Here is a 55,166-nt window from a genome sequence, read left to right as displayed (position 1 = left end):
TGGCGCGGATGGAAGAATTGGTGGAGGTCGCGCCGCCTCCGGTCGAAGCCATCCATGATATCGAGATCGCTGGCGGCGCAGACGCGCGCCCGGCGCGCGTGTATCTGCCCTATGGCGCGCAGCCGGAGAGCGGGCCGGGGCTGATTTTCTATCATGGCGGCGGGTTCATGGTGGGATCGCTCAAATCGCATGATCCGTTGTGCCGCCGTCTTGCGGCGGTGTCGGGCGTGCGCATCTGTTCGGTCGATTATCGCCTCGCGCCCGAACATCCTTTTCCTGCCGCGGTCGATGACGCCTTCGCTGCGATGGACGCGGCGCTTGCCGGCGATCTGGCGGAATACGGCTTTGATGCTGATCGTCTCGCGGTCGGCGGGGATTCTGCTGGCGGAAATCTGGCGGCGAGCGTGGCGCGTGAACGCCGCGACCAGCTGCACTACCAGCTGTTGCTCTATCCATTGATGCAGCTGTTGCAGACCAAGAAAAATCGTCCGCGCTGGCAGGAAGGTCCTTTGCTGTCAGAGTTCACGCTCGAAGAGATCCGCAAGCATTACATCGCCAGCGCCGATCCGGCCGATGTTCGGATTTCGCCGCTGCTGGCGGACGATCTGCAGGGTTTGCCGCCCGCCTATATCCTGGCCGCCGAGATGGACCCGCTGCTTGATGAGGGCGCGGCCTATCGGGATCGGCTGACAGCCTCGGGCGTGCCGGTGGAATACAAGCTCTGGAAGACCGTGCCGCATGGCTTTTTGAACATGTCGCGCCTGTTTCCCGCCTGCATTTCGGCGATAGAGGCGTCCGCGCGCGCGCTCAGCAAGACCTTTGAGGCCTGAGCCTTGCCGATGGCGGGTGCATGTCTTAGCTCAACGCCATGAGTGAAGCACCCAGATACAAGCCCGATCCGCGTTTCGCCGCTTTGGGCGATGAATATTCAGATGCGGTGGAGCCCGCGGATTTCCCGCAGGCGCAATTGCGCTGGTGGAATGCGCGCTGGGCGCAGGCGGTTGGTCTGGAGGCGCTGGATGGGGCCGAACGCGAAGCGCACTTTCATCGCTTCGAGCCCTTAGCTGGCAATCAGACCGAGCCACGCGCCCTGCGCTATCACGGGCATCAGTTTCGCGTGTACAACCCGCAGATCGGCGACGGTCGGGGCTTTCTCTTCGCTCAGCTTCGTGACGGCCATGACCGTTTGCTGGATCTGGGAACCAAAGGCTCGGGTCAGACGCCGTATTCGCGCTCCGGCGATGGGCGTTTGACGCTCAAGGGCGCGGTGCGTGAAGTGCTGGCGTCTGAAATGCTGGAGGCTCTGGGCGTCTACACGTCCAAGACCTTTGCGATTTTCGAGACCGGCGAACAGCTTCACCGCGGCGATGAACCCTCCCCGACTCGCTCCGCCGTGATGACCCGGTTGCAGCATTCCCATCTGCGGTTCGGGGTGTTTCAGCGCCATGCCTATCATGACCGGCCCGACCTGATCTCTGAGCTGGTCGAGTACGCGATTGAAAACCTGGCGCCGGAAGCCGCGGACCTTGAGGGCGATCGTGCGACGGCCTTGCTGGAGGCGGTGGTGCGACGGTCGGCGACGCTGGCCGCGCAATGGATGGCGGCGGGGTTTGTTCACGGCGTTCTGAACACCGATAATCTGGTGGTCACTGGCGAGAGTTTTGATTACGGCCCCTGGCGTTTTCTGCCGTATTTCGAACCGGGCTTCACCGCCGCCTATTTTGACGAGCAGGGGCTGTACGCCTATGCGCGTCAGCCCGAGAGCGTGTTCTGGGCGCTTCAGCAACTGGCGGCGGCGCTGAGCCTTGTGGGCGAACGCGACGGCCTGATCCAGGCGCTGGAACGGTATCCTGAGCATTACAAACGCGAGATCACCCACGCCTTCCATCACCGGCTGGGCGTTGAAGCGCTGGGCGATGACAGTGACGGCGAACTGGTCAGCGGTCTTTTGAACGCCGGTCGCGAGCTTCAGATCCCGTTTGAAGCCATGTTTTTTGACTGGTTCGGCGGTGAGGCCTCGCGCGAGCGCGCGCTGCATTCAGACCGGTCAGGCCTGTATCGTCAGGACGCCTTCGCGCCCGTGATCGACGCGCTGAGCGCGCGGACGCCTATGCGGCCAGAGCGCTTGTCTCATTCCTATTTTCAGCGCGAGGATCCTGTCCATATGACCATTGATCATGTGGAAGCGCTCTGGGCGCCCATCGCCGCCGATGACGACTGGTCAGCGTTCGAGCAGACATTGGCGGATGTGAGCGAGGCTCGCCGCGCTTATGATCTGGGCCGGGACCGGGTCGGCTTTCTTTCGGAGTAGGGCATGCTGGATATCGTACGCGCGGACGGGTTTGGCGATGACCGCATCGCGCATGGCTTCACCACGCGGACCGGCGGGACCAGCACCGGTCCATACGCCAGCCTGAACCTGTCCTGGTCGCGCGGCGACGACAAGACCGCCGTCGAGGCCAATCGCGCCCGCGTGTCTCAGGCGTTCGGCGGCGCCCGGCTCGTCTTCGCCAATCAGGTTCATGGCGCGACCGTGCTGAAGGTGGACGCCGCCCCTGAAGACTGGTCCGCTGGCGAAGGCGATGCGCTGATCACCAACGTTCCCGGCCTCGCCTTGTGCGCCCAGACCGCTGATTGCACGCCGGTCTTGCTCTACGATGCGGAGAACGCCGCCATCGCCGCCATTCATGCCGGCTGGCGCGGCGTGATCGCCGAGGTCATTCCCGCGGCGATCAACGCCTTGAACCAAGCCTATGGCAGTCGCGCTGAGGCCTTGCAGGCTGTGATCGGCCCCGCCGTCGCTCCTGAAAACTACCGGGTCGGCCCCGAAGTGCTTGAGCAATTTGAGGCGCAGTTCGGTCCGCTTGATGACGCGATGGCTTTGCCGCGCGACAGCGAGGGCGGCGCCGGGCTGAACGTCTCTGAAGGCGCGCGGCGTCAGCTGCTTCGCGCCGGGGTGTCAGAAGACGCCATTCATTGGCTCAAGGCGTGCACCTTTGCGGACGCAGACCGGTTCTTCTCGTGCCGTCGCGCCGCGCGGGACGGCCATGCCGGTCATTTCGGCGGCCAGTGCGGCGTCATCATGCTGGCGGCTTAGGCCAAGAGCTCGACCATGGCGTCGGCGATCACCGCCTCTTCATCCGTCGGGATCATCCAGACATCGACACGGCTGTCCGCTGCGCTGATCCGGGCGGCGTCGCCATGGGCCGCCTGATTGGCGCCCTCGTTGATGGCGAGACCAAGATACTCAAAGCCTGAACAGATACGCTTGCGCAGGGAGTGCGCGTTCTCACCCACACCGCCCGCGAACACCAGCGCATCAAGACCTTCCAGCACGCCGGTCAAAGCCCCGATTTCCCGGCGGCAGCGAAAGACGAAATAGTCGAGCGCCTGGGCCGCCTCTTGGGTGTCGCTGGCTTCCAGCACGCGTATGTCGCCGGACAGCCCCGACAGGCCTTTCAACCCGCTCTGCTTGTACAAGAGCTCTGTCAGGTCGGCGGCGTCCATGCCTTCAGTCTCCATCAGGTGCAACAGGACGCCGGGATCGATCTGACCGCATCGCGTCGCCATGGGCAGTCCGTCGAGCGCGGAAAACCCCATGGTTGAGCCGATGGAGCGGCCGTCCTTGACCGCGCACATGGACGCCCCGGCGCCCAGATGCGCCAGGATCACCTTCTGCGGGCGTCCGCCGTCAGACACGTCATCCAGACGCCGTGTCAGCCATTGATAGGACAGACCGTGAAACCCGTACCGGCGCACGCCCTTGTCAAAATACTCCAGGGGCAGGGCGAAGGTGTCGTTCACCCATGGATGGGTGCGATGAAACGCGGTGTCGAAACATCCAATCTGGACGGCGCCGGGAAAGGCGCGCCGCGCCGCCTGCACGCCCGCCAGATTGTGCGGCTGGTGGAGTGGGGCGAGCGGGCTGAGCGCCGCCAACTCTGCTTCAACCTCTGAATTCAGGATCACAGGATCGGTGAAGCGGGTTCCCCCATGCACGATACGGTGTCCGACGCCGCGCACATGGTCGTCGATTTCATCGGCCAGGATGTCGAGCGCCGCCGCCATGGCGCCGCCATGATCGGCTGCGGCCGGGACAGCTTGCGTTTCTTCAGCGCCGTTTCTTTTCAAGGTCAGCTGCATGGCTTCGCCGACACCGTCGATATGCCCGGTGAGCTGACGGTTCTGGCCATTGGCGGTGAAGACGGCGAATTTGAGCGAGGACGAGCCCGCATTCAGCACCACAAGGCTCATTGTGCGGCCTCTGGCACGGATTGAGTGAGGGCGGGCGCGGGATGACCGGTCTTGAGCCATTGGGCGTGCAGCGCCGCCACCGCGCAGGACATCAGGCGCGAGAACTCAGAATCCGCCCGGCTGGTCAGGATCACGGGGGCTGCCGCGCCCAGCACCACGCCGGCGCTTTCCGCGCGCGCTACAAATGTCAGCTCCTTGGCCAGCATGTTGCCCGCCTCCAGATTGGGCGCGACCAATATATCGGCGCGGCCTGCGACAGCGCCCGTCAGCCCCTTCACCCGCGCCGCTTCCAGATCCACGGCGTTGTCCATGGCCAGCGGCCCGTCCACCAGGCCGCCGGTGATCTGGCCACGATCGGCCATTTTAGACAGGGCGGCGGCGTCGAGCGTCGAGGGCAGGGCCGGATTGATGGTCTCCACCGCTGACAGGATGCCGGCCTTGGGCAGCGCAATGCCCAGAGCGCGCGCCAGGTCGATGGCGTTCTGGGTGATGTCGGCCTTGGCCGACAGGTCCGGCGCGATGTTCACCGCCGCATCCGTGACCAGCAAAAGCTTGTCATGGGCGGGCACGTCCATGACGAACACATGGGACAGGCGGCGTTCGGTGCGCAGGCCATGGCTGCGGTTCAGCACGGCGCGCAGCAAGGTGTCGGTATGAAGGTGTCCCTTCATCAGGCTTTGCGCCTGCCCGTCCGCCACCAGCTTGCAGGCGAGCGCCGCTGCGCTTTGGGCGTCCGGCGCCGCTTCAATCAGGACGCCGTCAAGAGAGCGCCCGGCCGCTTGCGCGGCCTGGGCGATGGCGTCTGGATCGCCCACCAGTATCGGTGTGATCAAGTCGCGGTCCGCCGCCGCCATTGCGCCGGCTAACGCATCTTCACTTTGAGGGCAAACCACGGCTGTGACGGCAGGGGCGATATCGCTGCAGGCGGTCAGCAAGCGTTCGAAATGGCGGTGGCGCTGCACCATCAGGTCGGGCAGGTCATACGGGCCGAAATGACGTGACTGGCTGGGCGGGACCACGTCCAGTTCCGCACTCAAGGCGGGACCGTCCGGGCCGTCCACACTGGCGGAGAGGGTGACGTAATCCTTGTGCTTGGCGATGAGATGCACCCGAATCGCCACTTCGTCGCCGATGCGGACGGGGTCGCCGGTTTCAAAACGCCATGCGCGCTCGCGCGACCCTGGGCCGGGCAGGCGTTGGCCGACCACGGAAGAAATCAGGCTGGCGAGAAAGGCGGGCGGGCAAATCCCTTCGGGTTTGCCGTCGCCATCGCCATCTAGCTCGGGCAGGTGCAGCGGATTGAGATCGCCCGACGCGTGAGTATAGAACACCAACGCATTCGGCGTGATCCGGCGCACCTCTTCTGCGCTTTGCCCTACGCTCAGGGCGGATAGATCAAGACCCTGTCGGCCTGCTGTCTCGGTCATATCGCACTCCGTGTCTTTGAGTGCGTATTGTGTGGCCCGATCCTACAAAGGTCGACCGTTATTGGCTTCAACCAGCATACGGCGCAGTTTGCGCATGCCGCCGACCCAGCGGTCCCGCTCGCTGCCTTTCTTGGCGACGTATTCGGGGGTCTGGGCATGGGTAGTGACCAGGAAGCGGTTCTCTTGCATGGCCTTGATCAGCGTCTCTGCGACCTCTTCAGGTTCGAGATAGCCGCTCAGCCCCTGGGCGCCGCCTTCAATGCCCTTCACCAGCGGCGTGTTCACGCCTTCCGGGCACAGGCACTGAACCTTCAGGCCGTCATCGCCATGGGTGATCGCCAGACTCTCGGCAAACGACACCGCCGCCGCCTTGGTGGCCGAATAGGGCGCGTCGCCAATCTGGTTGAGAAGGCCCGCAGCCGAAGCTGTGATGATGAAGTGGCCATGGCGTTCCGCGATCGAACGCGCCAGCATGCGCGCGGCGAAAACGCTGGCCATGACATTGACCTGCCAGCAGGCATCCCAGGAGGGCGTCGGCGCATCTCCAGCGCCCCAGCCGGGGCCGTCCGACACGCCGATGCCGGCGTTTGACATGAAGATGTCCACGGGGCCCAGCTGGCGCTCCACCCGATTGACCAAGCGCGCCAGCGCGGCTTCATCTGTGACGTCGACGCCCAGGCCGAAACCGCCGAAGTGTTCGCCCGCCGCTTTCGCGGCGTCATGATTGAGATCTGCAATGACGACTTTGGCGCCGCGCGCATGAAAAGCGGACGCGCAAGCCTTGCCGATGCCACTGGCGCCGCCGGTGACGATGGCGATTTTACCGTTGAGATCCATGTGTCGATCCTCCCGCATGATTTTGCAGGAAGCTTAAACGGTTAAGGACAACTCGCAAGACGCTTGGTCGGCGCCGGATCAGGCCACATCCAGCGCTGCGTGGAGGATCGCCATGACGATGGTCAGCGCGGCGCGATATTGCTCAAGCGTTTCAGGCTTGCGCACGGACGAGACCACGTTGGCGTACTGTGAGCAGGCTTGTTGCAGGCGCTCCGCATCGCCGGAGAAGACAATCACCGGGATATGGGAGAAGGCGGGATTTTGAGACAGCTGCTCAAGAACCCAGACACCGTCTTCACCGGCGAGCTTCAGATCCAGGACGATGCAATCATAATCAGGATTGGCGCGTACGAGTTTGAGAGTCTGTTCGCCTTCGACGGCGCGATCAATGACGGCCGCGCCGGATTCCTCACGAAGCATTTTTTCAAAGAGGAAGGCTTCCTGGTCATCGTCTTCGACGAGCAGCAGAGTAGGTTTGTATGTTCCCGTCGCCGTCATAAGGGCGCCCCCGAGCCTAAATTTTTGTCCATGTTGACGCTAGTGTGACGTTTTGACTATGAAAAGTGATATTTCGGATAATGTTGAATTTTCAACAGTTGCTAAGAAGCATTCTCAGGATCAAGTTAAAGCTTGTTCAGCCTGTACGTTGGGACTTGCTCGATAATGATTGCCTGACAGCACCTTATGGAGATTCAGTCTTGATATCTGGAGTTGTTCATCTTCGTGTTAATTTCGTAACCTGAGCGACAGGTTTCTGTATTGCGCCTGCTATCGGCGCTCTTTTGAGCTCAGGACGAACGATTCCCTGCCTGACATGACTGATTCGGCATCAAGACGCAGTGCAAGGAGATGATCAGGCTCAGGCCTGGCTGGTGTCCCCGACTGGATTCGAACCAGTGGCCCTCAGATTAGGAATCTGATGCTCTATCCTGCTGAGCTACGGGGACACGCTCACGGAAAATAAGCCGGGATGACAGGCGCGTCACCCCGGCGAATGCTTATTGCTGCGCCTGTGTCAGCGCGGCGCGGATTGCGGCGAGGTCCGCCAGTTTGAAATTCTGGCCGCCCGTGTCCTCGGCGTCGTCCTGCGCCAGGAACACGCCTTCGGGGTGTCCGGGCAAAGGCAGGGCGTGAACGTCGATGCCGTCGGTCTCGCTGGTGCGGTCGATCTCGCCGCCATTGATCTCGAAACGACCGACCAGCGTGTTGTCAGCGGTGTTGAAGACAGCATAGGCGTTATCGCCCTGGCTGGAGACGACGAGCCAGGGGGCGGCGCCGTCTTGCGGCCACAGGGCCACGCCTTCGGCATCTGCGATCAGACTGTCAGAATTCACGTCCGCCAGCTTGGTGCGCGCATCGCCGCTCTCAGGGTCCGCGTCATAGATCCAGACCGCCACATTTTCTTCGGCGATGTAAAGCGTGCCCGTCTGGTCGTCGACGGCGCAGCCTTCGGTAATGGAGCCGACAGTGAAGCGGCGAACGGTTTCGCTCCGCATGGCGCCGTCTTCAAACCACAGGCGTTGCTGCATCAGTCGACCGGTATCGTCTTCGGTGACGAAGGCGAACAGCGCATTGTCGGACGGGCGTTGATACAGACACAGGCCATAAGGGTCGACAAAGTCGAGCGGCAGGACCCCGCCGGGCGCCGCGTTCAGGTCTCCCGTTTCACGGTCGATGAAGAAGACCGCCAACGCGATATTGGTGCGGTCTGAAGCGACTGCGATGTCCACGGTTTCATCGCCGGCCTCAAAGCCATAGCGCACATCGACATTGTTCATGCGCCCGGCGGCCAGGTATTGGGCGGTTTCCCCGTCCAGCGTGTAAACGTAGAGCCCGCTTTTCTTGTCTGTGCCCAGAATGCGCGATTGAGACGGGTCCGCGGCGCGCCATAGGGCGGGATCATCCGCTGCGTCGCCGGCGCCGGCGACGGCGGCGGTTTCCACGCTCGCAGGAACAGAGACGCGGGGCAGGCTCGGCCCGGAAGCCTCGGTACAGGCGAACAACGCGCCTGCGCACACTGTCACAAAGAACATCGAAACTGTTGCGCGCATGACGCACCCCCTTTTTCACCCGGAACCGGTTCAATTGGAGCCCTGCATAACGGGACAGCTCGGCCTTGGACAAGTCGCGAGGTTGCATTGTCATATTGAATACATACAGCCGACACAGAGCCGTGTTGCAGGCAACATCAAAGTGTCGCCTGCGCTCTTCATAACCCCGTCTTGATCGCGTGCAGGTCTGCGCGCGCCTTATTGCGTCTTGATAATAGTCGGGGGACTTTCAGATGAAGCGTATGACCAGTTTGCTGGGTGCGGCGTCCATTATGGCGCTGGCCGCGGGAACAGCCCATGCCGGCGAGATCACCGGCCGCGTGACGGAATCGACCGGGGCGGTCGGTCTTCAGGGCGCGATCGTTCGGATCAGCGAAACCGGCCAGACCGTGTCTTCGGCGCGTGACGGCTCCTTCCGCCTGAGCAATGTTCCCGCTGGAGATTTCACTCTGGTCGTCGACTATCTCGGCGCCGACGCTCAGACCCGGTCCGTGACGCTGATCAGCGCAGACGACCAGGTGGAGACCAATTTCGTGTTGGGCGCGGACGTGGCGATCGCGGACAACATCCTGATCATCGGTCAACGCGGACAGCTGACCAGCGCGCTGAACCGCCAGCGGGCCGCCGCCGGCCTGATCTCGGTTCTGTCCGCCGACGCTGTGGACCGCTTGCCTGATGAAAACGTGGCCGAAGCGGCGCGACGCATCGCTGGCGTCAACGTGCTCAACGACCAGGGCGAGGGCCGTTTCGTCTCGATCCGCGGCATCGACCCGAACCTGAACACCACCACGGTGAACGGCGTGCGCCTGCCGTCTCCTGAAGCGGACAACCGTCAGGTGCCGCTCGACGTGATCGATTCAGACGTCCTGTCCTCGATCGTCATCTCCAAGTCCCTCACGCCGGACATGCCGGGCGACACGATTGGCGGCAATATCGAGATCGAGACCCTGTCCGGTCTCGATCAGGACGACCGCCTGCTGCAATTCCGTCTGCGCGGCATCTATGCCGATGTTGTGGAAGAATACGGCTATCGCGGCTCGCTGACCTTCGCAGACAAGTTCTTCAACGACCGTTTGGGCGTGGCGCTGTCGATCTCTGATCAGGAACGGTCCTTCGGTTCTGAGAACGCCGAGGTCGACGGGACCTGGAACGTGGATGAAAGCGTGCCGTTCCCCGAAGAGTTCGAGAACCGCAATTACGACGTGACCCGTGAGCGCACCTCGGTGGTGTTCAATCTCGATTATGATCTGAGCGAGAGCACCAACCTGTTCGTGCGCACCACCTACTCGGACTTTTCCGACCAGGAATACCGCAACCGGATCGAGAACAAGTTCGAGGATCCGGACTATGCCGACGCCCTGTCCTCGGGCAATGGCGCCTTCTTTGACGCCTCCACCGGCGACGAGTTCGAAGTGGACCGCGACATCAAGGACCGCCTTGAAGAGCAGACCATCTACGCCATCGCAGTGGGCGGCGAGACCTTCGCCGGTCCCTGGACGTTCGATTACCAGCTGGCCTACGCCTATGCCGAGGAAGCCGAGCCGAGCCGGATCGATACGGGGTTCCGCGCCAAGTTCGATCAAGGCATTTTCGGGGTGAACGTCGCGGACGCTCAAATCCCGCAAGTGATCTTTGGCGATGCGGTTGCCGAGCAAGCCTATTTCGACGGTGACTCCTATGAGTTTGACGATCTGGAGTTTCTCGACGGCGTCGCCAAGGACGATGAATGGTCTGCCGAATTCAATGCGCGTCGCGAGATGAATTTCGGCGCCTATACCGGTTTCGTGCAATCGGGCGCCCAGTACCGCACGCGTGAGAAATCCTATGAGGCCGTTACACTGGTCTATGACGGCTTTGACGGCCCGGATCTGCTGCTGAGCCAGTTCCAGACGACGGTCGACTATCCGTTGGCCGCCAATTTCGGTCCGGCGCTGGACGCCGGCGCGGTTCGCAACTTCTTCTTCGCCAACCGCAGCGATTTCGAACTGAACGACATCGACACGGCGGTGGCGTCCAACGCCGACAATTACGGCGCTGAAGAAGACGTGTTCGCGGCCTATCTGATGGGTTCGGTGGACATCAACCGTCTGCGCCTCGTCGGCGGCGTCCGCGTTGAAGACACCCAGTATGACGCCCATGGCTTCGAAATTCTCGAGCAGGAAATCGAGACCGCTGTCGCAGGCGACGTGACCGGCGCGTTTGAGAGCTATATCGCTCCGGCTCTGACCGGCTCGGAACTTCTGGCGAGCGATCTCGACGTCGAATATGATGCAGGCGCCGACGAAACCATCATCGAAGGCGATCGCGTTTATCGCCGCCGGGTCACCGCCGAGAACTCCTACACCGATTGGCTGCCGAGCCTGAACCTGCGCTATGAAGCGTCGGATAATATGATCGTGCGCGCCGCGTACTACGCCTCGATCGCCCGTCCGAACCTGGCGCAGGCCGCCCCGCGTCTGGCGTTCGAGGAGAACGACAAGGGCGAAGTGGAAGCTGAAGCCGGCAACCCCGATCTTGAGCGTCAGGAAGCGCAGAACTTCGATCTGGCGCTGGAGTTCTATCCGACCGAGGATGCAGTTCTGTCGGCCGGGCTGTTCTACAAGTCGATCGACAATTTCATCGCGCAAGTCGTCTATGAAGACACCGTAATCAACGGCGTCCAGCTTGAGCAGGCGACGACCTTCATCAATCTCGACGACGCGAACCTGACTGGCGTCGAGCTCAACTACCAGCAGGCCCTGACCATGCTTCCGGGCCTTCTGCAGCACACCATCATCGGCGCCAACTACACATATGTGGACTCCGAGGCGACGCTGGCTGATGGCCGCGAGATCACCCTGCCGCTTCAATCCCAGAATGTGGCGAACCTGATCCTGGGCTATGATGACGGGCGTCTCGATCTGCGCGCCGCGGTGTCCTATCGCGATGAGTACATCGACGAGCTGGGCGACAACGCCGCCGAGGACCGTCTGATCCTTGATCACACCCAGTTCGATTTCTCGGCCAAATACGACCTGGCCGAGAATTTCCGCTTGTACTTTGACTACAAGAACGCTTTCGACGAGCCGTTCCGCGCGGCCTTCCGCGATGGCGGCCGCCTGCTGAACTCGCAATACGAAGAGTACAGCTGGCAGGCTCAGTTCGGCTTCCGCTACACCTTCGGCGGCTAAGGCGACTGAACGCCTTTGGGAAAGAAACCCCCGGAGCCTGGCTCCGGGGGTTTCGTCATTCACGGGCTTGCCTGAAAGCCAGCTGAGGGTGAGGCTCTGACTTTGTCCTGCGCATAGAGGCGGGAACAGCATGGGGAGTTCCTAGACCATGATCGAGCCGGACTTCATCACTGATCTGGGTAGCCCGAACGCCTATCTGGTCCACAAGGTTTTGCCGGGAATCGAAAACCGCACAGGGGTGACGTTCCGCTATCGCCCCTGCCTTCTGGGCGGGATTTTCAAGGAGACGGGCAATCAATCGCCCTTCTTCGCGTTCGCGGATATCAAGCACAAGCTTGATTACGAGATGCTCGAAATCCGTCGCTATGTGGCCGAGCACGCGTTGGGGGCGTTCAAGTTCAACTCCCATTTCCCGATGAACACCCTGACGCTCATGCGCATGGCGGCGGCTGTCGAGATGGATGCGCCCGATCAGGTGCGCGCCTTTCTGGATGCAGGCTTCGCCGGAATGTGGGAGCAGGACCGGGACTTCACCCAGGACGACGTCATCCAGGCGCATTTCTCGGATGCGGGGTTTGATGCGGATGCCTTGCTGGCCCGGACAGCAGACACCGAGGTCAAGGCGCATCTGATCGCGAATACGCAGGACGCGGTCGTGCGCGGCGTCTTCGGCATGCCGACGATCTTCGTGGGCCAAGAGATGTTTTACGGCAAGGAACGGCTCGGCCAGATCGAGGCGGAAATCCGAAACCAGCTTTCATGAGCGGCGCGGCGGTCATCATCGGCGCCGGGGACGCCACGGGCGGCGCGATCGCCAAGGCTTTCGCCAGAGAGGGCTATGACGCCTGCGTGGTGCGTCGACCGCGCCATCTTGATCAGTTGCAGGCGCTGGCTCAGAGCATCCGCGACGATGGCGGCCGCGCCCACGCATTTGGCGTCGATGCGCGCGATGAAGACCAGATGACGGCGCTGTTTGATCAGGTTGAGGCTGAAATCGGCCCGATCGAAATCATGGTCTTCAATATCGGGGCGAATGTGAACTTTGCCATCGAAGAGACGAGCGCTCGCGTCTATCGCAAGGTCTGGGAGATGGCCGCTTTCGCCGGCTTTCTGGCGGGACGGGAAGCGGCGCGCAAGATGATCCCGCGCGAACGCGGCGCGGTCATTTTCACCGGCGCCACGGCGTCCATTCGGGGCGGAAAGGGTTATGCCGCCTTTGCGGGAGCGAAGTTCGCCCTGCGCGCCCTGGCCCAGTCCATGGCGCGAGAGCTGGGGCAGAGGAATATTCATGTGGCCCATGCGCTCATCGATGGGGCGATTGATTCCCCGTTCATCGCCGAGCTGTTGCCTGATGTGGACGTGTTGCGGGCCCAGGACCGTCTGCTTGACCCCGAAGCCATCGCTGCAGCCTATGTCAGCCTGCATCATCAGCCTCGAACGGCCTGGACGCATGAGCTGGACCTCAGGCCCTGGGGAGAGACCTGGTAGCGCCGCGATGAGACATTGCGTCCGCTAGGCAAGTGTTGCGGTCTGTCTTATAGCGCAGTCATGTTTCGCGTGTCTCACCCTGTCCTACGCCAGATAGCGGCGGCCTTCATCGCCTTGCAGGCGTTGTGGTCGTCCATGGCGACGACGGCCTATGCCGCTGGATTTGATGAGGCGAAGTATCTGTGCGGCACGCTGGCGATGGAGCTGGACGCGCAAGCGCGCGCCCAGATCGCTGAACTCGTCGCGCTGACCGGGCTGGAAGAACCTCACGACCGTCAGTCCGGTTTTGATCCCTCAGACTGCGTCGCCTGCACGCTGGGGCATGTTGTGGCGCTGGTCGCGGACGCGCCTCGCCTGATTGACAGGACACCGACCCAGGTCGAGCCCGCTTTCCTGCGGGTGGATCAGGCAAGCCCGCGTACGCCGACCGGTCCTCCCGTGGGGCTGCGCGCGCCTCCGTTTCACAGCTGATCCTCTCCTCGCTGCGCCCGTGGGCGCGTGTCGGCGTCTGACCTTGGTGTCGGGCGCGGAATCTGTTCTGTGAAATGAGAAACCATGTCTGTCATCCTGTTTGCGGGCGTCTCTGCGCTCGCCATGTCCGCCGCCGCCTCAACTGCGACTGCCGAAGCGACGCCCCAGTCTGACAATCCACGTTGGGTGGATGTCATCACCGTCACCGGCCACGCGCCGCTCGCGGCTGATGACGCCGCCGTCTCGACCGATCTTGCGCCTGCGGTGGCGCCGGACGCCGCCGGGCTCGCTGCGCGCCTGCCCGGGGCGGCGCTCGTGGATAACGGCGCGCTGTCTGGCCAGGTCCAGTATCGCGGCCTGTATGGCGCCCGCGTCGCTGTTCGCCTTGATGGGCAAGCCTTTCATTCCGGCGGGCCGAACCTGATGGATCCGCCGCTGCATTATGCGCCGGCGCCCTTGCTGGAGCGGCTCGAAGTCACGCGCGGTCCGTCGCCGGTGAGCCAGGGACCATCCCTCAGCGCGGGTGTGAACGCGGTGTTCAAGCATGTCGACTATGCCGAGACCGCCAGCCCCGTTCTAAGCGCGGATATCACCTCCATCGTGCGCAGCGTGGACGAAAGCTATGCCGTGGGCGGCGTGGCCGGGATTGCGACGGATCGCCAGCGCTTTGAAGTGATGGCGTCCACAGAGCGCGGCGAGGATCGCGATACGCCCTATGGCGTCCTGAACGGAACCGGGCATGCGCGTGATGTATACGGCTTTGGCTATGGTCTGCGCCTGACTGCGAACACTGAAGTGACGGCGGATTTTCGCCGACAGGAAGGGGGCGAGACGGGCAACCCGCCATTCCCCATGGACATTCGCTATATGGACACCTCCACGAGCCGGCTGGGTTTGAAGACGCAGGTTGAGGCGTGGAGCCTGTCCGTGCGCGCGGAGCATGCGCGCGTCGATCACGCCATGAACAATTTTGATCAACGCCCGGCGCCGACGCCCATGCGCTGGCGGGAGACGCTGGCGAGTTCTGAAACCGTGACATTCGGGTTCGATGCGGAACGCGCCCTTCAGGATGGCGTCCTGCGTCTTGGTTTGGATCGCGCAGACATCCGCCATGACACCACCATCACCAATCCCATGAATGCGGATTTCTTCGTCACGCCATTCCCTGATGTGGAGCTGGCGCGCACGGGCGTCTATGCCGAATGGGAAGGGCCGGTTTCAGTCTATGAATTCTATGCCGGGGTACGGCTCGACGCTCATGAAGCGGATGCGGGCGAGCCGTCTCTCGGAGCGGCGCTGCCCATGGGGCCGCGCATGCTGGCGGCGGCGTTCTCCGCCGCAGATCGATCCTGGGATGATGTGACGGTGGACGGGCTGGTGCGTCTTGCGCGACCCGTGACAGACACCGTGACATTGCGCGGCGCGCTGGCGCGCAAATCCCGCGTCGCCGGGCAGGTGGAACGTTATGGCTGGCTGCCGATCACGGCGTCCGGGGGGCTGGCTGACGGCAACACCTATGTGGGGACGCTGGATCTGAACCCGGAAGTCGCGACGAGCCTTGAGGCGGGTTTCGACTATGCTTCGGACCGAGCGTATCTGCGGCCGACCGTTTATGTCGCTTGGGTTGAAGATTACATCCAGGGCGTTCCAGCCGAGCCGAATACGCCCGGCGTCGCCGATACGCCGCTTGAAATGGTGTCGGCGATGAATGGCGATCCGACGCCCTTGCGGTTTTCCAATGTGGATGCGCGGCTTTACGGCTTTGATGCGGATTTCGGCCTGGTCCTGACACCGAGCTGGCGCTTGGACGGCGTGCTGACCTATGTGCGTGGCGAACGCGATGATGTGGACGATGACCTCTACCGCATCACCCCAGCCAGCTTGCGGCTGAGCGCCACCTATGAGCAGGCGGTGTGGTCCGCGACCGTCGAAACGCTGATGGTCGCCGAGCAGGACAAGGTGTCTGCTGAGAACAGCGAGCAGGAAACTCCGGGACATGTTGTGCTGAACGCTTACGGGCGCTGGGCGGTCAATGATCAGGTGAGCCTGTCTGCGGGCGTCGAGAACATTCTGGACCAGCCCTATCGCGACCATCTGGCGGGCTATAACCGCAATTCAGGCCTCGGCGTGCCGGTTGGCGAACGTCTGCCGGGCGCTGGGGCGGGGGTCTGGTTGCGGCTCAATACCCGCTTCTAGGCTTTGATCTTGTGAGGCTGACAGGCAGTATGCTCCCTTCTCGGGGGAGTCTCAAATGCTCAAAATCGCGCTTTGCGTGTTGGTTTTGGCCAGCCTGTCAGCCTGTCATGCGCCTGAACGGGCGGAGGTTTCGAGCGTTGCGCCTCTTGGCGCGCGCTCGGGCCACAGCTTCACCTATCTGGATGAAGCGGGCGTCCGTCAGACCGCTCTCTTGGCCGGAATAAGAGGCGCAGAGACGCCAGACTCCCGTGAACAGCTGCAACGTCTTCTTGATGAAGCGGGAGACGCCTTGCTGCTGATCGAGACGGACGCCGGACGGGACCGGTATGATCGGCCCGTGGTGCTGGCGATGTTTGATCGGGACGCCGGCGAGGCGTACCTCGACGCGGACATGGTTCGCTCAGGGCAGGCGATGGTCTGGCCGAGACCCGACGCAGATCAGCGCGCCCATGTTTTGTATGCACTGGAAGCGCAAGCGCGACTGGCCGGAGAGGGGGCTTGGGGCGGCGGGGATTTTGCAATCCGTGATCCGGATCCCGACCGCCTGGCCCAGCATCTCGACAGCGCCCAGATCATTGAGGGCCGTGTCGTCGCGGTGGGAGAGGCGCGCAATGGCCGCCTCTATCTCAATTTTGGCCTGAATTGGCGCACGGATTTCACGGTGAGCCTGAACCGGGCGGACCGCGAGCGGTTTGAAGCGCAGGGGCTTTCGGACCCGGCCCAGTTGGAGGGCGCCGTCATTCGCGTGCGAGGCTGGCTGTATGCCGAGAATGGACCCATGATCCATGTGGCGAGTCCGGCGCAGATTGAAATCCTTGATGCGCCAGACCCGACACCTTTGCCTTGAGCGTTAGTCGGTGGGGATCAGACCGGCTTCTTCAGGGTCGCCGACCACTTCAGTCAGGTATTGTTTGAGCTTTTTCAGCGCTTGGTGCTCTACCTGTCGGACACGTTCTTTTGAGATGCCCAGGCGTTCGCCGAGTTTCTCAAGTGTGACGGAATCCTCACCCAGACGTCGCTCACGGATGATGAGCTGCTCACGCTCGCTGAGACGACCCAGAGCCTGCCCTAGCCATTGCGTGCGCTGGCTCTGGTCGCGCCCTTCCATGACCTGGGTTTCCGGGTCGGGATTGTCATCTTGCAGCAAGTCCTGCCACTCGCCTTCGCCATCTTCGGTGAAGGGGGCGTTCAGGGACCGGTCCACAGCGGCCAGACGGCTCGCCATCTTCTCCACATCGTCTTCACCGACGCGCAGGGCCTGGGCCACATAGGCGCGGTTTTCCGGTGTGAGCGCGCCTGAGCTCGTGTCCTTGATCAGGGCGCGCAGACGGCGAAGATTAAAGAACAGGGACTTCTGGGCGGCGGTGGTGCCCGTACGCACGATGGACCAGTTGCGCAGCACATAGTCCTGAATGGACGCGCGAATCCACCAGGTGGCGTAAGTGGAGAAGCGCACCTCGCGTTCAGGCTCAAAGCGGGCGGCGGCCTGCATCAGGCCGATATTGCCTTCCGACACGAGGTCGGGAAACGGCAGGCCGTAATTGCGGAACTTGGCTGCGATGGAGATGACCAGCCGCATATAGGCGGTGGTCAGGGCATGCAGCGCCTCCTCATCGCCTTTTTCTTTCCAGGCGGTGGCGAGGTCGAGCTCTTGCTGACGCTCGAGCAGAGGGGCGTCCATCGCTTTCTTCATGTAACGCCGATCAGGGTCGACGGAGCGCGATGGGGCGGAGCGAGTCGGCGCAGATTGTGACATCTTGTTCGCTTTCGTTTCGCATGGGCCACTAACTTGTTCATGAGCTTATACGAACGATGTCCGGACCTGGATCACGCTCTGATGTGATAGTTCACGATTTGCTGGGGTAGAACGAAAAACGCCCCGCCAGAGTGAACTGGCGAGGCGTTGAACTGTCGACGTCCTGACGGGACGAGGCGCGTATCAGGCGGCTTTCTTGGTCAGCGTCGTGGTCAGAAGCTCAAGCGCTTCCTCACGGTCGACCTTCTCAACCGCGGCCACTTCGCGGACCATGCGGTCGAGCGCAGATTCATAAAGCTGGCGTTCGGAATAGGACGGCTCGGGCTGGTCTTCCTGGCGGTGCAGATCGCGCACGACTTCCGCAATGGAGATCAGATCGCCGGAATTGATCTTGGCTTCATATTCCTGGGCGCGGCGGCTCCACATGGTGCGCTTGACCTTGGGCTTGCCCTTCAGGGTTTTGAGCGCGTTCTGCAGGACATCGTCACTGGCCAGCGGGCGCATGCCTGCGTCGGTCGCCTTGGCGGTCGGCACGCGCAGGGTCATCTTGTCTTGCTCGAAGGAGACGACATAGACCTCGATATCAAATCCGGCGACGCTTTCTTTTTCGACGCCCACGACACGGCCCACGCCATGAGCTGGATAGACCACATAGTCGCTTTTCTTGAACGTCTTATTATCGTTGGCGGATTTCTTGGTCATACGAGGCCCTCTCGTCCAAAGCCTGCCGAACTGGTCATCTTTGCGGGTCAGAATAGACCACACGAAAACCCGATCTGATCTAAGTGGAAGATCAGCGGTCGGACTTTCTATGATACAGTTACATCAAGGCGGTTGCTGTCCCGGAATACGCGCTTATGCGCTTACCGAAGACAGGCAATGTAACAGAAAAACTGCAAAAACTCAACTTGATGCGCAGTCGTGTCTATTCCGCACGCGGAGCACGGTTAACCAATCGCTAAGATTTTGAATGAATTCAGAGATTCCTAAGCGGGCTTTTCTGAGAAATATTTCTCCAGCTTATTCGTGATGGTCTCGAACTCTTTATAGTCGGCGGGCGGATCTTTGCGCACCGTGATATTCGGCCAGACAGTGGCGTATTTTGAGTTCAACGCCAGCCACTTGCCGTCTGCATCGTCTTCCGTGTCGGGCTTGATGGCTTCAATCGGACATTCAGGCTCGCAGACGCCGCAGTCAATGCACTCGTCTGGATGAATGACGAGCATGTTCTCGCCTTCATAAAAGCAGTCCACAGGACAGACTTCGACACAGTCAGTGAATTTGCAGCGAATGCAGGCGTCAGTGACGATATAGGTCATCGCGCGGGCGGCCTCGGGACAGGAATGAGAGACGATAAGTTGGCGGGGACATGGCCCCCTCTAGGACGTTTGTCAACGGCCCGAGGCGGCTTGTCGCGCTTCAGCGCGGTCACGATCGGACAAGCCCAGCAGCGGCGCCAGGCGCCGTATCAGCGCATCTTCGTGCGCATCACGCTCGCCATCCGCCAGGACGACCCGCCAGAGGTCGGTCAGGATCGTCAGTCTTTGGTCGCGCGGCAGTTGTTTGACCACCCGGGTAAAGCGGTGATGGTCGACGGCGGCTTCCGCCTGGTCCTCGGCCTCTTGCAGCACTTCAGCGGCGCGCGCTTCGTCGAGGTCAAAACCGGTGCGAAGCACGGAGATGATCTCAGCTTCCTCCACATCGGCGTAAATACCGTCTGAGAGGGCGGCTTCCACCATGAGAGCAGCCGTGCACACTTCAGGGGTCAAAGCGCGTTCTGCTGTGGGTTCTGCGGATGTGAACAGGCGTTTCAGGGTTTCAAACATAATCAATCCAGAAAAGTCTATGCGCTACTCAGTGGCAAGGCTGTAGCACGCCTCAGCTTCAACTGCAGGGCCTCGCCGCTCCGGCAAGTCGATAATGACCAGCCGAAAGGGCGCCTCGCCGCGGCGGATCACCAGTTGATCGCCTGCGCGGACCGGGCTCGAAGGCTTTGTCAGGCGCATCACCTTGCCCCCGCGATCAATTCGGACAGCGCCTTTCTCGACCATCTGCCCCGCCAGGGCGCGCGATTTGAAAAGCCGCGTCCTGAAAAGCCAGACATCGCAACGCTGAGCTGGGCCGTGTTCGCTCATGAGCGCTCTTGTGGTGTCTCCGCCGAGTCTGATGCGGCTTGAGTGTCTGCCTGGGTCTCTTCTGCGGGCGATTGCGTCGCTGCCTGATGGGCCTCAGGCGCCTGCGTCGGCACGCCTTCTGACTCAGGCTTGGCTTCGGCCTCGCTCGTTTCAGCAGATTTGGCCTTGGGCTTCTTGCGCGGCTTGCGGCGTTTCTGGGCGGCGGGTTTGGGTTGCTCCAACTCCAGCGCGGCGAGCGCGGCGAAGGGCGAATCCGGGTCGATCGGCTTGTCCTGCACAGGCGCAGGCTTTGCGGCGCGCACATCCTTGCGCGGGCCTTTGCCCTTGCCATGAGGCTTGTTTCCGCCTTGCGCCGGACGGGTGCTGGACCGCGACCGGCCCGCCCACAATTCAGCTTGCTCCTCGGTCGCGGTCTGCACGCGGCGATAACCCAGGGCTTTGAGAACCTCGCGCAGGTCCTCATTGGAGCAGCCGAGCAGCGCCGTCATGGGCGCATTGGGCTCGAACCGCCGTTCCTTGTTTTCAGAGCGTTGATCGCGGATCAGGTCCGCCAGACGCTCCAGCATGTCCAGACGCACCGCGCGCGGCCCGCAGGGCTGAAAGCCCGCCGCCGCATAATCGGCCAGGGTATAGCGGCGATCATTGGGAATGCTGGTCAGCCCCGGCGGAGGATTGACCGCCCGCTCGATATCGCCTTCGTGCACCGCCTTGAGCATGGACAGGAGGCGGGCCGCGCCGGGCTTGAGCAAAGCCGGCATGAAGACGGCGTGTTCGCCGATGCGTACGCCGGAGCGCCGCAAGGATTGGCGCTCGGGCACGGACAGGGCCGACAATTCATCCGCCAGCTTGGCGCGCGACATCGCGCCGAAATTTTCCACCAGCTGATAGGCGACGCCGCGCGCCAGACCGTCGAGCCGGCCCTCTTCCTTGAGCGCCTTGCGCATGGCCAGAAGCGGTTCGAGCCGGGTGCCGGCCTGTTCGGCGGCGAACGTCATCAGTCGTTTTTCGGCCTGCGCGATCAATTCGCTGGATCCCAGCTCGCCGCCGATCAGATCAACGCCCGGGGTGAACGGATCGCCGCCCGCCTTCAGGCGCCCGACCGGATCGTCTTTCCAGTTCAGCAGGCCATCTTCGCCCAGAGCCAGTTCCGAATCGTCAGCCTGGGAGAGCTGGGACAGGAGCCGGTTCACTTCCGGGCGGACGGCTTTCATGGCGGCGTTCGCCACAGCCCGGCGCGCCAAAGGCTCGCCTGCGGCGTCGGCTTCAAAGCTCAGCCCGTTCAATCGTCCCACGAAATGGCCCTCCACAGTGACCTCGCCCAGGCTGTTGAGCCCGGATTGCAAATCGGTTTTCTCACGCAGCCCTTTCATCAGCGCGCTGGTGCGCCGGTCGATGAAACGGGCTGTCAGGCGCTCATGAAGCGCGTCCGAGAGCTGATCTTCAACCTCTCGCGTACGGCTCGTCCAATATTCAGGGTCTTTTGTCCAGTCCTTCCGGTGGGCGGCGTAAGACCAGGTGCGGACATAAGCCAGTCTTTGCGCGAGCGCATCCACGTCTCCGGCGGTCTTGGCCAGCCGCGTCAACTGCGCGTCCAGCCAGCTGTCGGGCAAATAGCCCTTGGCGCTGGTCAGATGCATGTAAAGCGTTGAAACCAGACGTGCATGTTCTTCCGGGCTGGATTTGCGGAAGTCCGGCGTCCGGCACACATCCCACAATCGCGCGGTCCCGTCCCGAGCGGCGGCGCGCTCGCGAATATCGCTGTCGCGCGACACCAGATCGAGCACATGCTCATCGGCTGCATTGCGCACGCGCTCCAGCACAGGGTCGGGGGAGGGCGTGTTGAGCGAGCGGCGCAACGTATCCAGATTGCGCAGGTCGAGCCGACCGTCGCGCCAGGTCAGTTTCCGGACAGGTTCGAAAGTGTGGTTCTCCACCCGCTCGATGACGTCGGCGTCGAGCGGGCGGGCGTCGGCGGTCTGACCGAACGTGCCGTCAGAGCGGAACCGGCCGGCGCGTCCTGCGATCTGCCCGATCTCATGGGGAAAGAGCCGGCGGCGCTTGCGACCGTCAAACTTCGAGAAACTGGCGAAGGCCACATGGTCCACATCCATGTTCAGGCCCATGCCGATCGCGTCGGTCGCGATCAGGAAATCCACTTCGCCGGACTGATAGAGCTCCACCTGGGCGTTGCGGGTTCGCGGGCTGAGCGCGCCCATGACGACCGCTGCGCCGCCGCGCTGGCGGCGCACCAGCTCGGCGATGGAATAGACGTCCTCAGAGCTGAAGGCGACGATGGCGGAGCGCCGGGGCAGCTTGGTCAGCTTCTTGGCGCCGGCATATGTCAGCACCGAGAAGCGTTCGCGCTCCTCGATCTCCGCTTCGGGGATCAGATGGCGCAGGATGGGCCGCATGGTGGTGGAGCCCAGAAGCAGGGTCTCCGCCGTGCCGCGCGCATGGAGCAGCCGGTCAGTGAAGATGTGTCCGCGCTCGGGGTCTGCGGCCAGCTGGATCTCGTCAATCGCGAGAAAAGCCGGGCGCATGTTCAGCGGCATCGCCTCGACCGTGCACAGGAAGAATCGCGCGGTCGGGGGGACGATCTTTTCCTCGCCCGTGATCAGGGCGACGGCGGCGGGCCCCTTGGCCTTGACGACTTTGTCATAGAGCTCGCGCGCCAGGAGGCGCAGCGGCAGGCCGAACACGCCTGTGCTGTGCGCCATCATGCGCTCAAGCGCCAGATGGGTCTTGCCGGTATTGGTGGGGCCTAGGATCGCGGCGATACGGCTATCGCCAGCGCGGGCGCGTGACATGACGCTCTCCAGCGTGGGTTCGCCTTACAGATAGGGGGGAACGATCTTATTGCGAAGCGTCGCCTGCATAGAGCTGGGTCGCGGTGATGTTGATCGACCCGATCCGCGTCTGGGCGCGGAACCGCACAGGCACATAAACGCTTTCGATGGGCGCCAGCCAGATCGTCACCGGTCGATTGGTCTCTTGCTCGTCAGGGCGATCGCCCTCGTCATAGCCGCTGATCGGCTCGATGAAGGCCTGGCAACGGATGGCCTCGCCGCTCCAGCCGCGGGTGCGAACGTCATCCGGGCCGGCATTGTTGAAGCGTAGGTCATAGCGCGCCTTGCCGTCAAAGACGGGCAGACGACCCTGGCAGATGTCCGCGTCGTCAGACTGTATGGACAGCATCAGCCCCAGCAGGGTCGAAATGGGATCAAGCGCGCCTGCGCGTTCTTCATCATTGGCGGGCGGTTCGCCCATGGAGCCGAAGGGCGGCTGGACGTCCGGCATGGCGACGCCGTCATCGAAATTGATGCCGACCACGCGTCCCTTGTTGCTGGCGTGATTGACGTGCTCATAGCGATAGGGGCGCAGCGAGTCAGGCGCGCGATACCCGGACGTGGTCGCTTCGATATTGGTGTCGTCGAACCAGCGCAGCAACCCGCCGCTCTCAAACGTCGCGGCCGCTGAATAGGTGCCGTCCTGAAAGGCGGCGGACAAGGAGATGTCAGCGACTTTCAGGATCAGCACCGAGCCTGAGTACTGGGCGTAAATCTGCTGGGGCGGCTCAACGCTCTGGGCGCTGGCGGCCAGCGGGCAGCCGGCCACAGCCAGGGTCGCAAAAGTGAGACGGGCGTAATTCGACACAGTCAGCATTTTACTCTATTCCTTCGGCCCCAGCCGAGTTCGCATCCTATCTAACGTGATCTGGCTGCAAGATGAACGCCAAGTTCTGTGCGCCTGCGCCTTGACGCAGGCGGCCCAGACCGGTACATCGCCCGCTCTCGCGCCGCACCTTGGATTTTCCATGTAAGCGGTCGCATATGATTTTACGACTGTTGTGGAACAAGGTGGAAGCTATGTCGCGCCGCTGCGAACTTACTGGGACGGGTCCGGTTTCGGGCAACAACGTTTCCCACGCCAACAACAAGACCAAGCGCCGCTTTCTGCCGAACCTGTGTCAGGTGACGCTGGCGTCTGAGGCCCTGGGCCGGTCTTTCCGTCTGCGTATCGCCGCCAAGGCTCTGCGCAGCGTCGACCATGTTGGCGGTCTGGACCAATTCCTGCTGAAAGCTCGTGACGAGCAGCTTTCTGGCGCCGCGCTGAAGATCAAGCGCGAGCTTAAGAAAGCCGCTGCAGCCGCCTAATCGGCTCTGTGCTTGACGCGAGAAAAACGCCCGCCGGAAACGGCGGGCGTTTTTCTGTGCGTGACGCCCGGGACTCAGTCTCGCGGTTCGATGGTGAAGCTCAGTAACAGCGTGCGCTGAGACTCATTGAAATTATCGTCCGAAATCAGAAACAGGCGCGTCTCGCCATTAATCTCGGCGACCGCCATGCCCTCAAAATTATCCACCGTCATGTCTTCGGGCTCGATGGCTGCGAGCAGGGTCGGATGAAGCTCAGCGACATTCGCGGCGTCCGCGATCTGTTCAGCGCTCAGATGCAGGATGTGGATGCGATTACCCACATCACGCGACCAGAACCGTTGAAGGATATAGAGGCCGCCTTGATCATCAGGCTCGAGCGCGGTCAGACCGAACTCAGCTTCCATCGCCAGCAGGAATGAGGCGCCAGCCGCGTCCGGCGCCGTCATATCCTGACGGGTCAGGATATGAACGGGGGCGGCGCCCGTCGTGTGCTCCCCCGCCGACCATAGCCAGTTTCCATCCGCCGCCAGGCCTTCCATGCCGGCGTTGTTCGGCAGTCTTTGCGTGCCCAGGGGATTGGGCAGCGGCGTTGGACGGGCGGTCCCCACCGCGCTCCAGTCTTCCTCCAGCCTGTAGCGCCAGATCCGGTGTTCGCGCTCGAAGCTGACCGCATAGGCGCCGTCGCCCAGATTGGCGAGCCCTTCAGAATCGGCGAATCGCTCTGAAACCGCTTCCCCCGCTTCATTCAGAAGGGGGTGGATATGCACGTCAGAGAGCCCGGCAAGCGCAGTGTCGTCATAGTCTAGGCTGGCCGTCATCCAGCGACCCTGGTCAGACACGGCCAGCATGCGCTGACCGTCTTCAGACAGGTGTAGCGCTGACCAGCCGCCAAAGCGTTCATCCTCGCTGCTGAGTTCAACTCCGCCCGCATAGCGAAGATCGCCCACGCGCATGCGGCCGGGATCATCTGGAAACAGAACCACGCGCTCGGCGCTGACGGTCAGGCCTGCGTCTGATGGGGAAGACTCGTCCTGAGCCTGTCCGCCACAGGCGGCTGTCAGGCTGAACAAGGCGGCGGTAAGAGCCGTACGGATCATGGCGAGCCTCTTGAGAAGGCGCGCCCCTAGCGTCGAGCGCGCGTACCGGTCACAGCCCGTTTCATAGCCGAGCCGCCGGCCGGACGCACCTTGTTTTCGCCTTTTGCGCGAATTTTGGTGTCGGCTTTGCGGTCGCGTTTCTCATCAAACAGTGCCGCCAGCTGGTCGGTCATCGCGCCCGCCAGTTGTTCCACATCCACGATGGTGACCGCCTTGCGGTAATAGCGGGTCACGTCATGGCCGATGCCGATCGCGAGCAGCTCGACATCGGATTTGTTCTCGATCATGGCGATGACTTCGCGCAGATGCTTTTCCAGATAGGCGGGCGAGTTCGCCGATTGAGTGCCGTCATCCACCGGCGCGCCATCGGAGATCACCATCATGATGCGGCGCTGCTCGGGCCGCGCCATCAGGCGTTTATGCGCCCAGAGCAAAGCCTCGCCGTCGATGTTTTCCTTGAGAAGGCCGTCACGCAGCATCAGGCCCAGATTGGGCCGTGCGCGCCGCCAGGGCGCGTCGGCGGCCTTGTAGATGATATGGCGCAGATCATTGAGGCGGCCCGGATTGGGCGGCTTGCCCTGGCTGAGCCATTCCTCTTTCGAGCGTCCGCCCTTCCAGGCGCGCGTGGTGAAGCCCAGAATTTCTGTCTTCACGCCGCACCGCTCAAGCGTACGCGCCAATATGTCGGCGCAGGCTGCGGCCACCAGGATGGGACGTCCGCGCATGGAGCCTGAATTGTCGAGCAGCAAGGTGACGACCGTATCGCGGAAATCGGTGTCTTTCTCCTGCTTGAAGCTGAGCGGCATCATCGGGTCCATGATGATGCGGGGAAGGCGCGCCGGGTCCAGCATGCCTTCTTCAAGATCGAACGACCAGGAGCGCTGCTGCTGGGCCATCAGGCGGCGTTGCAAACGGTTGGCGAGACGCCCCACCGCGCTTTCAAGGCCTTTGAGATGCTGGTCGAGGGTGCGCCGCAGACGGTTGAGCTCGGCCGCATCGCACAGATCAGACGCCTGGATCACTTCGTCGAACTTGTCGGTGAAGACTTTATAGGCGTTGAGATCTTCGCCGGGCGGGCTGACCCAGTTGGGTTTCGCCGATTGCATGGACTCGCTGGGCTCGTCATCGGCCTCGACGCGGGTCTGGCTATCCTCGGCGAAATGGATGTCGTCGGTGTCCGCCGCCGTGCCCTTGGCGTCCGCAGCGTCGTCCTCATCCTCGCCCTGATCGGGATCGTTGTCAGACTCGTCCTGGCCTGCTTCAGGCTCTTGCTCGACGCCGGCATCGTCCTGACTGTCGTCAGTGTCGTCTTCGTCCTGGTCGTGCTCGCCCAGTTCGTCAGTCAGGTCGAGATCACGGATCACTTGCCGTAGAGCATCCGCAAAGGCGCTTTGATCATCCACTGCGCCCGCCAGAGCATCCAGCGCGCCGCCTGCACTGTTTTCCAGATCCTCTCGCCAGACCTGCATCAGGCCCTTCGCATCGTCCGGAGCGGGCCGACCTGTTACGCGCTCACGCACCAGCATGGAGATGGCGTCCGCCAGGGGCGCGGTTTGCCGGTCCTCGGCATGGTTCCAGCCCTCGCGGCGGCAGCGATCGGCCAGCGCCGCATCCAGATTGTCGGCGACGCCGCGCATGGCGCGCGCGCCCAGGGCTTCCACTCGCGCCTGTTCGGCGGCGTCAAAGATTTGCCGCGCCCGGGCGCCGGGCGGCAGGGCGGTCTGATGCGAGCGCGCGTTATGAAGCTGCAGACGCAGCGCCAGCGCATCCGCCTTGCCGCGCAGCTTCGCCGCATCGTCTGCTGTCAGTTTTTCCGGCGGATTGGGCAGCACGACCTTGCCGTTCGACAACGCCGCGGACTCGCCGCCGAACTTCACGTCCAGTTCGCGGTCGTGAGAGATCGCGCGTGTCGCAGCGGACAGCGCGCGCCGGAACTGGTCAGCAGGCGAAGCGTCAGACATGAAAAGCCTTTAGGCTGCAGTGCCGGCGGCGAGGGCGCTTTCCGGCAGATCCTCGCCAAAGACCCGCTGATAGAATTCCGACACGATCGGGCGTTCCAGCTCGTCGCATTTGTTCAGGAAGGTCAGGCGGAAGGCGATGCCGGCGTCACCGAAGATCTGGGTGTTCTCCGCCCAGGTCAGCACGGTGCGCGGGCTCATCACGGTGGACAGATCGCCATTGATGAAGGCTTCGCGGCTGAGATCGGCCACCGTCACCATGTCGGCGATCATCTTGGCGCCGGCTTCAGACTGGCCCACTTCGCCCAGCTTGGCGGCGACGATCTCGCGCTCGGTCTCGGCGGGCAGATAGTTCAGCGTGGCGACCAGGGACCAGCGGTCCATCTGACCCTGGTTGATCTGCTGGGTGCCGTGATAGAGCCCCGTCGTGTCGCCCAGGCCCACCGTGTTGGTGGTCGCGAACAGCCGGAAATTCGGGTTCGGGCGGATCACCCGGTTCTGGTCGAGCAAGGTCAGAGAGCCCGAGGCTTCCAGAACGCGCTGGATCACGAACATCACGTCGGGGCGGCCGGCGTCGTATTCGTCAAAGAGCAAGGCGACGGGACGCTGGACGGCCCAGGGCAGGATGCCTTCCTGGAACTCGGTGATCTGCTGGCCGTCTTTCAGGACGATCGCGTCCTTGCCCACCATGTCGATCCGGCTCACATGGCTGTCGAGATTGACCCGGATCATCGGCCAGTTCAGACGCGCGGCGACCTGTTCGATATGGGTGGATTTACCGGTGCCGTGATAGCCCTGAACCATGACGCGGCGGTTGAAGGCGAAGCCCGCCAGAATGGCCCGCGTGGTGGCCGGGTCGAACACATAGGTGTCGTCAATATCGGGCACGTGGGAATCGCGACCGGAAAAGGCGGGGACCTCAAATCCGGGATCAAAGCCAAACAAGGCCTGACAATCGGCGGTCGTGTCGGGGGTGAGGCTGATCAGGGTATCGTCGGTCATACGCGGAAGGGCTCTTTGTTGCAGCGCGACAGGGTGGTTCAAACCATAAGCCCCAGACATAGAGCGTCCAAGCCCTGTCGCCACTCGGGCTCAGCCCATGCCGCAGCTTTTGAGGATCTGGTACGCCTCGACCACTTTCTGAAGCAGCTCTTCCATCGAGCGGTCGCCGCCATTTGAATCCGGATGGTACTGACGCACCAGCTCAGCATAGCGGCGCCGGATGACAGACTTGTTGGCCTTGGGGTCGAGATTGAGGGTTTCGAGGGCGCGCTTTTGAAGCCGCCCCATCCCGGCGTTCGGGTCTTCGGCTTCGCGCTGGGCGCGTTCCTGGCCGGGGGGCGGGCCGTCGCCGAACAGATTGAACGGATCGACGAAGCCGTCCTTGAAATCCTTGCTGGCGTTCTGCGCGGCGCGGCGGGCGCTGGAGCCGGACGCGAACCCCCAGGTAGGGCGGTGGCCATACATGTCCGCCGCCGCATGGGCCTTGGCCGCATCCTCGCTCATGCCCTCAAAGAAATTCCATTCCTTGTTGTACTGGGCGGCATGTTGTTGGCAGAACCAGTAGAACTCGGTGCGGTTGGCCGGGCTTTTGGGCGCGCGCGCGGTCGCTTTCGACCGGCACTGGGGATGCTCACACACCTTATCCTCTTGCCGCGCCTCGGTTTTGGGCGGCTTGATACGGATGTCTTTAAATTTGGGTCGGTATTTGTAAGAGCCGTCCATGACCCCAAGTATGGGGCGCACCGGCCTGACGGACAATAAACAGAGGATGACAATGTCCAGCGTAAAGCAGCAAATTGTGGACAGACTTACCCAGGCGTTGTCGCCAGATCGCCTTGCCGTGACCGATGACAGCGCGCTTCACGCCGGTCATTCCGAGCAGGCGAGAGCGGGGGAAAGCCATTTCACCGTCGAGATCGTGTCTGACGCTTTCACGGGCCAGACCCGGGTCCAGCGCCACCGCCTGGTCAATCAGGCGCTCGGCGATCTGATGAAAGCGCAGGTTCACGCGCTCGCCATCAAGGCGAAAGCGCCCGCCGAAGCGGGGTGATCAATCGTTCGCGCCTGCGGCCTCGGGCTCTTTCTTGAGCCGCATGCGGGTGATCTGGTTGCGGCGGCGTTCCAGGATTTCAAACTGAACCCCGTGAAAGCGGAAGATCTGCCCCGCTTCGGGGATGGTCTGGGCTTCGTGGATCACCAGGCCCGCAATGGTCACCGCTTCGTCGTCGGGCAATTCCCAGTCCAGCGCCCGGTTCACGTCGCGAATGGGCGCGCCGCCATCCACAAGGATGAAGCCGTCGGGCAGACGGGTGACGCCCTCGACGGTGACATCGTGCTCGTCCTCGATCTCGCCGACGATTTCCTCGATGATGTCTTCCAGCGTCACAACGCCCATCAAGGCACCGTACTCGTCCACCACCAGGGCGAAGTGCTCGCGCTTCTGGCGGAAGGCCGTCAGCTGTTCAAGCAGTTCGGTGGTTTCGGGAATGAACCAGGGCTCGCGCTTGATCGCTTCAATGTCGAGCTTGCTGGAATCCCCGCCCGCATTGTGCAGCTCTCGCGCCAGATCGCGCACATGCAAGATGCCGACAATGTTCTCGGCGTCATCGCGATAAAGCGGCAGGCGGGTGTGCGGGCAGCTTAGCGCATCGGCCACCAATTGCTCGACCGGTTGGTCGATATCAAACATGACAAGGCTTTTGCGGTGAACCATGACGTCGTCCACCGTCAGCTCGCGCAGATCGAGCACGCCGCCCAGCATGTCGCGGTCGGTTTTCACCACGCCGCCTTCCTGGTGGTGCAAATCGATCTGACCGCGAATCTCGTCATGGGCGGACAGGACCGGGCCTTCAACCGACAGACCCAGAATGCGCAAGGTCGCGCGCACCAGCCATTGCACGGCGGCCACCACAGGCGCGAACAGCATCACGAAAATGCGGATCGGCAAGGATACGGTCAGCGCCATGCGGTCAGGATTGGACAGCGCATAGGTCTTGGGCAGCACTTCAGCGAAGATCAGCACCAATAGCGTCATCACCAAAGTGGCGATGGGCACGCCCGCTTCGCCGAACATGGCCAGGAACACCGCCGAGGCCAGCGACGCCGCCAGGATGTTCACAAGGTTATTGCCCAAAAGGATCGCGCCGATCAGGCTTTCGCGATCATCAATCAGCACGTTCACTCGCCGCGCCCGGTGATCCTTTTCTTTTTCAAGGGTCAGCATGCGCGCCTTGGAGGTGGCGGTCAGCGCGGTTTCAGAGCCTGAGAAGAACCCCGAAAAGGCCAGCAGGCACAAAATGCCAAGTCCGGTCCAGGCCATCCACGGTTCAAAAGTCATTATTCCTCAACCTCGCTGGACATGAACGCGGCCAGCTCCTTGTGATCCACATCAGTTGTGATGAAGGCATTTCCGATGGCGCGCGCAAGGATCAATGTGATCGCACCGCCCGAGTTTTTCTTGTCGTCCTGCATCCGCGCCAGCAAACGCTCTGCTGTGTAGGGTCCGCCGGGCAAGTCTGAAATCCGGGCCGGGAGCCCGATAGTCTTCAGATGGTGCTCGACACGGCGCGCGTCTTCAGCGTCGCAAAGGCCAAGCCGTTCAGAGAACCGATAGGCGAGCGCAAGACCGCAGGCGACGGCCTCGCCATGAACCAGCGCGCCTTTTGTCGCTTCCGCTTCAAACGCATGTCCGAAGGTGTGGCCCAGATTGAGCAAGGCGCGCACGCCGCCCTCACGCTCGTCCTCGGCGACGATCCTGGCCTTGAAGGCGACGGCGTCCGCGACGGCCTGCGCCAGACCGTCTCCGGTCACGGCGTCCACGCCCTGAGCTTCAAGACGGTCAAACAACGGCGCATCCTGGATCAGCCCGGCTTTGACGATCTCGGCATAGCCCGCCAAAACTTCGCGCCGGGGCAGGGTGTCGAGAAAGGCGGTGTCGGCGATCACCAGGTCCGGCTGATGAAACGCGCCGATCAGGTTTTTGCCGTGCTGTGTGTTGATGCCGGTCTTGCCGCCGACCGAGCTGTCCACCTGAGCCAACAGGGTCGTCGGGATCTGGATGAAGCGCGTACCGCGTTTGAGGATCGCTGAAGCGAACCCGGTCAGATCGCCGACCGTGCCGCCGCCAAAGGCGATCACGGGCTCGCTGCGCTCCACATTCAAATCGAGCAGGCGGTCGCACAGAGCTTCCAGCCCGCGCCAGCTCTTGGCGCGTTCTCCGCCCTCGATCTCAATCAGTTCAAGTTTCAGACCGGCTGCGTCAAAAGCCTGGGTCAGGCGAGTCGCGTGGTGGCTGAGCGCTTGGGAATCCGCAACGATGACCGCGCGTCCACGCGGAGCGCGGTTCGCAAGCCGGTCCGCGCGTGCGGACAGGGCGTCGCGACCGATCACCACTTCATAGGCGCCGGAAGCTGCGTTCACCTCGATCACGCGCAGCACGCTCATTCGCGCATTCCTTCTTGATAAGTCCTGAGGGCGTCGATCACCTGATCGGCCGATTGTTCATGGCTGCCGACCGAGGTGTCCACCACAATGTCCGCTTCGGCGTAGAGGGGCGCGCGCTCGCGTTCAAGCCGGGCCATGATCTCGGCGGGATCGCCTTGCGACAATAACGGACGGGCGCCGGGCTTGCGTCCCACGCGCTCGATCAGGACGTCGAGATCAGCCTTCAGCCAGACGGAGATGGCTTTGTCTTTCACCAGCGCGCGCGTCTCATCCTGAATGAAGGCGCCCCCGCCAAGCCCGATGATCAGCGGATCAGGTTGCGCCAGTAAGCGGTCGATCACCTTGCGCTCACCCTCTCTGAAAGCGGGCTCTCCGAAATCGGCGAAGATCTCGCTGACCGTGCGGCCGGCTGCGCGCTCGACTTCTTCGTCAGCGTCTCGGAACTCGGCGCCGAACCGCCGAGCGAGCCGTCGTCCAATCGTGGTCTTGCCCACGCCCATCAGGCCTACAAGCGTCAGATGCCGGGACAGTACGGGCGGGTTTTCAGAATTTGTCATCACACTGTAAGGCTATACGCCAATGCTGCGCAGGCGAGCAATCACTGCAGACGTCTGGAAAACGCCGCATTCGCCTGCTTAACTATCGCCACAGGGCGAGCGACATGGAAAAGGCACTCTCATGAAAACCATTCTGATCTGCTTGGGCGTAGGGCTGGTGGTCATTATCGGCGGGTTCATCGCTTTACTGGGACTGGCGGACAGTAATGCGCCGACCCCTGAAGAAGTCCGTGTCGAGGTGACAGATGCATTGGTCGATTAAAACCGCCTTGCTGGCCGCAAGCGTTCTGGCGTGCGGCCAGGCGTTCGCCCAGGCCCGGCCAGCCACTGATCAGATTGAAGTGGCCGAGTTGGGCGCCGTCGATCCGTTCGAAGTGGGCGTCAATTCAGTCCTGCCCGAAACGGTCTGGAGTTCGGGGCATGCAGGCGCGCTGAACGGTGCGCTGTCGGTGCTGCCGGATCGCGCCAGCTCAGGATGGAGCAACCCGGCTGCAGCGAGATTGGCTTTGGCCGCTTTGCGGTCCTCGGGCGAGCCGCCCCACGGCGGACGCGATGATTTCACGCTCGCCGCCAAGCGCGCTGACCGGGCGTTGTCCGCCGGGCGCGCTCAACTGGCCTATGAATTATTGGCGCGCACGCCGCGGGTGAACGAATCAGACGCGCTATCGCGCGTCTATGCGGAAACCGCGCTGGCGATGGGTCGTACCGAGGAGGCCTGCCGGGCCGCAGATGCGCTGCTGGAAGGTCGGGACGCCGCCTATTGGCTCCGCCTGCGCGCCAGCTGTCTGGCGCTGGACGGTCGCATTCCCGCCGCAGAGCTGACCGCTGAACTGGCGCGCGCCCAAGCGCAAACGCCTGCATTTGATCAGGTGTTTGACGCCCTGACTCTGAACCAGCCGGCGCCTGAAGGCTTTCGTCCGCGCACCGCGCTGCAGCTGACCCTGTTGGAAGCGCTAGCGCCGGGCGTACGCCTGTACCCGCACGAGGATGCGCCCAACTGGCTGCATCTGGCGGCGGAACGCACCGGCCCCACCATCGCCCTGCCTGAGACCTTGCCTGAAGCGCTGGAAGCGGCGGTCGTCATGGAGGGGGCCGAGCGCGCGGCGGCGCTGGGCGCCTTGATCGGGCAGGACCTTGATCGCGAGATCGCGGCCGAGGCGCTGGCCATTCGCCTGTCGGACGCGGCGCAGCAGGACCTGTTCATGGAGGCTGCTCTGACTTTCGGACCGGAAGTGGCCAGTCTGCCGATTACGGAAAACACGCTCGCCCATGGCGTTCATTTCGTGCTGGCCGCATTGGCCGCCGATGATCTTGTCGCCGCCGAGCGCTGGCGCGAAGCCTTGCTCGACGGACCGCCAGAGCCTGATCTCGCGCTTCAGCCCGCGCCAGACCTGGGCGGTTTGCCGTCTCTGGGTAGCGAAGATCTTGAGCCCGCCGACGATAAGAAAACGACGGCTCCGGTTTGGCAGCCGCCAGCGCCGGGCTTGATGGTGGCGATAGATTTCGCCCACGCCATAGCGCTCGATCAGATCGAGGATGACGCCTTCATGGCGCTGCTGGCGGCGCGGCTGGAGACGGCGACGCCTGAGCGCTTGTGTCAGGCGGCTGGCCTGGTGGCGCTCGGCGCGGATGACCAGGGCGAGTTGCAACAGGCGTTGTCAGGCCTGACCCGCCAGACGGGCGTCACGCCCCCTGCGCTGGGGCCCTTGCTGTTGGCGTCCGGCGCAGGCGCGCTGGGCGAGACGCAATTGCATGCCGCTTCACTGCTTGAACGCCATCCCGAAGACGCGGAAACCTGTGCGGCGTCCATGCTGGCGCTCGATCATACGGGATTGCGGCGGCAGGCGCTTCAATATGTGCTGGCGCGGGTCATTGAGGACGCTGCGTGAGCGCGCGCTCGATTGATCTGTTTCTTGACATGATGGCGGCGGAGCGTGGCGCGGCTCGCAATACGCTCGACGCCTATCGCCGTGACCTGGAAGACGCCGCCCAGCGGTTCGGCGGACGCGGCGTCGGCCTTGAACAGGCGCAAACCCATGATGTGGAAGCCTTGCTCGTCGATCTCGCCGCGGACGGCCTGTCGCCCGCGACATCCGCGCGACGGCTCTCCGCGCTCAAGCGCTATTACCGGTTCTTACTCAAGGAAGGGCTGCGCGCAGATGATCCGGCCAAGACCCTGTCCGGCCCCAAAAAGCCGCGCCCTCTGCCCAAAGTGTTGAGCGAAGCGCAAGTCGAGGCGCTGTTTGACGCGGCGGATCGCATGGAGGGGGCGGAGGGACTGCGCCTGCGCGCTCTGCTGGAGCTGCTTTATGCGGGCGGCTTGCGGGTCAGCGAACTTGTAACCTTGCCGCTGTCAGGCTTCGCCCGGTCAGAGCGCTGCCTGATTGTCACCGGCAAGGGCGGCAAGGAGCGGCTCATTCCCCTGACCGATGCTGCGCTGGACGCTGTGGACGCTTACAAGGCTGTGCGGGCGGAGCATTTGCCCCCGCCGAAGGCGCCAGCCTATGGCGTGGCGGCGCGTTATCTTTTCCCGTCGCGTACGGCGCGAGGCGGGCATTTGACGCGTGAGCGGTTCGCCCAGCGACTGAAAGATCTGACGCTGGCCGCAGGGCTCGACCCAGGACAGGTCAGTCCGCACGTGATGCGCCATGCGTTCGCGACGCATCTTCTGGCCAATGGCGCGGATTTGCGCAGCGTTCAGACCTTGCTGGGACATGCCGATGTCTCAACGACCGAAATTTATACGCATGTGCTGGAGGCGCGGCTGAAGGCGCTGGTGCATGACGCGCACCCGTTGAGCCATGATGAGACAGGCTCTGAGGGATGAAACCGGCCCGGCATTTGCTCATAACAGTGCATAGATTGCCTCGCGCCTGAGCGCCCTTTAGTTTGCGCCCTCCACCGGGGCCCATCCACCAGGACCGTCCATGTCAGATTCTACGCGCACCTATCTCGATTTCGAACGGCCGATCGCCGAGCTTGACGCCAAGATTGAAGAACTTGAAAGCGTCCTGTCCCGGAACGGCGAAGACGCGCCTGATGCGGCGGATGAAATCGCCAAGCTGCGTCAGAAGTCGTCCGACCAGCTCAAATCGATGTATTCCAAGCTCGACGCCTGGCGCAAAACCATGGTGGCGCGTCATCCCGAGCGCCCGCATCTGCGCGATTATATCGCTGGCCTCGTGACCGATTTCGAGGATCTGGCTGGTGATCGCCGCTTTGGCGAAGACCACGCCATTGTAGGCGGCCTCGGTCGTCTGAAAGGTCGCCCTGTGGTCATCATGGGCCATGAAAAGGGTCATGACACCCAGACCCGCCTCAAGCACAATTTCGGCATGGCGCGGCCTGAAGGGTATCGCAAGGCCATGCGTTTGATGGACTTGGCGGAACGTTTCGATCTGCCGGTGGTCACCTTGGTGGATACGGCGGGCGCCTATCCCGGCATTGGCGCGGAAGAACGCGGCCAGGCCGAAGCGATCGCCCGCTCCACCGAGCGCTGCCTGACGCTTGGCACGCCGATGGTCAGCGTGGTGACGGGTGAAGGCGGATCAGGCGGCGCTGTGGCGCTGGCGTCCGCCAATACGGTGATGATGCTGGAGCACTCGATCTATTCGGTGATCTCGCCTGAAGGCTGCGCGTCCATTCTCTGGCGCGACGGCGCGCGCGCCCGTGACGCGGCGCTCGCCATGAAAGTCAGCGCGCAGGATCTGATCGAGCTCAAGATCATCGATACGATCATCGAAGAGCCTCTGGGCGGCGCGCATCGCGATCGCGCAGACACCATCCGCCGGGTGGGTGATGCGGTTGAAACCGCGCTGGCGAGTCTGGACGGGCTGAGCCCCGCCGAGCTGCGTCAGCGCCGCCGTGACCGCTTCCTGAATATTGGCCGCTCGCTTCTGGAGACCTGACGCCAGCGTCAGGCCAGAGCGTCGCGATCCACATCAACCCAGTCCTTCAAGGATGCGGGGCGGTAGTGCGCGTCCGGATCATCAAAGCGCACCCAGACGCTGGGATGGAAACACGCCAGCGACTCCTGTGATGGGGGCGGCGCTTCACGCACCTTGTCACCCAATGCGCTCAAGAGACCGCCCGGCGTCTTGAAGCGGCAGAGCGGGTCCGGCTCCAGCCGCGAATCCAGTACGGCGTGCTCAATCGACAGCCCTTGCTCACGCGCCTGATCGGCCATCCATTTCAAGGCGATGTCCGATAAGGGCGTGTTGGCCGCTTCACCGCCCCCCACGCCGCCATGCGGCCCGATGAACCAGACCTGCCGCAAGGGATCGATCTCGTTCAGGGCCTCTTTGGAGGCTTCCATCGGGGTGAGGGGGAAGGCTTTGCGCGTTTCATCCAGCGCGCAGGCATGACGGGCGTGCAGCACCTTGCGGTTCAGTTGCGCGTCGTGAAACCGGTATTCTTCGTTCAGACGCTCATTGATCTCATGATCGTCAGAGAGGTCGGGGATGCCCAAGGCGCCCACCGTGTCCCAACATCCCAGAAAATGAATGTCGGGTTCAAACCCGTTGCGTTCGCGAAACTCTCGGCACTTCCAGGATGAGGGTTTGAGATTCTTGGAGCGGTACAGCTCATAGGCTTCAGACAGCTTGCCCAGATTGCGCCTGTGCAGAAGCCCGGAATTATAGATGAGCCCCGCCAGAGACCGCACCGTGTAAGCGCCGCGTGAAAATCCGAACAGCCAGATCTCGTCGCCTTCGCAATAGTTCAGTGAGAGAAAGCGGTAGGCGTCATAGATTTTTTCTTCGAGCCCGCCGCCGAACGCGCCCTGACGTTTCTTGCGCAGCGAACTGAGGATGCGTTTGAACCAGTTTGAATCGCTATGGGTGAACGGCGTGCCGACCCCTGAATCATAAAACACGATCTGTTCTATGGGGTGGTCGGGATCCGAGGTGTCCGCAGCGCTGAGAGAAAACGCGAGCTTGGCCACATTTGTCGGCACCTGCTGGCTGATGGTCTGCCATGTGCCGTCAGAGCATACGATCAGTCGTTTCATCACCACCTCCGTGCGTCATGTATAGAACATTGACTCAGAGGGGTGGATTGCGCAATCAGGGATTTATTGATTCAGGCGAGCCTGTGCTCCAGCCAGGGCAAGGTCCTTCCCGGGATAAGCCTGGAGGGGCGGTCCTCGATGAAGCGTGCGCCCATGGCGGTGTAAAAGCCGCGTGCGTTCGGGTCTGACAGGATTTGCAAGACATTGGCGTCCGCCATACGCGCCTGATCCAACGCCCAGTCGTACAGGCGCTTGCCGAGGCCTGTGCCGATGGCGTCCGGAGATATGAACAATAGATCCAGCATGACGCCCCGCCCATCAGTCTGATCATAGGGCGTGCTGATCTGGGCGAGCCCCATGGGCGCATCATCGCGCCAGGCGGCGATGGCCCGACCGTCTTTCGCTGCGCCCGGATCCAGACGCAGGACGGTCTCCATCTTGGCCATCATGTCTTCGCCATAGCCCCAATACGCCTTGGAGCGCAGGATCATGGCGTTGACGGCGTCAAACTGATCCGGCTCCAGGCGTGAGAGGCGTATGTCAGGCATCAGGCATCAGGCTTCAGGCTCAGGCCTGGCCGATGGCGCCGTGGCAATGCTTGAACTTCTTGCCCGATCCGCACGGACAGGCGGCGTTGCGCGGCACACGGCCCCAGGTGCCCGGATCATTGGGGTCAACGCTCTGGGCGGCGACGCGCGTTGCCGTCGGCGAGGGCGTGGACTGGGCGGGACGGGGGCCGCTGTCATCCATCTCGTTCCGGCCCGTTTGCGGGTCGATATGTTGCGCCTGGATGTTCTTGGGCGGTTGCGGCGCTTCGGGCGCGGGCGAGCTTTGCGCCATGCGCAGATGGAACAGAACGCGCGTGGTTTCATAGCGCAGATCGTCAAGCAGGTGCTCGAACAGCGCAAAGGCTTCGGTCTTGAACTCGTTGAGCGGGTCGCGCTGGGCGTAGCCGCGCAGGCCCACAGCCGAGCGCAGGGCGTCCAGATTCTGCAGATGGTCACGCCAGTTCTGGTCGATGGTCTGCAACAGGATCTGCTTCTCGATCCGGCGCATCAGTTCCGGTCCGATATTGGCGGCCTTCTCGGCATAGGTCTCGTCGACCACCTTCATCAGGCGTTCGCGCATCTCTTCGTCCGCGATGCCTTCCTCGGCGGCCCAGTCCTTGATCGGCAGCTCGAGATTGAAGTGCTTGACCACCTCCTCGTTGAGCCCGTCGATATCCCATTGGTCAGCATAGGCGCGCGGCGGAATATGCTTGGTGACCAGATCCTCGACGGTCGTCTCACGCATGTCGGTAATGACGTCAGAGACGTCTTTCGCGGTCATGAACTCGATGCGCTGTTCGAAGATCGCCTTGCGCTGATCATTCATCACATCATCGTATTTGAGGATGTTCTTGCGAATGTCGTAATTGCGTTGCTCGACCTTTTTCTGGCTGGTCTCCACCGCTTTCGACATCCAGGGGTGCTGAATGGCTTCACCCTCTTTCAGGCCCAGCGTGCGCATGATGCCGTCCAGGCGCTCAGGCGCGAAGATCCGCAGCAGATCGTCTTCAACGGACAGGAAGAAAGCGGAGCGGCCCGGATCGCCCTGACGGCCAGACCGGCCGCGCAGCTGGTTGTCGATCCGGCGGCTTTCATGGCGCTCGGTGCCGATGACGAACAGGCCGCCCGCGTCCAGCGCCTGTTGTTTCTTGTCGGCGACTTCCGCTTCGAACTGCTCGCGCTTGGCTTTCAGCGCGGCGTCATCGGGTTCGCGGCCCGCGGCTTTTTCCGCGTCGACCCATTCTTGCAGATTGTAGTCCACATTGCCGCCGAGCTGAATGTCGGTGCCGCGGCCGGCCATGTTGGTGGCGATGGTCACGGCGCCCGGAGCGCCCGCTTGGGCGATGATGCCGGCTTCCTGCTCGTGGTAGCGCGCGTTCAGAACCTGGTGAACGATCTTTTTCTTCTTGAGGAAGTCAGAGAGGCGCTCGGATTTTTCAATCGACACCGTACCGACCAGAACCGGCTGGTTCTTGGCGTGCGCGTCTTCAATGGCTTTGAGGATGGCGTGGAATTTTTCGTCCTCGGTCCGATAGAGCTCATCTTCCTCGTCGATCCGCTGCACCGGGCGGTTGGTGGGGATCTCCATCACGCCGAGTGAATAGATGTCGTGGAATTCGTCGGCTTCGGTGGCCGCGGTGCCGGTCATGCCGCCAAGTTTCTTGTAGAGGCGGAAATAGTTCTGGAAGGTGATCGAGGCCAAAGTCTGGTTTTCGGGCTGGATCTCGACGGTTTCCTTGGCCTCGATGGCCTGGTGCAGACCATCCGACAGACGGCGGCCCGGCATCATGCGGCCCGTAAACTCATCAATCAGAACGACCTTCTCCTCGCGGACAATGTAATCCTTGTCGCGAACGAACAGCTTGTGCGCCTTCAGGCCCTGGTTGACGTGATGGACGACAGAGATGTTTTCGATGTCGTAGAGGTCGGCGTCGCTATCGAGGAGGTCACGCTCTTTCAGCAGCTGTTCGATATGCTCGTTGCCTTCTTCGGTGAAGGTGCACGAGCGAGCCTTTTCGTCGATGGTGAAGTCCTCATCGTCCAGCATCGGGATGATCTGGTCGATGGTCTTGTAAAAATCAGTGCGGTCTTCGGTCTGCCCCGAAATGATCAGCGGCGTGCGCGCCTCGTCGATCAGGATGGAGTCCACCTCGTCGACGATGGCGAAATGGTGCTCGGCCTTCTCCAGCGGACGGCCGCCAAACTGGACCATGTCATTGAGCGCGTACTTCATATTGTCGCGCAGATAGTCGAAACCCAGCTCGTTATTGGTGCCGTAGGTGATGTCGCAGGCATAGGCGGCGCGGCGCTCGGGGTCGCTCATGCCATGGATGATCACGCCGGTGGTCATGCCCAGCTTGGCGAACACCCGGCCCATCCATTCAGAGTCACGCTGGGCGAGGTAATCGTTCACCGTCACCACATGCACGCCCTTGCCCGGCAGCGCGTTGAGATACGCGGCGAGGGTGGAGACCAGCGTCTTGCCTTCACCCGTGCGCATTTCGGCGATATTGCCCCGGTGCAGCACGATGCCGCCCATCAGCTGCACATCGTAATGGCGCTGACCCAGTGCGCGTGTGGCGGCTTCGCGTACGGCGGCGAACGCTTCGGGCAATAGCTTGTCCAGGCTTTCGCCGTTCTCATGGCGCTCTCGAAACTCGACGGTTTTCTGCGCCAGTGCTGTATCATCAAGCCCTTGAAAGTCTGGCTCCAGCGCATTGATCTGGTCCACGATGGGACGCATGCGCTTGACCTCACGGTCATTGGAGGAGCCGAAAAGCTTGCGGGCGATGTTGAGCATGACGTATCTGCCTTGACGGGCGAACAATGAATTAAAGACGACGTGAGCGCCCGAAGCGGCCGCCTGGGCGCATCTATCACGTCGTATAAGGTCAAAGGTCACTTAAGGAGGCCCTGATTGACTGTCAATCAAGCCCGCCGACTGCGTGTAGCAGCCGCACTCATCACAATGGCGTTTATTGCGGGCTGTAACCCGCAAGGCGTTGAAGAATCACAACCCTCCAGCGCCATCTCGTCACAGTCGGGACTGCGCTTCACTGCGGACCGTGACGCGCAGCAATCACAGATCGCCGCGCGCGTGGGCGGAACGGTCATCACAATCGACGATGTGCGCCGTGAAGCGGCCGCTTTGGGATTGATCGAAAATCCGCAGGCCCTGCGCCCATCCGATCAGGAGTTCCGCGATACGCTGTCGGACCTGATTGATCAGCGGCTTCTGGCGCTGGAAGCGGTGGCGCGCGACATTCAGGACGAGGACGAAGCCTGGCGTCGTCTCGCCGCTGCTGAAGAGCGCATTCTGGGCAATATCCTGGTGGAGAACGCCATTGCGTCTGCGGTCAGCGACGACGCTGTCCAGCAAGTTTACGAGGAGCAAAGCCGTCTCGCCCCGCGCACGGAAGAGATCCGGGCGCGCCATATCCTGGTGGAGACACGGGAAGAAGCGGATGAAGTTGCGCGCCTTCTGGCCGAGGGCGGCGATTTCGGACAGTTGGCGGCGCAGGTGAGCCGGGATCTCGCTACGCGCTTCAGCGGCGGTGACCTGGGCTATTTCACCCGTTCGGGCATTCTCACCGGTTTCGCCCAGGTGGCGTTCGACACAGGCGAGGGCGAGGTCAGCGCTCCGTTTGAGACAGAATATGGCTGGCACGTCTTGCAGGTGATGGATCGCCGTCTCCAGCCGCGTGAAAGCCTGGACGAAGTGCGGCCCAACATCATCCGCTTCCTGACCTTGCAGGGCATTGATGATCTTCTGGAGGTGCTGCGCGAGAGTTATCCCGTGACCCGGGTCGCCGGTCAGGCGCCGAGCGCGCTGCGCACCACGGAGCCTGCTGTGGTCCCGCCAGCCGACATTGATACGCCCGAAGAGGCGCCGGGCGAGGATGCGCCCTAGTCATTAATGACGCATACACCCTGTCTCCCAACTCCGCTTTAACCCCAACGGTCTACTGATATGAGTTCAAATCTGTTGCTAGTCGTGGCGTGCGCGCTTGTGGACCCGGATGGACGTGTCCTGCTGGCTCAGCGCCCGACCGGCAAACATCATGCAGGCCTGTGGGAGTTTCCAGGCGGCAAGGTTGAACCGGGTGAAACGCCTGAACAGGCCCTCGTGCGCGAATTGCGCGAAGAGCTGGGGATCGAGCCATGCGAGCAATGTCTGCAGCCCTTCGCCTTTGCGTCCGAGGCCTTGGACGCCGGGGGCCATCTTCTGATGCCGCTCTTCGTGTGTCGTCGCTGGGACGGGTTCATCAACCCGACAGAGGGCCAGAAGATCGTCTGGACGCGGCCCGATCAGTTTCGCGAGTATCCGATGCCGCCCGCCGACAAGCCGCTGGCGGCGGAATTGCGCGACAGGCTGGTCGGTGCGCGCGTCGGCTGATCCGAGATGAGCGCGGAGCGACAGCGATTGAATACGGCCTGATCGTCGGTCTTCTGGGCGTTGTGGTGATCACCGCCGTGTCTTTGCTGGGCGATCAGCTGTGGCAGCTCTTGCAAATGGTCAGCAATACGATCAGCACCGCGTCTGGCGGGGCGGGTTGATCTAGCCGGCGATATCGCCTGATTTGTGTTCGGTGACGCCCAGGGCGTCAGCCAGGCGCACTTTCGCTGAGCCGGGGCGTTTGGGTTTGGGCTGATCGGGATGCGGCGCCCAGCCGGCGAAATGGATGATCTCGAACGTCGCCGGGATTTTGCCGTCCGCTTCCGCAAAGCGCTCTGAATAAGCCTGCGCGGTTTTCACAAAGAAGCTTTTCGTTGCGGGCGTGCGCGGGCGCTCAACCAGGGCATTGGTTTCGCCCATGGCGCGCAGATCGCGCATCAGGACGAACGAATTGCCATAGCGCGCCTTGACCCGGTCCACGTCCGACACCGGCAGGGCGAAGCCGGACCGGCTCAGCAAGCCCGCCATGTCCACCGTGTCGGCGAAGGGCGAAACCCGGCGCGGCGCGGGGTCGGCGTCATCAACGCTTTTCAGGCATTGGCGCAGTTCGGTCAGCGTCGATCCGCCAAGAATGGCGCCGGCGAAAAAGCCGTCGGGCTTCAGCGCGTGGTTGATCTGGATCAGCGCCCCGACAAGGTCATTGGTCCAATGCAGGTTCAGGCAGGCGAGCACCAGATCGACGCTTTCAGGTGCGATGGGCAGCTGTTCCTCATCCAGGCAGACCGCAGTCTGATCGCTCAGTCCCGCCATGCGTGGGGAGAGGTCGGTCTCAATCAGATGGTTGATCTTCCGCCGCGCCTGGGAGCGATCTTTCAGAGCGCGCCCGACGGCCCCGCCGCCGCCCAGGACCAGGCAGGTCTCAAAATCGCGGCTGACGCTTTCCACCCGGTCCAGAAGATCATCGGCGGCGCGCGCGTGCAAAAAGTCGTATGCTGTGAATTCACAGGCGGCGCGATCCCGGCGACGGGCCAGCAAGCGCCGGTCAAACAGGACAGGCGGCCCGTCTTCGGGTTGCGGGGCGGGTTTGGATGAAATCAGCGTTACCGGGGTCATGGGCCAGATATGGACCCAATGCGCTGTCAGGCAAAGCCTTGGGGCTGTGGCGCGTGTGTGCGAATCTGATCTGGCCGCCGCTATGTCCCATCACCGGCGATCCGGTTGCGGCGCCGGGAGAATTATCCGCCGAGGCCTGGTCGCAGGTGCGCTTTCTGGACGCCCCCTGGTGTGAAAGCTGCGGGCTGCCCTTTGATTATCCCATCGGCAAGGGCGCGCTGTGCGGCGCCTGCGCGGCGCAAGAGCCGGCGTGCCGCCGCATGCGGTCGGCCTTTGTCTATGACGCCGAGAGCCGGCGTCTGGTTCTGATGCTCAAGCATGCCGGGCGGACTGACGGGCTGAAAGTCTTTGGCCGCTGGATGGCGCGCGCCGGACGCGATGCGCTGGACGGGGCGGACGGGCTGATTCCCATTCCGCTGCATGCCAGCCGGTTGCGTCGCCGCCGGTTCAACCAGTCTTTTCTGCTGGCGCGCGCGGTGTCCGAGGTCACCTCACTGCCTGTGGAGCCGAACCTGGTGTTGCGCACGCGCGCCACGCCCAGTCAGGGCGGGCTCAGCGGCAAGGCGCGTCAGCGCAATGTGGCGGGCGCGTTCCGTATTCAGAAAAACGCGAAACCTTTCATCCAGGGGCGGCGTTTTGTCCTTGTGGACGATGTGCACACCACCGGCGCAACTTTGCAGGCGTGTGCAAGGGTTCTTAAACGGGCCGGCGCCGAAGATGTGACCGCGATCACGCTGGCGCGCGTTGTTAAACCCGTGGACCCGCTTACATAACAGGGCGATTGCGGAGACCCCGCTCCCCCCGGACTGACACAAATCAAGGAGGGCCTGACATGGCCGTCACCCTGTATACTCGCCCCATGTGCCCGTATTGCGTGCGCGCTGTTTCGCTTCTCAAAAAGAAAGGCGTCTCGTTTGAAGAGATTGACGCCGGCTTTGATGTGAAGAAGAAAAAGGAAATGGTGGACCGCGCCAACGGCGCCCGGACCTTCCCGCAAATCTTCATCGGGGAGACCCATGTGGGCGGTTGCGACGAGATGATGGCGCTGGAGCGCGCGGGCAAGCTCGATGATCTGCTACGCACTGAAGGAGCGCTATGAGCGCGATTAAACTTGCTTTGATACAGATGCGCTCCGGCACCGATCCGGAGCGCAATCTGGACGACGCCGAAGCGCTGATCCGCGAAGCGGCGGCTTCTGGCGCGAAGTTCGTCCTGACGCCTGAGACCACCACGCTGGTGCAGAAGGACGCCGAACGCCTGTTCGGCCAGATCCATACCTCCGATGTGGAGCCCGCCATCGTGCGCTTCGCCGATCTGGCGGATTCCCTGGGCATTGATCTTCTGATCGGCTCCATGGCGCTCAAGGGCGGCGCGAAATCTGACGATGGTCGCGACCGCGCGGTCAATCGCTCGCATCTCTTTGGCCCCGATGGCGCGCTCAAAGCCTGCTATGACAAGATCCACATGTTCGATGTGGCGCTGGGCGGCGGCGAGACCTATTCAGAATCCACCAATTACGCGCCGGGCGACCGGGCCGTGCTGACTGAAGCGGCGGGCGGAAAGCTGGGGCTGACCATTTGCTATGATGTGCGTTTCGCGGCGCTCTATCGACGCCTCGCCCAAGCGGGCGCCCAGATGATCTCGGTCCCGAGCGCCTTCACCCGCCCCACGGGCCGTGCGCACTGGGAGACCTTGCTGCGGGCCCGCGCCATCGAGACCGGTAGTTTCATTCTGGCGCCGGCTCAGGGCGGCAAGCATGAGGACGGGCGCAAGACCTGGGGGCACTCCATGGTGATCGGGCCCTGGGGCGAGATCATCGCCCATCTCGATCATGATGAACCGGGCGTGCTTCATGCCGAGATCGACCTTGATGAGGTCGCGTCCGCGCGCAGTCGTATTCCCTCGCTCGGCAATGACCGGGAGTTCACCGGGCCATGATCCGCTACGCCTTGTCTTGCGCGGACGGGCATGAGTTTGAGGCCTGGTTCCGCAATTCAGACGATTACGACCTGCAAAATGACCGCGGCCTGGTCGAATGTCCGTCCTGCGGCTCGCTCGAGATTTCAAAACAGCTGATGGCGCCGTCAGTGCGCACCTCGCGCAAGACCGAAGCGACCGCCAACAGCGCGCCTGACTTTGCGACACTGGCGCGGCAGGTGCAGGCCCATATCCGGTCCAATTTTGATTATGTGGGCGAGCGCTTCGCCAGCGAGGCCCGCGCCATCCACAAGGGCGATGCGCCCGAGCGGCTGATTTATGGCGAGACGACCGCTGAAGAGCGCGAGCAGCTGAGCGAAGAAGGCGTGCCGTGCGCGCCCTTGCCCGAACCCTTCGCGCCGACGCCGCCCAAGAAGGCGAACTAGGCGCTATAGAAACACGTCCCCCGCCAGCCCGAGCGCGAAGCCGAGCACTGCGCCGAGGGGCGGGGCCCAGCGTCGTTCGAGTTTCACCTCCGGCGCCACGTCCTGAAACGTCAGGAACAGAACGCCGCCTGCGGCGAACACCATCAAAAACCCAAGGACCATGGGGTTGGGCGCGAAGATCAAGACGCCCAGGATCGCCGCGATCGGTCCCAGCAGCGGCATCAGCAGATAGGGCGCATAGGTTTTCATCGCAGGTTCGTCGCTGCGGGCGGCGCGTTCCCGATAGGCGTTGAAGGCCTCGGGGAAGTTCTGCAATCCGATCAGCAGCGCCAGCAGCAGGCCCGCCGGCGCCCCGGTGGCCAGCATGGCGCCGAGCGCGATCGCTTCAGGCAGATAGTCCACCAGCATAGCCATGAGCTGGCCCATGCTTTGGCCGCTGCGCCCGAGCGTGCGGTCGATGAAGAAGAAGCTGATCCCGCCCAGGATGAAGGCGAGCAGCGCCATCCAGCCCGGCATCAGCGCCACGCCTTCAGGGATCAGAACCAGCGCCACAGCGGCGATCAGCACGCCGCCGCCAAAGGCGACCACCCCATGGCGCAGCTCGCCTGACATCCAGTTGGGGTGGATTTTGTCCCACAGCGCCAGACCCGCGCCGAGCGGGATGGTCGCCCCCGCGATCAGGGCGTAGAGGACGGCCTGGATCAGAGTCTCCGACACGCCAGGCGTCCTAAGCCGGTTTCTCGGACGCCATCAGATAATTCACGCCTGAATCTGATGAGATGAAGAAAATGTCTTTCAGAGGATTATAACTCACGCCTACGGGTTCCATCAGCTTGAGCCCTTCGGCCTTGAGCGCTTTGCGCACTTCCTGGGGTTTGACGAGCTTGCTGAAGCGATGGGTGCCGCGCGGCAGCCAGCCCAGCACGTATTCCGCGCCGAAAATGGCGGTGGCGAAAGCGCGCGGCGTGCGGTTGATCGTGCCCACGATCATCATGCCGCCGGGCTTCACCATCTTCGCGCAATCACGCAGGAAGGTGTCAGGGTTGGCCACGTGCTCGACCACTTCGAGATTGAGCACCACGTCAAACTGCTCCGGGCCGCCCTCTTCAAGCAATTGCTCGGCGGTGCCGTGGCGGTAATCAATGGTGAGGCCGTTTTCCTCGGCATGCACCAGCGCGGTCTTGATGTTGGCTTCTGCGGCGTCCACCGCCGTCACGGATGCGCCCAGTCGGGCGATGGGTTCGGAAACCAGTCCGCCGCCACAGCCGATGTCGAGCACCTTGAGGCCCTTGAGCGGTTCCGCGCCGTCAGTATTGAAGTGTCGGCTCAGCAGCTCGCGGATATAGGTCAGACGCGCCGGATTGAATTTGTGCAAGGGCGCGAATTTCGACTTCGGATCCCACCATTCGCCGGCGATGCGGGAGAATTTCTCGACTTCCTCGGGATCAATCGAGGGCGTGGACAACTGGGTCGGGGCTTCGGCCTGGGCCATGATGGGCTCCTTCGCATCCCGGCGGAGAACAGCAGATGCGCATTTGCGCTGGTTTCGCCGGTTTTGTACCTATTGCGCCGCAATATGGTCTCATCTCCCGCGATTATCGAGCCCGTTGCGCCGCAGAGCGCCGTTCTGCCGCTGATTGCCGTGTGTCTGGAGGATGTTAATGGCTACGCCCCGTCTTGTGCTGAAATTTGGCGGCACCTCCATGGCGAACCCCGAGCGCATTGCGCACTCCGCCTCGATCGTCGCCGCCGAGGCGCGCCAAGGCAAACAGGTGGCCGTCGTGGTGTCCGCCATGGCGGGCGAGACCGATCGCTTGCTGAGCGCGGCTGAAGCGCTGGGCGGCGGGCTCGGCGAAGTTGAGACCGATACGGTTCTGGCGGCGGGCGAGCAGGCGAGCGCGGCGCTGATGGCGCTGGCGTTAAAGCGCGAGGGCTTTCAGGCGCAAGCCGTCATGGGTTGGAGCCTGCCCATCCTGGTGGAAGGCCCGCCGGGCAGCGCCAAGATCACCGATATTCATGGCGAGTCCCTTGATGAGATGATGTCTGTGGGCGTGATACCGGTGGTCGCCGGCTATCAGGGGCTCAATGCGGACGGACGTCTCGCCACGCTCGGGCGCGGGGGCACGGACCTCAGCGCCGCGGCGGTTGCGGCCGCAGTGGGCGCCGAGTGCGACATCTACACCGATGTGGACGGGGTCTTCACCACCGATCCGCGCATCGCGCCAGAAGCCGTCCGGGTCGAGCGTATCAGCCATGACGCCATGCTGGAGCTGGCGGCCATGGGCGCGAAGGTGCTGCAGACCCGCTCGGTGGAATACGCCAAGGCGAAGGGTGTGACTTTACGTGTGAAGTCGAGCTTCCTGCCGGCCGGGACGAGCGCGGGCACTGAAGTCACGCCGGAGGTGGAGATCGCGGAAAAGCGCATCGTGTCGGGCGTCGCCTATGTGCGAGATCAGGCGCGCGTGTCGCTGCATGGCGGCGAGGGGCCCCAGGCGGCCGAGTTGTTGTTCGCCGCGCTTGGGGAGGCGGATGTGGATGTGGACATGATCGTGCAGGCCCGCGCCCGCTCGGGCGGCTCGGTGGTGGAGTGCTCGGTGGCGGGGCGCGATCTGCCGCGCGCGCTGGCGGCGGCGGAAAACGCCGCCCGCCCCAATGGTCTGGAGGTTCGTTCTGAAACCGGTCTCGCCAAGGTGTCGGTCGTGGGCACGGGATTGCGGGGCCGCGCGGATGTGGCGCGCACGCTTTATGGCGTGCTGGCGCGCGAAGGCATCGCCGTGCGGATGACCGCGACGAGCGAGATCAAGATTTCCGCGCTTGTGGATGCAGACCTTCTCGAACACGCAGTGCGTGCGTTGCACAGCGCCTACAGGTTGGGGGCGGCGCCGTCGAAGGCTTGACGAACCCCCCTCAAACATTGCCTCTATCCCCCGAAACCGGACTCAGGCGGGCGCGTTCCGCCTGCTGCGGCCCCAGACAGGATGCCTGACAGATCGCTATGACGCCTCAAAGCCTGTCCACGACCGTGCGCGGCCCTCGCCGTTTGCTCAGCCGTATCCGCGACCTGATGGCGGCCCAGGAAGATGCGCAAAAGCGTCTCGACCGGCTGACCGACATCATTGCAGAAGAGACCGGCGCGGATGTGTGCTCGATCTATCTGATGCGGCCGTCAGGCGCGCTGGAGCTGTCAGCGACCCATGGCCTGGACCCGTCGGCTGTACACCGCGTGCGCCTGCACGCCGGTGAAGGTCTGGTGGGCGAAGTGGCGCGTCGGGCGCGGCCCTTTACGGTCGAGGATGCGCCCTCTCACCCCAGCTTTTCCTACAAACCGGAAACCGGCGAGGAGCCGTTCAAGAGCTTTGTGGGCGTGCCGATCCTGCGCGGCGGTCGTCTGGTGGGCGTGCTGACGGCGCAGACTGTCGCGGTGCGTCCGACAACTGAAGAAGAGATCGAAACGCTGCAAACCGTCGCCATGTTGCTGGCGGAAATCGTCACGTCAGGCGAACTTGTGCAGGCGGAAGCCTTCTCCGAACTGGAAGTGCGGCTGTCCAAGCCCGAACGGTTTCAGGGTCTGGCCCTGTCTGCGGGCGTGGTGCGCGGCGTAGCGGTGAAACACGAGCCGCATGTGCTCTCCACCCGTCTTGTGGCCGATGACGCGGATGCGGAAGAAGCGCGCCTGAACGAGGCGGTGACGCGTTTGCGCCGGTCTGTGGACCAGCTTCTGGATTCCGGTCGCGTGCCCATCGGCACGCCATCGCGCGAAGTACTCGAAACCTACCGCATGTTCGCCCATGATCGGGGCTGGCTCAATCAGCTGGGCGAGGCGATCCGGGCCGGTCTGACGGCGGAGGCGGCGGTTGAGCGGGTTCGGAACGAACATCGTGCGCGCCTGATGAAAGCGCGTGATGCGCACTTTCAGGAGCGCCTTCACGATCTTGAAGACCTCGCCAACCGTTTGCTGCGACATCTGGCGCGGACGGAAGAGATCCAGGACGACAGCCTGCCCGAGAACGCGATCATCGTGGCGCGTTCGGTCGGGCCGGCGGAACTGCTGGAGTTTGACCGCTCCCGCCTTGCCGGCATCGCCGTCGAGGAAGGCTCTGTCACCGGGCACGCCGCCATTGTCGCCAAGGCTCTTGGCATTCCGATGGTGGGGCGGCTCGAGGGTGCGCTTGACCGGGTTGAAGAGGGCGACAGCGTCATTCTGGACGGTGAGTTCGGGCTTTTACACGTGCGCCCCAATGACGAGGTGAGCGCAGCCTATGGCGAGCGGATCGCCATGCTGGCCGAACGACAACGGGCGTTCGAGCATTTGCGCGATGCGCCTGCGAAGACCCTGGACGGCCAGTCGATGACGCTGGGCATGAATGCGGGTCTTCTGGTCGAGATGAACCGTCTTGAAGATACAGGCGCGTCAGGCGTGGGGCTCTTCCGCACGGAATTTCAGTTCATGGTGGCCGATACGCTGCCGCGGCTGAGCGCGCAGATCGAGCTTTATAAAGCGGTGTACGATGCGGCGGACGGCAAGCCTGTGGTGTTCCGCACGCTTGATCTGGGCGGCGACAAGGTCACGCCTTTCATCCCCTCCATGCGTGAACCCAACCCGGCCTTGGGCTGGCGGGCGCTGCGCATGGGGCTCGATCGGCCTGCGCTGACCCGATACCAGCTGCGCGCGCTGGTGCGCGCCTCGGGCGGACGCACGCTCAATGTGCTGTTCCCGATGATTTCAGTCGCTGAAGAGCTGGCTGCGGCGCGTGACGTGTTGGAACGTGAGCTCGATCTGGCGCGTCGGCACGGACATGACACCCCTGATGAGCTGCGTGTCGGGCTGATGCTGGAGACGCCAGCGGTGGCGTTTGCGCCGGACGCCTGTCTGGAGCTGGCGGATTTCGTGTCGGTCGGCGCCAATGATCTGATGCAGTATTTCTTTGCGGCGGATCGTCAAAATCCACGCGTTTCAGACCGGTATGACCCGATAAGCGCGCCAGCGTTACGGTTATTTAAGGATGTTCGGCAAGCGTGTGACGCTTACGGCAAACCTGTGAATGTCTGTGGTGAACTGGCGGGCCAGCCGTTTGAGGCGTGCGTCCTGGCGGCGCTGGGATATCGTAGTCTGTCGATGGCGGCGGGATCTATCGGACCGGTCAAGCAAGCATTGGCGGGATGCGATCTGAGTCTTTTGACGCCCTGGCTGGATGCTGAAATCCAGCAGGGCTCCAAAATCGGGGGCTCATCCTTGCGCGATCGGATGCGAGCTGCTGGAAAAGAAATCGGACTGCCGCTAGAAGTTGTTGATAAAAACTAAAGCATTTGGTTGAATAGTCTTGAGTGAGGCTGGGGCGCCACACTTATGAGGGGAGCGTCCACTGTGACGCAGGAAATGGCGAACGCGAAGATGCGCGATTACGAACCAACGTCAGATGATTCAGGCTATGTGCCTGTTGACGCAGTGTTCAGCGCGCCCGCACCGGCGCTGGAAGGCGTCAGCTTGGGCGAGCGCCTGCGGCTGAGCCGGACTCACGCCGGACTGACCTTGGACAGCGCCTCCGCCCGCACCCGTATCAAACGTGATTATCTGGACGCTCTTGAAGCGATGGATTCCCGCGGCCTGCCGTCAAAGGCTTATGCCGTGGGCTATCTGCGCACCTACGCCGCCTTTCTGGGGCTGGACGTGGCCGATTGCGTGCGTCAGTTCAAAGAAGAAGTGGATTGCGACGCCGGTCGCGGCGAGCCGACTGCGCCGCAGGAGCGTCGTGAGATCAAGCTGCCGCGCGGCCTTGTCGGCGCCGTGCTCATTCTGGGCGGCGTGGTCGTCGCAGCGGGCTGGTACGGCAATTACGTGACCCGCGCTGAAGCGTTCGCTGGCGCAGCGGCGCCCATGGACGCGCTGATGCGCGCCGAAACCCCGCTTGTGGAGCTTGAAAGCTCCGGCGCGCCGACCCGCGCCGCAATCTGGTCAGGCCTGCCTGACGCACATGCGGGCAATACGCTGGTTCTTGAAGCGGGCGGCCGGGTGGATATCGAAGTCCGCGACGCGTCGGGCCGTATTCTCGCTGCGCGTGAGCTTGAGCCGGGCGAGCTGTATCGCGCGCCGGACGAGCCGGGTTTGACCATTTCGACCAATGACGCCGGCGCGGTTCTGGTGCGGGCTGCCGGACGGCCCATGGGCCCGCTGGGCGAGCCTGGACAGGCCGTGGACAATATCTCCGCCGCCGAATTAGTGCTCACGGCGCTGCGTGAAGCGGACGCCGGCTAGCTGCTGCAGCTGAGACAGCCTCGGCCTGCGGGGCTCGCTTAACCGCATTCCAGCGCTTATATCCCTGTCAGACTGAAACCCTGCTCCAAGCGAGGCGGCGATCATGGCGGTTGAAGATCACACCAAAGTGCGGCCCTGGCGGATGATTGACCGCCGCAAGAGTCGCCAGATCCATGTGGGCGATGTGGCTGTGGGCGGCGATGCGCCGATCTCGGTGCAGTCCATGACCAACACGCTCACATCTGACGCCAACGCGACCATCAATCAGATCCGGGCGCTGGAAGAGGCGGGCGCGGACATTGTGCGCGTGTCCTGTCCGGACACAGACTCGACCGCCGCCTTCAAGACCATCGCCAAGGCTGCGAAAGTCCCGCTCGTCGCTGACATCCATTTTCACTACAAACGCGGCATTGAAGCCGCTGAGGCGGGCGCCGCCTGCCTGCGGATCAATCCGGGCAATATCGGCTCGATGGACCGGGTGCGCGATGTGGTTCAGGCCGCGCGCGATCATGGCTGTTCGATCCGTATCGGGGTGAACGCCGGCTCGCTGGAGCGTGAGCTCCTCGAGAAGTATGGCGAGCCTTGCCCGGACGCGATGGTGGAAAGCGCGCTCAATCATGCGCGCATTCTCGAAGATCTCGATTTTCGCGAATACAAGATTTCGGTGAAGGCGTCGGACGTCTTCCTGACCGTGGCGGCCTATCAGGCGCTGGCGGAAGCCACCGACGCGCCCTTGCATCTGGGCGTCACGGAAGCGGGCGGCCTGCGCACCGGCGGGGTGAAAAGCTCGATCGGCATGGGCTCCATGCTCTGGGCCGGCATTGGCGACACCATCCGCGTCTCGCTCTCGGCGGATCCGGTGGAAGAGATCAAGGTCGGCTATGACATCCTAAAATCCCTGGGGCTGCGCACGCGCGGCGTGAACATCATCGCCTGCCCAAGCTGTGCGCGGCAGGGCTTTGACGTCATCAAGACCGTCGAGGCGCTGGAGCATCGGCTTGAGCATATTTCCGAGCCGATCTCGCTCTCCATTATCGGCTGCGTGGTGAACGGGCCGGGCGAAGCCGCCTATACGGACCTGGGGTTCACCGGCGGCGGCAAGGGTTCGGGCATGCTCTATTTCGCCGGTCAGGCGGATGAGAAGGTCTCAAACGACACCATGATCGAGCGCATCGTCGAAGCGGTTGAGGACAAGGCCGCCAAGATGCGCGCCGAGCGCGAAGCGTCCGAAGCGGCGGCGGAGTAGGCGCCAGCGCCTGAAATCCTCTTTACCTGAACGCCCGGCTTGCGCTTAGCTTTCCCCCGAGCCGCCCCAAGAGCGGCCTTCAAGGGGAGTTCCAAGATGTTTCAATCCATGATGACGCCGGTTCTGATGCTGGCGAGCTGGACCATGGTGATGTGGTTGTGGATGTACGCCACCCGCATCCCCGCGATGCAGAAGGCCGGGATCAAACCCGCCGAGCTGAAGGAAAAGTCCCAGCTCGACGTGTTGCCGCGCTCGGTGCGGCAGGTCGCGGATAATTATAACCACCTGCATGAGCAGCCGGTCGTCTTCTACGCACTGGCGACCTACAGCCATCTGGTCGGCGTGGCGGATCCGCTGAATGTGGGCCTGGCCTGGGCCTATGTGATCCTGCGCGTCGCGCACAGCATCTTCCAGGCGACGATCAATTTCATTCCGGTCCGGTTCGCACTCTTCGCCCTGTCGAGCGTGGTTCTGATCGTGATCGCGGTGCGCAATCTGCTGGCGTTGATGGCCTAGTCCGGCGGCCGGGCGTTCTCGGGCGTCCGGCCGACCACCTCGGCGAACAGGCGCGTGATTTCTGGCTCCACGCTTGAGAAATCACTGAATTCATCGGTTTCGGTATTGATGTTCACCGCTGCGGCGATGCCCAGCTCAGGGTAGAGGATCAGCCAGCTCATCGCGCCGCGGCTGACCCCGCCATGATGGACGATACGAACTGGCGCCTCCTCGCCAAAGCGGGAGATGCTTTGCGGGTTCACCCGCCAGCCGAGCGCATAGCCCTCTTCATTCACCTCACCTGAATTGAGGCGCATCGGCGTCCAGAACCGCTCGCGCGTGGCTTCGGAAATATAGTCGTCATCGAGCCAGGCGCTGGCGACCTGCACCAGATCGATCGAGCGCGCATATAGCCCGCCGCTGGGCCAGCGCTGGCTGACATTCACCGCGCCGCGCGGGCGGATCTGTCCGTTGCCGCGAGACTGGTAGAATTGCGCCACATGCTCCGGTGTCGGCCCAGCATTGGCGCGAACGGGCGTGGCAAGATCGAGGGGCGTGCGGATCTTGCGGTCCAGCAAGCTGGCATAGTTTTCACCCGTGGCGCGCTCGGCCATGACCGCCGCCAGCACAACATCGAATGAGGTATAGTAATAGGCCTCGCCCGGCTCAGACAGCAGGCGCGCATCATCCACCAGCTCCAGGCTGTCTTCCACCTGGTCATACTGGCGCTTCATCCGCAGGGTTTCATAGGCGTCCGGCCAGTCAGAATTGTTCTCGTATCCGGGAAAGCCCGCGGTATGGGACAGAAGCTGATCGAGTTCGATCTCCAGCCAGTCTTCATTCGGGGCGTCGGGGAAATGGGCGCCGACCGTGTCGTCCGGGTCAAGAACGCCTTGGTCCACAAGCCGAGCGATTACGGTCGCGGTCATGGCTTTGGAGGTTGAGCCGATCCGAAACAGGGTGTCCGGCGTGGCGGGCGTCTGGGCCTCTACATTCGCCCATCCTGCGCCTGCCGACCAGACCAGTTCGCCATCAATGGCGACAGCAGCCGTGACGCCAGGCACGCCAAAGCGCACGCGCATGGCTTCCAGTCGTTCCGCCGCCACAATCCCCGCGGTTTCAAACTGCGGGGAGAGACTATCCACCGTCACAGCTGGTGCGTCCGGCATGGCTTTCCAGCCCCATTGCGTGCTGATCAAGACCCAGCTCGCTATGATCAGGACGAGGCCCGCCAGCAGCTTCATTCCGGTTTTCACAATTGACGGCATGCTCTCCCCCGCATCGTCCCAAGACTGCGCGCTCACCCTTGCCCATATCGTCTGACCGGGCGATGAACATTTCCGTTTACGACAAAAAGGGATGAGCGATGACCCGCGTTTACGGACTCAAAAACTGCGATACCTGCAAGAAGGCTGTGAAAGCCATGCAGGCGAACAGCGTCGCGCATGAGTTTGTGGATATCCGCACCGAAGCGGATCTGGCGGATCGCGTCCCGGTCTGGCTTGAGGCCGTGGGTTCGAAAGCGTTGATCAATACTCGGTCCACCACCTGGCGCGGCCTGGATGACGCGCAACGCGCCCGCGCCGATACTGATCCGGCGGCGCTTCTGGTCGAAAACCCGACCCTGATCAAGCGCCCGGTTATCGAAGCTGGCGAAGCGGTGACGGTTGGATGGTCTGATGTGATCGAGCAGGGGCTGACGTCACGCTGACGCCAGCCCGCACAGGCTCGGTTGTTAGAGCTGGGT

At 62.8% G+C, this 55,166-nt stretch carries 55 protein-coding genes and 1 tRNA gene (2 of these 56 cut by a window edge); 28 read left to right on the top strand and 28 right to left on the bottom strand.

From position 1 onward, the window contains the following. The 3 genes in view from ACTIGF_RS03730 to pgeF are tightly spaced (at most 38 nt apart) and all read left to right on the top strand, a layout consistent with a single transcriptional unit that may run on beyond the window. A protein-coding gene (locus ACTIGF_RS03730; RefSeq protein WP_439635591.1) for an alpha/beta hydrolase crosses the window boundary here: on the top strand, positions 1 to 830 show its 3' portion. 97 nt of this gene lie to the left of the window's left edge; 830 of the gene's 927 nt are visible here — the last part of the coding sequence; its start codon lies beyond the left edge, outside the window; its stop codon occupies positions 828 to 830. Positions 831 to 868: 38 nt separating this feature from the next. After that, complete coding sequence (locus tag ACTIGF_RS03725; protein WP_439635590.1) at positions 869 to 2,311, top strand: protein adenylyltransferase SelO family protein; 1,443 nt, start codon at positions 869 to 871, stop codon at positions 2,309 to 2,311. A 3-nt stretch (positions 2,312 to 2,314) separates the two neighbouring features. Then, on the top strand, positions 2,315 to 3,097 hold the full coding sequence (gene pgeF / locus ACTIGF_RS03720; protein WP_439635589.1) for a peptidoglycan editing factor PgeF: 783 nt from the start codon (positions 2,315 to 2,317) through the stop codon (positions 3,095 to 3,097). Here pgeF and ACTIGF_RS03715 read toward each other — a convergent pair. From ACTIGF_RS03715 to ACTIGF_RS03690, 6 genes are all read right to left on the bottom strand, one after another. Then, on the bottom strand, positions 3,094 to 4,254 hold the full coding sequence (locus ACTIGF_RS03715; RefSeq protein ID WP_439635588.1) for an acetate/propionate family kinase: 1,161 nt from the start codon (positions 4,252 to 4,254) through the stop codon (positions 3,094 to 3,096). The genes pgeF and ACTIGF_RS03715 overlap by 4 nt on opposite strands. Then, positions 4,251 to 5,681: a bifunctional enoyl-CoA hydratase/phosphate acetyltransferase gene (locus ACTIGF_RS03710; protein WP_439635587.1), complete on the bottom strand. Its 1,431-nt coding sequence runs from the start codon at positions 5,679 to 5,681 to the stop codon at positions 4,251 to 4,253. Before ACTIGF_RS03710 ends, ACTIGF_RS03715 begins: the two co-directional genes overlap by 4 nt. A gap of 42 nt (positions 5,682 to 5,723) precedes the next feature. Further along, complete coding sequence (locus ACTIGF_RS03705) at positions 5,724 to 6,518, bottom strand: SDR family NAD(P)-dependent oxidoreductase (RefSeq protein ID WP_439635586.1); 795 nt, start codon at positions 6,516 to 6,518, stop codon at positions 5,724 to 5,726. Positions 6,519 to 6,596: 78 nt separating this feature from the next. Beyond that, complete coding sequence (locus ACTIGF_RS03700; protein ID WP_439635585.1) at positions 6,597 to 7,016, bottom strand: response regulator; 420 nt, start codon at positions 7,014 to 7,016, stop codon at positions 6,597 to 6,599. 372 nt (positions 7,017 to 7,388) lie between these two features. Further along, positions 7,389 to 7,465 (bottom strand) — tRNA-Arg (locus tag ACTIGF_RS03695). Between the two features lie 51 nt (positions 7,466 to 7,516). Beyond that, entirely contained in the window at positions 7,517 to 8,569 is a 1,053-nt protein-coding gene (locus tag ACTIGF_RS03690) for a phytase (protein ID WP_439635584.1), read from the bottom strand. A 233-nt stretch (positions 8,570 to 8,802) separates the two neighbouring features. On the opposite strand from ACTIGF_RS03690, the gene ACTIGF_RS03685 reads away from it, so the two are divergent. The 6 genes from ACTIGF_RS03685 (at position 8,803) to ACTIGF_RS03660 (ending at position 16,741) form a co-directional block, all read left to right on the top strand. Then, on the top strand, positions 8,803 to 11,739 hold the full coding sequence (locus ACTIGF_RS03685; RefSeq protein ID WP_439635583.1) for a TonB-dependent receptor: 2,937 nt from the start codon (positions 8,803 to 8,805) through the stop codon (positions 11,737 to 11,739). Positions 11,740 to 11,887: 148 nt separating this feature from the next. Continuing rightward, entirely contained in the window at positions 11,888 to 12,502 is a 615-nt protein-coding gene (locus tag ACTIGF_RS03680) for a 2-hydroxychromene-2-carboxylate isomerase (protein WP_439635582.1), read from the top strand. Further along, positions 12,499 to 13,227, top strand: coding sequence for an SDR family oxidoreductase (locus ACTIGF_RS03675; RefSeq protein WP_439635581.1), 729 nt, complete (start codon positions 12,499 to 12,501; stop codon positions 13,225 to 13,227). The genes ACTIGF_RS03680 and ACTIGF_RS03675 overlap by 4 nt, the downstream gene beginning before the upstream one ends. 60 nt (positions 13,228 to 13,287) lie before the next feature. Next, a complete protein-coding gene (locus ACTIGF_RS03670; protein WP_439635580.1) occupies positions 13,288 to 13,698 on the top strand; it encodes a hypothetical protein in 411 nt (136 codons plus the stop codon). 84 nt (positions 13,699 to 13,782) lie between these two features. Beyond that, positions 13,783 to 15,894: a TonB-dependent receptor plug domain-containing protein gene (locus ACTIGF_RS03665; RefSeq protein WP_439635579.1), complete on the top strand. Its 2,112-nt coding sequence runs from the start codon at positions 13,783 to 13,785 to the stop codon at positions 15,892 to 15,894. A gap of 55 nt (positions 15,895 to 15,949) precedes the next feature. Continuing rightward, positions 15,950 to 16,741, top strand: coding sequence for a thermonuclease family protein (locus tag ACTIGF_RS03660; protein WP_439635578.1), 792 nt, complete (start codon positions 15,950 to 15,952; stop codon positions 16,739 to 16,741). 3 nt (positions 16,742 to 16,744) lie between these two features. Here ACTIGF_RS03660 and ACTIGF_RS03655 read toward each other — a convergent pair whose 3' ends face one another. The 7 genes from ACTIGF_RS03655 to ACTIGF_RS03625 all read right to left on the bottom strand — a co-directional run bounded on the left by ACTIGF_RS03655 (position 16,745) and on the right by ACTIGF_RS03625 (position 23,448). Further along, positions 16,745 to 17,650, bottom strand: a complete 906-nt coding sequence (locus ACTIGF_RS03655; protein ID WP_439635577.1) for an RNA polymerase factor sigma-32 — start codon at positions 17,648 to 17,650, stop codon at positions 16,745 to 16,747. 183 nt (positions 17,651 to 17,833) lie between these two features. Continuing rightward, the gene (locus ACTIGF_RS03650) at positions 17,834 to 18,352 is read right to left on the bottom strand and encodes a CarD family transcriptional regulator (protein ID WP_022700321.1); all 519 of its coding nucleotides are present in this window, start codon (positions 18,350 to 18,352) and stop codon (positions 17,834 to 17,836) included. A gap of 284 nt (positions 18,353 to 18,636) precedes the next feature. Then, positions 18,637 to 18,969 (bottom strand): ferredoxin FdxA, encoded by a 333-nt coding sequence (gene fdxA, locus ACTIGF_RS03645; protein WP_022700320.1) that lies wholly within the window; start codon positions 18,967 to 18,969, stop codon positions 18,637 to 18,639. 72 nt (positions 18,970 to 19,041) lie between these two features. After that, complete coding sequence (locus ACTIGF_RS03640) at positions 19,042 to 19,476, bottom strand: TerB family tellurite resistance protein (protein ID WP_439635576.1); 435 nt, start codon at positions 19,474 to 19,476, stop codon at positions 19,042 to 19,044. Positions 19,477 to 19,500: 24 nt separating this feature from the next. Beyond that, positions 19,501 to 19,785 carry a S4 domain-containing protein gene (locus tag ACTIGF_RS03635; RefSeq protein WP_439635575.1) on the bottom strand — a complete coding sequence of 95 codons (285 nt, stop codon included), beginning with the start codon at positions 19,783 to 19,785 and terminating at the stop codon, positions 19,501 to 19,503. Next, positions 19,782 to 22,592 (bottom strand): helicase-related protein, encoded by a 2,811-nt coding sequence (locus tag ACTIGF_RS03630; protein WP_439635574.1) that lies wholly within the window; start codon positions 22,590 to 22,592, stop codon positions 19,782 to 19,784. Before ACTIGF_RS03630 ends, ACTIGF_RS03635 begins: the two co-directional genes overlap by 4 nt. A gap of 46 nt (positions 22,593 to 22,638) precedes the next feature. After that, positions 22,639 to 23,448, bottom strand: a complete 810-nt coding sequence (locus tag ACTIGF_RS03625) for a DUF3108 domain-containing protein (protein WP_439635573.1) — start codon at positions 23,446 to 23,448, stop codon at positions 22,639 to 22,641. 203 nt (positions 23,449 to 23,651) lie between these two features. On the opposite strand from ACTIGF_RS03625, the gene rpmB reads away from it, so the two are divergent. Beyond that, positions 23,652 to 23,939, top strand: a complete 288-nt coding sequence (gene rpmB, locus ACTIGF_RS03620; RefSeq protein ID WP_375550193.1) for a 50S ribosomal protein L28 — start codon at positions 23,652 to 23,654, stop codon at positions 23,937 to 23,939. Between the two features lie 74 nt (positions 23,940 to 24,013). Here the strand turns inward: rpmB and ACTIGF_RS03615 are convergent, their stop codons facing one another. The 4 genes from ACTIGF_RS03615 to ACTIGF_RS03600 all read right to left on the bottom strand — a co-directional run bounded on the left by ACTIGF_RS03615 (position 24,014) and on the right by ACTIGF_RS03600 (position 28,635). Then, positions 24,014 to 25,036 carry an esterase-like activity of phytase family protein gene (locus ACTIGF_RS03615; protein ID WP_439635572.1) on the bottom strand — a complete coding sequence of 341 codons (1,023 nt, stop codon included), beginning with the start codon at positions 25,034 to 25,036 and terminating at the stop codon, positions 24,014 to 24,016. A gap of 26 nt (positions 25,037 to 25,062) precedes the next feature. After that, positions 25,063 to 26,997 (bottom strand): cobaltochelatase subunit CobT, encoded by a 1,935-nt coding sequence (gene cobT, locus ACTIGF_RS03610; protein WP_439635571.1) that lies wholly within the window; start codon positions 26,995 to 26,997, stop codon positions 25,063 to 25,065. Positions 26,998 to 27,006: 9 nt separating this feature from the next. Then, a complete protein-coding gene (gene cobS / locus ACTIGF_RS03605; RefSeq protein WP_022700312.1) occupies positions 27,007 to 27,996 on the bottom strand; it encodes a cobaltochelatase subunit CobS in 990 nt (329 codons plus the stop codon). Between the two features lie 90 nt (positions 27,997 to 28,086). Further along, complete coding sequence (locus ACTIGF_RS03600; RefSeq protein WP_439635570.1) at positions 28,087 to 28,635, bottom strand: J domain-containing protein; 549 nt, start codon at positions 28,633 to 28,635, stop codon at positions 28,087 to 28,089. 136 nt (positions 28,636 to 28,771) lie between these two features. On the opposite strand from ACTIGF_RS03600, the gene ACTIGF_RS03595 reads away from it, so the two are divergent. Further along, positions 28,772 to 29,047, top strand: a complete 276-nt coding sequence (locus tag ACTIGF_RS03595; RefSeq protein ID WP_439635569.1) for a BolA family protein — start codon at positions 28,772 to 28,774, stop codon at positions 29,045 to 29,047. Here ACTIGF_RS03595 and ACTIGF_RS03590 read toward each other — a convergent pair whose 3' ends face one another. The 3 genes from ACTIGF_RS03590 to ACTIGF_RS03580 are packed head-to-tail and all read right to left on the bottom strand — an operon-like array spanning position 29,048 to position 31,997. Next, a complete protein-coding gene (locus ACTIGF_RS03590) occupies positions 29,048 to 30,334 on the bottom strand; it encodes an HlyC/CorC family transporter (protein ID WP_439635568.1) in 1,287 nt (428 codons plus the stop codon). It lies immediately after the preceding gene. Next, positions 30,334 to 31,440, bottom strand: a complete 1,107-nt coding sequence (gene aroB / locus ACTIGF_RS03585; protein WP_439635567.1) for a 3-dehydroquinate synthase — start codon at positions 31,438 to 31,440, stop codon at positions 30,334 to 30,336. The genes ACTIGF_RS03590 and aroB overlap by 1 nt, the downstream gene beginning before the upstream one ends. Beyond that, complete coding sequence (locus ACTIGF_RS03580; RefSeq protein WP_439635566.1) at positions 31,437 to 31,997, bottom strand: shikimate kinase; 561 nt, start codon at positions 31,995 to 31,997, stop codon at positions 31,437 to 31,439. The genes aroB and ACTIGF_RS03580 overlap by 4 nt, the downstream gene beginning before the upstream one ends. A gap of 121 nt (positions 31,998 to 32,118) precedes the next feature. Here ACTIGF_RS03580 and ACTIGF_RS03575 point away from each other — a divergent pair, with 121 nt between their 5' ends. The 4 genes from ACTIGF_RS03575 to ACTIGF_RS03560 all read left to right on the top strand — a co-directional run bounded on the left by ACTIGF_RS03575 (position 32,119) and on the right by ACTIGF_RS03560 (position 35,905). Then, positions 32,119 to 32,259 (top strand): hypothetical protein, encoded by a 141-nt coding sequence (locus tag ACTIGF_RS03575; protein ID WP_439635565.1) that lies wholly within the window; start codon positions 32,119 to 32,121, stop codon positions 32,257 to 32,259. Continuing rightward, positions 32,243 to 33,886: a hypothetical protein gene (locus ACTIGF_RS03570; protein ID WP_439635564.1), complete on the top strand. Its 1,644-nt coding sequence runs from the start codon at positions 32,243 to 32,245 to the stop codon at positions 33,884 to 33,886. Before ACTIGF_RS03575 ends, ACTIGF_RS03570 begins: the two co-directional genes overlap by 17 nt. Further along, complete coding sequence (locus ACTIGF_RS03565; RefSeq protein WP_439635563.1) at positions 33,883 to 34,824, top strand: site-specific tyrosine recombinase XerD; 942 nt, start codon at positions 33,883 to 33,885, stop codon at positions 34,822 to 34,824. The genes ACTIGF_RS03570 and ACTIGF_RS03565 overlap by 4 nt, the downstream gene beginning before the upstream one ends. 100 nt (positions 34,825 to 34,924) lie before the next feature. Next, a complete protein-coding gene (locus ACTIGF_RS03560) occupies positions 34,925 to 35,905 on the top strand; it encodes an acetyl-CoA carboxylase carboxyltransferase subunit alpha (RefSeq protein WP_375548337.1) in 981 nt (326 codons plus the stop codon). A gap of 8 nt (positions 35,906 to 35,913) precedes the next feature. Here ACTIGF_RS03560 and ACTIGF_RS03555 read toward each other — a convergent pair whose 3' ends face one another. The 3 genes from ACTIGF_RS03555 to secA all read right to left on the bottom strand — a co-directional run bounded on the left by ACTIGF_RS03555 (position 35,914) and on the right by secA (position 40,353). Beyond that, positions 35,914 to 37,005, bottom strand: a complete 1,092-nt coding sequence (locus tag ACTIGF_RS03555; RefSeq protein WP_439635562.1) for a DUF2235 domain-containing protein — start codon at positions 37,003 to 37,005, stop codon at positions 35,914 to 35,916. Between the two features lie 71 nt (positions 37,006 to 37,076). Next, positions 37,077 to 37,553: a GNAT family N-acetyltransferase gene (locus ACTIGF_RS03550; protein WP_439635561.1), complete on the bottom strand. Its 477-nt coding sequence runs from the start codon at positions 37,551 to 37,553 to the stop codon at positions 37,077 to 37,079. A gap of 19 nt (positions 37,554 to 37,572) precedes the next feature. After that, entirely contained in the window at positions 37,573 to 40,353 is a 2,781-nt protein-coding gene (gene secA, locus ACTIGF_RS03545) for a preprotein translocase subunit SecA (RefSeq protein WP_439635560.1), read from the bottom strand. A gap of 117 nt (positions 40,354 to 40,470) precedes the next feature. Between secA and ACTIGF_RS03540 the strand changes: the two genes are divergently transcribed. Genes ACTIGF_RS03540 through ACTIGF_RS03530 form a run of 3 tightly spaced genes read left to right on the top strand, consistent with a single transcriptional unit; the run spans position 40,471 to position 42,110 of the window. Continuing rightward, positions 40,471 to 41,463 carry a peptidylprolyl isomerase gene (locus ACTIGF_RS03540; RefSeq protein WP_439635559.1) on the top strand — a complete coding sequence of 331 codons (993 nt, stop codon included), beginning with the start codon at positions 40,471 to 40,473 and terminating at the stop codon, positions 41,461 to 41,463. Between the two features lie 60 nt (positions 41,464 to 41,523). Continuing rightward, positions 41,524 to 41,949 (top strand): (deoxy)nucleoside triphosphate pyrophosphohydrolase, encoded by a 426-nt coding sequence (locus ACTIGF_RS03535; RefSeq protein ID WP_439635558.1) that lies wholly within the window; start codon positions 41,524 to 41,526, stop codon positions 41,947 to 41,949. Beyond that, the gene (locus ACTIGF_RS03530) at positions 41,847 to 42,110 is read left to right on the top strand and encodes a Flp family type IVb pilin (protein WP_439636644.1); all 264 of its coding nucleotides are present in this window, start codon (positions 41,847 to 41,849) and stop codon (positions 42,108 to 42,110) included. The genes ACTIGF_RS03535 and ACTIGF_RS03530 overlap by 103 nt, the downstream gene beginning before the upstream one ends. Position 42,111: 1 nt before the next feature. Here ACTIGF_RS03530 and ACTIGF_RS03525 read toward each other — a convergent pair whose 3' ends face one another. Then, positions 42,112 to 43,062, bottom strand: coding sequence for a methyltransferase domain-containing protein (locus tag ACTIGF_RS03525; RefSeq protein ID WP_439635557.1), 951 nt, complete (start codon positions 43,060 to 43,062; stop codon positions 42,112 to 42,114). A gap of 53 nt (positions 43,063 to 43,115) precedes the next feature. Here ACTIGF_RS03525 and ACTIGF_RS03520 point away from each other — a divergent pair, with 53 nt between their 5' ends. The 4 genes from ACTIGF_RS03520 to ACTIGF_RS03505 are packed head-to-tail and all read left to right on the top strand — an operon-like array spanning position 43,116 to position 45,425. Continuing rightward, on the top strand, positions 43,116 to 43,835 hold the full coding sequence (locus tag ACTIGF_RS03520) for a ComF family protein (RefSeq protein ID WP_439635556.1): 720 nt from the start codon (positions 43,116 to 43,118) through the stop codon (positions 43,833 to 43,835). A 59-nt stretch (positions 43,836 to 43,894) separates the two neighbouring features. Then, the gene (grxC, locus tag ACTIGF_RS03515) at positions 43,895 to 44,161 is read left to right on the top strand and encodes a glutaredoxin 3 (RefSeq protein ID WP_022700293.1); all 267 of its coding nucleotides are present in this window, start codon (positions 43,895 to 43,897) and stop codon (positions 44,159 to 44,161) included. Continuing rightward, positions 44,158 to 45,000, top strand: coding sequence for a carbon-nitrogen hydrolase family protein (locus tag ACTIGF_RS03510; protein WP_439635555.1), 843 nt, complete (start codon positions 44,158 to 44,160; stop codon positions 44,998 to 45,000). The genes grxC and ACTIGF_RS03510 overlap by 4 nt, the downstream gene beginning before the upstream one ends. Further along, positions 44,997 to 45,425 (top strand): DUF1178 family protein, encoded by a 429-nt coding sequence (locus ACTIGF_RS03505; protein ID WP_439635554.1) that lies wholly within the window; start codon positions 44,997 to 44,999, stop codon positions 45,423 to 45,425. Before ACTIGF_RS03510 ends, ACTIGF_RS03505 begins: the two co-directional genes overlap by 4 nt. A 3-nt stretch (positions 45,426 to 45,428) precedes the next feature. Here ACTIGF_RS03505 and ACTIGF_RS03500 read toward each other — a convergent pair whose 3' ends face one another. Next, positions 45,429 to 46,142, bottom strand: a complete 714-nt coding sequence (locus ACTIGF_RS03500; protein ID WP_439635553.1) for a ZIP family metal transporter — start codon at positions 46,140 to 46,142, stop codon at positions 45,429 to 45,431. A gap of 10 nt (positions 46,143 to 46,152) precedes the next feature. Next, positions 46,153 to 46,917, bottom strand: a complete 765-nt coding sequence (gene ubiG / locus ACTIGF_RS03495; protein WP_439635552.1) for a bifunctional 2-polyprenyl-6-hydroxyphenol methylase/3-demethylubiquinol 3-O-methyltransferase UbiG — start codon at positions 46,915 to 46,917, stop codon at positions 46,153 to 46,155. A 169-nt stretch (positions 46,918 to 47,086) separates the two neighbouring features. On the opposite strand from ubiG, the gene ACTIGF_RS03490 reads away from it, so the two are divergent. The 5 genes from ACTIGF_RS03490 (at position 47,087) to ACTIGF_RS03470 (ending at position 53,440) form a co-directional block, all read left to right on the top strand. Beyond that, entirely contained in the window at positions 47,087 to 48,322 is a 1,236-nt protein-coding gene (locus ACTIGF_RS03490; protein ID WP_439635551.1) for an aspartate kinase, read from the top strand. A gap of 98 nt (positions 48,323 to 48,420) precedes the next feature. After that, positions 48,421 to 50,727 (top strand): phosphoenolpyruvate--protein phosphotransferase, encoded by a 2,307-nt coding sequence (gene ptsP, locus ACTIGF_RS03485; protein WP_439635550.1) that lies wholly within the window; start codon positions 48,421 to 48,423, stop codon positions 50,725 to 50,727. 75 nt (positions 50,728 to 50,802) lie between these two features. Then, positions 50,803 to 51,678, top strand: a complete 876-nt coding sequence (locus ACTIGF_RS03480; RefSeq protein ID WP_439635549.1) for a helix-turn-helix domain-containing protein — start codon at positions 50,803 to 50,805, stop codon at positions 51,676 to 51,678. 103 nt (positions 51,679 to 51,781) lie between these two features. Next, on the top strand, positions 51,782 to 52,924 hold the full coding sequence (gene ispG / locus ACTIGF_RS03475) for a flavodoxin-dependent (E)-4-hydroxy-3-methylbut-2-enyl-diphosphate synthase (protein ID WP_439635548.1): 1,143 nt from the start codon (positions 51,782 to 51,784) through the stop codon (positions 52,922 to 52,924). Between the two features lie 96 nt (positions 52,925 to 53,020). Beyond that, entirely contained in the window at positions 53,021 to 53,440 is a 420-nt protein-coding gene (locus ACTIGF_RS03470; RefSeq protein WP_439635547.1) for an MAPEG family protein, read from the top strand. Here the strand turns inward: ACTIGF_RS03470 and ACTIGF_RS03465 are convergent. Then, positions 53,437 to 54,687, bottom strand: coding sequence for a serine hydrolase domain-containing protein (locus ACTIGF_RS03465; RefSeq protein ID WP_439635546.1), 1,251 nt, complete (start codon positions 54,685 to 54,687; stop codon positions 53,437 to 53,439). The genes ACTIGF_RS03470 and ACTIGF_RS03465 overlap by 4 nt on opposite strands. 98 nt (positions 54,688 to 54,785) lie before the next feature. Here ACTIGF_RS03465 and ACTIGF_RS03460 point away from each other — a divergent pair, with 98 nt between their 5' ends. Next, entirely contained in the window at positions 54,786 to 55,130 is a 345-nt protein-coding gene (locus tag ACTIGF_RS03460) for an ArsC/Spx/MgsR family protein (RefSeq protein ID WP_439635545.1), read from the top strand. A 24-nt stretch (positions 55,131 to 55,154) separates the two neighbouring features. On the opposite strand, the gene ACTIGF_RS03455 is transcribed toward ACTIGF_RS03460, so the two are convergent. After that, positions 55,155 to 55,166, bottom strand: partial view of a hypothetical protein gene (locus ACTIGF_RS03455; protein WP_439635544.1) — the final stretch only. The gene runs 1,125 nt beyond the window's last position; 12 of the gene's 1,137 nt are visible here — the last part of the coding sequence; the start codon falls outside the window, past its right edge — the gene reads right to left on this strand; it ends in the stop codon at positions 55,155 to 55,157.

This window comes from Oceanicaulis sp. (assembly GCF_051859625.1).
Classification (GTDB): Bacteria; Pseudomonadota; Alphaproteobacteria; order Caulobacterales; family Maricaulaceae; genus Oceanicaulis.
Note: the sequence above shows the minus strand (reverse complement) of the source record. Positions and strands in the feature narration are given on the sequence as shown.

Coding starts and splice junctions, on each gene's coding strand:
- ubiG (WP_439635552.1), bottom strand. CDS start 46,917: ATGGCCCAGGCCGAAGCCCCGACCCAGTTGTCCACGCCCTCGATTGAT.
- ACTIGF_RS03465 (WP_439635546.1), bottom strand. CDS start 54,687: ATGCCGTCAATTGTGAAAACCGGAATGAAGCTGCTGGCGGGCCTCGTC.
- fdxA (WP_022700320.1), bottom strand. CDS start 18,969: ATGACCTATATCGTCACTGACGCCTGCATTCGCTGCAAATTCACTGAC.
- ACTIGF_RS03635 (WP_439635575.1), bottom strand. CDS start 19,785: ATGAGCGAACACGGCCCAGCTCAGCGTTGCGATGTCTGGCTTTTCAGG.
- ACTIGF_RS03490 (WP_439635551.1), top strand. CDS start 47,087: ATGGCTACGCCCCGTCTTGTGCTGAAATTTGGCGGCACCTCCATGGCG.
- ACTIGF_RS03690 (WP_439635584.1), bottom strand. CDS start 8,569: ATGCGCGCAACAGTTTCGATGTTCTTTGTGACAGTGTGCGCAGGCGCG.
- ispG (WP_439635548.1), top strand. CDS start 51,782: ATGGCGGTTGAAGATCACACCAAAGTGCGGCCCTGGCGGATGATTGAC.
- ACTIGF_RS03680 (WP_439635582.1), top strand. CDS start 11,888: ATGATCGAGCCGGACTTCATCACTGATCTGGGTAGCCCGAACGCCTAT.
- ACTIGF_RS03595 (WP_439635569.1), top strand. CDS start 28,772: ATGTCCAGCGTAAAGCAGCAAATTGTGGACAGACTTACCCAGGCGTTG.
- ACTIGF_RS03640 (WP_439635576.1), bottom strand. CDS start 19,476: ATGTTTGAAACCCTGAAACGCCTGTTCACATCCGCAGAACCCACAGCA.
- aroB (WP_439635567.1), bottom strand. CDS start 31,440: ATGAGCGTGCTGCGCGTGATCGAGGTGAACGCAGCTTCCGGCGCCTAT.
- ACTIGF_RS03505 (WP_439635554.1), top strand. CDS start 44,997: ATGATCCGCTACGCCTTGTCTTGCGCGGACGGGCATGAGTTTGAGGCC.
- ACTIGF_RS03625 (WP_439635573.1), bottom strand. CDS start 23,448: ATGCTGACTGTGTCGAATTACGCCCGTCTCACTTTTGCGACCCTGGCT.
- ACTIGF_RS03670 (WP_439635580.1), top strand. CDS start 13,288: ATGTTTCGCGTGTCTCACCCTGTCCTACGCCAGATAGCGGCGGCCTTC.
- ACTIGF_RS03725 (WP_439635590.1), top strand. CDS start 869: ATGAGTGAAGCACCCAGATACAAGCCCGATCCGCGTTTCGCCGCTTTG.
- ACTIGF_RS03590 (WP_439635568.1), bottom strand. CDS start 30,334: ATGACTTTTGAACCGTGGATGGCCTGGACCGGACTTGGCATTTTGTGC.
- ACTIGF_RS03705 (WP_439635586.1), bottom strand. CDS start 6,518: ATGGATCTCAACGGTAAAATCGCCATCGTCACCGGCGGCGCCAGTGGC.
- cobT (WP_439635571.1), bottom strand. CDS start 26,997: ATGTCTGACGCTTCGCCTGCTGACCAGTTCCGGCGCGCGCTGTCCGCT.
- ACTIGF_RS03650 (WP_022700321.1), bottom strand. CDS start 18,352: ATGACCAAGAAATCCGCCAACGATAATAAGACGTTCAAGAAAAGCGAC.
- ACTIGF_RS03550 (WP_439635561.1), bottom strand. CDS start 37,553: ATGCCTGACATACGCCTCTCACGCCTGGAGCCGGATCAGTTTGACGCC.
- pgeF (WP_439635589.1), top strand. CDS start 2,315: ATGCTGGATATCGTACGCGCGGACGGGTTTGGCGATGACCGCATCGCG.
- cobS (WP_022700312.1), bottom strand. CDS start 27,996: ATGACCGACGATACCCTGATCAGCCTCACCCCCGACACGACCGCCGAT.
- ACTIGF_RS03575 (WP_439635565.1), top strand. CDS start 32,119: ATGAAAACCATTCTGATCTGCTTGGGCGTAGGGCTGGTGGTCATTATC.
- ACTIGF_RS03510 (WP_439635555.1), top strand. CDS start 44,158: ATGAGCGCGATTAAACTTGCTTTGATACAGATGCGCTCCGGCACCGAT.
- ptsP (WP_439635550.1), top strand. CDS start 48,421: ATGACGCCTCAAAGCCTGTCCACGACCGTGCGCGGCCCTCGCCGTTTG.
- ACTIGF_RS03710 (WP_439635587.1), bottom strand. CDS start 5,681: ATGACCGAGACAGCAGGCCGACAGGGTCTTGATCTATCCGCCCTGAGC.
- ACTIGF_RS03580 (WP_439635566.1), bottom strand. CDS start 31,997: ATGACAAATTCTGAAAACCCGCCCGTACTGTCCCGGCATCTGACGCTT.
- grxC (WP_022700293.1), top strand. CDS start 43,895: ATGGCCGTCACCCTGTATACTCGCCCCATGTGCCCGTATTGCGTGCGC.
- rpmB (WP_375550193.1), top strand. CDS start 23,652: ATGTCGCGCCGCTGCGAACTTACTGGGACGGGTCCGGTTTCGGGCAAC.
- ACTIGF_RS03460 (WP_439635545.1), top strand. CDS start 54,786: ATGACCCGCGTTTACGGACTCAAAAACTGCGATACCTGCAAGAAGGCT.
- ACTIGF_RS03660 (WP_439635578.1), top strand. CDS start 15,950: ATGCTCAAAATCGCGCTTTGCGTGTTGGTTTTGGCCAGCCTGTCAGCC.
- ACTIGF_RS03630 (WP_439635574.1), bottom strand. CDS start 22,592: ATGTCACGCGCCCGCGCTGGCGATAGCCGTATCGCCGCGATCCTAGGC.
- ACTIGF_RS03675 (WP_439635581.1), top strand. CDS start 12,499: ATGAGCGGCGCGGCGGTCATCATCGGCGCCGGGGACGCCACGGGCGGC.
- ACTIGF_RS03700 (WP_439635585.1), bottom strand. CDS start 7,016: ATGACGGCGACGGGAACATACAAACCTACTCTGCTGCTCGTCGAAGAC.
- ACTIGF_RS03685 (WP_439635583.1), top strand. CDS start 8,803: ATGAAGCGTATGACCAGTTTGCTGGGTGCGGCGTCCATTATGGCGCTG.
- ACTIGF_RS03470 (WP_439635547.1), top strand. CDS start 53,021: ATGTTTCAATCCATGATGACGCCGGTTCTGATGCTGGCGAGCTGGACC.
- ACTIGF_RS03535 (WP_439635558.1), top strand. CDS start 41,524: ATGAGTTCAAATCTGTTGCTAGTCGTGGCGTGCGCGCTTGTGGACCCG.
- ACTIGF_RS03655 (WP_439635577.1), bottom strand. CDS start 17,650: ATGTCACAATCTGCGCCGACTCGCTCCGCCCCATCGCGCTCCGTCGAC.
- ACTIGF_RS03480 (WP_439635549.1), top strand. CDS start 50,803: ATGGCGAACGCGAAGATGCGCGATTACGAACCAACGTCAGATGATTCA.
- ACTIGF_RS03525 (WP_439635557.1), bottom strand. CDS start 43,062: ATGACCCCGGTAACGCTGATTTCATCCAAACCCGCCCCGCAACCCGAA.
- ACTIGF_RS03555 (WP_439635562.1), bottom strand. CDS start 37,005: ATGAAACGACTGATCGTATGCTCTGACGGCACATGGCAGACCATCAGC.
- ACTIGF_RS03615 (WP_439635572.1), bottom strand. CDS start 25,036: ATGATCCGTACGGCTCTTACCGCCGCCTTGTTCAGCCTGACAGCCGCC.
- ACTIGF_RS03570 (WP_439635564.1), top strand. CDS start 32,243: ATGCATTGGTCGATTAAAACCGCCTTGCTGGCCGCAAGCGTTCTGGCG.
- secA (WP_439635560.1), bottom strand. CDS start 40,353: ATGCTCAACATCGCCCGCAAGCTTTTCGGCTCCTCCAATGACCGTGAG.
- ACTIGF_RS03560 (WP_375548337.1), top strand. CDS start 34,925: ATGTCAGATTCTACGCGCACCTATCTCGATTTCGAACGGCCGATCGCC.
- ACTIGF_RS03665 (WP_439635579.1), top strand. CDS start 13,783: ATGTCTGTCATCCTGTTTGCGGGCGTCTCTGCGCTCGCCATGTCCGCC.
- ACTIGF_RS03715 (WP_439635588.1), bottom strand. CDS start 4,254: ATGAGCCTTGTGGTGCTGAATGCGGGCTCGTCCTCGCTCAAATTCGCC.